General features: G+C 65.3%; 57 protein-coding genes (2 of these 57 running past the window's edge). 31 read left to right on the top strand and 26 right to left on the bottom strand.

The annotated features are described in order from the left end of the window. From CH306_RS03670 to CH306_RS03660, 3 genes are all read right to left on the bottom strand, one after another. Nucleotides 1-53, bottom strand: the 5' end (the start) of a protein-coding gene (locus CH306_RS03670) for a rhomboid-like protein (RefSeq protein WP_094631153.1). 619 nt of this gene lie to the left of the window's left edge; 53 of the gene's 672 nt are visible here — the first part of the coding sequence; it begins with the start codon at nt 51-53; its stop codon lies beyond the left edge, outside the window. A 126-nt stretch (nt 54-179) separates the two neighbouring features. Next, nucleotides 180-1,301 (bottom strand): phosphoserine transaminase, encoded by a 1,122-nt coding sequence (serC, locus tag CH306_RS03665; RefSeq protein WP_032395839.1) that lies wholly within the window; start codon nt 1,299-1,301, stop codon nt 180-182. A 69-nt stretch (nt 1,302-1,370) separates the two neighbouring features. Beyond that, nucleotides 1,371-2,489, bottom strand: coding sequence for a citrate synthase 2 (locus tag CH306_RS03660; protein ID WP_032395838.1), 1,119 nt, complete (start codon nt 2,487-2,489; stop codon nt 1,371-1,373). A 135-nt stretch (nt 2,490-2,624) separates the two neighbouring features. Here CH306_RS03660 and pdxH point away from each other — a divergent pair, with 135 nt between their 5' ends. The 5 genes from pdxH (at nt 2,625) to CH306_RS03635 (ending at nt 7,781) form a co-directional block, all read left to right on the top strand. Continuing rightward, nucleotides 2,625-3,242 (top strand): pyridoxamine 5'-phosphate oxidase, encoded by a 618-nt coding sequence (gene pdxH / locus CH306_RS03655; RefSeq protein ID WP_143545350.1) that lies wholly within the window; start codon nt 2,625-2,627, stop codon nt 3,240-3,242. Then, complete coding sequence (locus CH306_RS03650) at nt 3,239-4,531, top strand: MFS transporter (protein WP_094645691.1); 1,293 nt, start codon at nt 3,239-3,241, stop codon at nt 4,529-4,531. Before pdxH ends, CH306_RS03650 begins: the two co-directional genes overlap by 4 nt. Continuing rightward, on the top strand, nt 4,515-5,444 hold the full coding sequence (locus tag CH306_RS03645; RefSeq protein WP_094645690.1) for an aldose 1-epimerase family protein: 930 nt from the start codon (nt 4,515-4,517) through the stop codon (nt 5,442-5,444). The genes CH306_RS03650 and CH306_RS03645 overlap by 17 nt, the downstream gene beginning before the upstream one ends. After that, complete coding sequence (locus tag CH306_RS03640; protein WP_094645689.1) at nt 5,441-6,412, top strand: carbohydrate kinase family protein; 972 nt, start codon at nt 5,441-5,443, stop codon at nt 6,410-6,412. Before CH306_RS03645 ends, CH306_RS03640 begins: the two co-directional genes overlap by 4 nt. Before the next feature lie 70 nt (nt 6,413-6,482). Next, a complete protein-coding gene (locus CH306_RS03635) occupies nt 6,483-7,781 on the top strand; it encodes a citrate synthase (RefSeq protein WP_032395834.1) in 1,299 nt (432 codons plus the stop codon). Nucleotides 7,782-7,957: 176 nt separating this feature from the next. Here CH306_RS03635 and CH306_RS03630 read toward each other — a convergent pair whose 3' ends face one another. Next, entirely contained in the window at nt 7,958-8,758 is an 801-nt protein-coding gene (locus tag CH306_RS03630; protein ID WP_256981021.1) for a carbon-nitrogen hydrolase family protein, read from the bottom strand. Between the two features lie 46 nt (nt 8,759-8,804). Here CH306_RS03630 and CH306_RS03625 point away from each other — a divergent pair, with 46 nt between their 5' ends. Beyond that, a complete protein-coding gene (locus CH306_RS03625) occupies nt 8,805-9,446 on the top strand; it encodes a GntR family transcriptional regulator (RefSeq protein WP_094645688.1) in 642 nt (213 codons plus the stop codon). On the opposite strand, the gene CH306_RS03620 is transcribed toward CH306_RS03625, so the two are convergent. Further along, a complete protein-coding gene (locus tag CH306_RS03620; RefSeq protein WP_032395832.1) occupies nt 9,418-10,767 on the bottom strand; it encodes an MFS transporter in 1,350 nt (449 codons plus the stop codon). The two genes, CH306_RS03625 and CH306_RS03620, sit on opposite strands and share 29 nt — an antisense overlap. Nucleotides 10,768-10,897: 130 nt before the next feature. Here CH306_RS03620 and CH306_RS03615 point away from each other — a divergent pair, with 130 nt between their 5' ends. After that, nucleotides 10,898-11,572, top strand: coding sequence for a DUF2848 domain-containing protein (locus tag CH306_RS03615; protein ID WP_045196591.1), 675 nt, complete (start codon nt 10,898-10,900; stop codon nt 11,570-11,572). 85 nt (nt 11,573-11,657) lie between these two features. Further along, nucleotides 11,658-12,017, top strand: coding sequence for an FKBP-type peptidyl-prolyl cis-trans isomerase (locus tag CH306_RS03610; RefSeq protein WP_032377394.1), 360 nt, complete (start codon nt 11,658-11,660; stop codon nt 12,015-12,017). Nucleotides 12,018-12,039: 22 nt separating this feature from the next. Here the strand turns inward: CH306_RS03610 and CH306_RS03605 are convergent, their stop codons facing one another. From CH306_RS03605 to CH306_RS03590, 4 genes are all read right to left on the bottom strand, one after another. After that, on the bottom strand, nt 12,040-13,062 hold the full coding sequence (locus tag CH306_RS03605) for an isopenicillin N synthase family dioxygenase (RefSeq protein ID WP_094645686.1): 1,023 nt from the start codon (nt 13,060-13,062) through the stop codon (nt 12,040-12,042). Between the two features lie 62 nt (nt 13,063-13,124). Next, a complete protein-coding gene (locus CH306_RS03600; RefSeq protein WP_179272723.1) occupies nt 13,125-14,426 on the bottom strand; it encodes a sensor histidine kinase in 1,302 nt (433 codons plus the stop codon). Continuing rightward, nucleotides 14,423-15,151, bottom strand: a complete 729-nt coding sequence (locus CH306_RS03595) for a response regulator transcription factor (RefSeq protein WP_045196584.1) — start codon at nt 15,149-15,151, stop codon at nt 14,423-14,425. The genes CH306_RS03600 and CH306_RS03595 overlap by 4 nt, the downstream gene beginning before the upstream one ends. A gap of 10 nt (nt 15,152-15,161) precedes the next feature. Next, nucleotides 15,162-15,368: a hypothetical protein gene (locus CH306_RS03590; protein WP_032395828.1), complete on the bottom strand. Its 207-nt coding sequence runs from the start codon at nt 15,366-15,368 to the stop codon at nt 15,162-15,164. Nucleotides 15,369-15,507: 139 nt separating this feature from the next. On the opposite strand from CH306_RS03590, the gene CH306_RS03585 reads away from it, so the two are divergent. Further along, on the top strand, nt 15,508-16,836 hold the full coding sequence (locus CH306_RS03585; protein ID WP_094645829.1) for a cryptochrome/photolyase family protein: 1,329 nt from the start codon (nt 15,508-15,510) through the stop codon (nt 16,834-16,836). 28 nt (nt 16,837-16,864) lie between these two features. On the opposite strand, the gene CH306_RS03580 is transcribed toward CH306_RS03585, so the two are convergent. From CH306_RS03580 to CH306_RS03555, 6 genes are all read right to left on the bottom strand, one after another. Further along, nucleotides 16,865-17,767, bottom strand: coding sequence for a DMT family transporter (locus CH306_RS03580; protein WP_094645828.1), 903 nt, complete (start codon nt 17,765-17,767; stop codon nt 16,865-16,867). A 73-nt stretch (nt 17,768-17,840) separates the two neighbouring features. Next, a complete protein-coding gene (locus CH306_RS03575; RefSeq protein ID WP_094645685.1) occupies nt 17,841-19,697 on the bottom strand; it encodes a propionyl-CoA synthetase in 1,857 nt (618 codons plus the stop codon). Between the two features lie 10 nt (nt 19,698-19,707). Further along, a complete protein-coding gene (locus CH306_RS03570; RefSeq protein WP_094631164.1) occupies nt 19,708-20,205 on the bottom strand; it encodes a hypothetical protein in 498 nt (165 codons plus the stop codon). Next, entirely contained in the window at nt 20,202-21,449 is a 1,248-nt protein-coding gene (locus CH306_RS03565) for a molybdopterin-dependent oxidoreductase (RefSeq protein WP_094645827.1), read from the bottom strand. The genes CH306_RS03570 and CH306_RS03565 overlap by 4 nt, the downstream gene beginning before the upstream one ends. Nucleotides 21,450-21,550: 101 nt before the next feature. Further along, nucleotides 21,551-22,153, bottom strand: coding sequence for a TetR/AcrR family transcriptional regulator (locus tag CH306_RS03560; protein ID WP_179272708.1), 603 nt, complete (start codon nt 22,151-22,153; stop codon nt 21,551-21,553). Next, nucleotides 22,150-22,821, bottom strand: coding sequence for a methyltransferase domain-containing protein (locus tag CH306_RS03555; protein ID WP_254924294.1), 672 nt, complete (start codon nt 22,819-22,821; stop codon nt 22,150-22,152). Before CH306_RS03555 ends, CH306_RS03560 begins: the two co-directional genes overlap by 4 nt. Nucleotides 22,822-22,952: 131 nt before the next feature. On the opposite strand from CH306_RS03555, the gene CH306_RS03550 reads away from it, so the two are divergent. Then, complete coding sequence (locus CH306_RS03550) at nt 22,953-23,384, top strand: hypothetical protein (protein ID WP_094645683.1); 432 nt, start codon at nt 22,953-22,955, stop codon at nt 23,382-23,384. Between the two features lie 37 nt (nt 23,385-23,421). On the opposite strand, the gene CH306_RS03545 is transcribed toward CH306_RS03550, so the two are convergent. From CH306_RS03545 to CH306_RS03515, 7 genes are all read right to left on the bottom strand, one after another. Beyond that, the gene (locus tag CH306_RS03545; protein WP_094645682.1) at nt 23,422-24,906 is read right to left on the bottom strand and encodes a carboxyl transferase domain-containing protein; all 1,485 of its coding nucleotides are present in this window, start codon (nt 24,904-24,906) and stop codon (nt 23,422-23,424) included. A gap of 24 nt (nt 24,907-24,930) precedes the next feature. Next, nucleotides 24,931-26,130: an ABC transporter permease gene (locus tag CH306_RS03540; protein ID WP_094645681.1), complete on the bottom strand. Its 1,200-nt coding sequence runs from the start codon at nt 26,128-26,130 to the stop codon at nt 24,931-24,933. Beyond that, nucleotides 26,127-27,020 carry an ABC transporter ATP-binding protein gene (locus CH306_RS03535; protein WP_094631169.1) on the bottom strand — a complete coding sequence of 298 codons (894 nt, stop codon included), beginning with the start codon at nt 27,018-27,020 and terminating at the stop codon, nt 26,127-26,129. Before CH306_RS03535 ends, CH306_RS03540 begins: the two co-directional genes overlap by 4 nt. A 16-nt stretch (nt 27,021-27,036) precedes the next feature. Continuing rightward, a complete protein-coding gene (locus CH306_RS03530) occupies nt 27,037-27,588 on the bottom strand; it encodes a hypothetical protein (RefSeq protein WP_094645680.1) in 552 nt (183 codons plus the stop codon). A 2-nt stretch (nt 27,589-27,590) separates the two neighbouring features. Beyond that, nucleotides 27,591-28,124 carry a hypothetical protein gene (locus CH306_RS03525; RefSeq protein WP_094645679.1) on the bottom strand — a complete coding sequence of 178 codons (534 nt, stop codon included), beginning with the start codon at nt 28,122-28,124 and terminating at the stop codon, nt 27,591-27,593. Continuing rightward, nucleotides 28,121-28,393 (bottom strand): helix-turn-helix transcriptional regulator, encoded by a 273-nt coding sequence (locus CH306_RS03520; protein ID WP_032372936.1) that lies wholly within the window; start codon nt 28,391-28,393, stop codon nt 28,121-28,123. The genes CH306_RS03525 and CH306_RS03520 overlap by 4 nt, the downstream gene beginning before the upstream one ends. Nucleotides 28,394-28,457: 64 nt before the next feature. Next, nucleotides 28,458-28,913 carry a MarR family winged helix-turn-helix transcriptional regulator gene (locus tag CH306_RS03515; RefSeq protein ID WP_094631171.1) on the bottom strand — a complete coding sequence of 152 codons (456 nt, stop codon included), beginning with the start codon at nt 28,911-28,913 and terminating at the stop codon, nt 28,458-28,460. Between the two features lie 81 nt (nt 28,914-28,994). On the opposite strand from CH306_RS03515, the gene CH306_RS03510 reads away from it, so the two are divergent. Further along, on the top strand, nt 28,995-29,825 hold the full coding sequence (locus tag CH306_RS03510) for an alpha/beta fold hydrolase (protein ID WP_094645678.1): 831 nt from the start codon (nt 28,995-28,997) through the stop codon (nt 29,823-29,825). A gap of 61 nt (nt 29,826-29,886) precedes the next feature. Here the strand turns inward: CH306_RS03510 and CH306_RS03505 are convergent, their stop codons facing one another. Continuing rightward, nucleotides 29,887-31,518, bottom strand: a complete 1,632-nt coding sequence (locus CH306_RS03505) for an ABC-F family ATP-binding cassette domain-containing protein (RefSeq protein WP_094645677.1) — start codon at nt 31,516-31,518, stop codon at nt 29,887-29,889. A 59-nt stretch (nt 31,519-31,577) separates the two neighbouring features. Between CH306_RS03505 and CH306_RS03500 the strand changes: the two genes are divergently transcribed. Both CH306_RS03500 and CH306_RS03495 read left to right on the top strand, forming a co-directional pair. After that, nucleotides 31,578-32,426 (top strand): aldo/keto reductase, encoded by an 849-nt coding sequence (locus CH306_RS03500; RefSeq protein ID WP_045200257.1) that lies wholly within the window; start codon nt 31,578-31,580, stop codon nt 32,424-32,426. Between the two features lie 96 nt (nt 32,427-32,522). Further along, entirely contained in the window at nt 32,523-33,350 is an 828-nt protein-coding gene (locus CH306_RS03495) for a uroporphyrinogen-III synthase (protein WP_094645676.1), read from the top strand. A gap of 4 nt (nt 33,351-33,354) precedes the next feature. Here the strand turns inward: CH306_RS03495 and CH306_RS03490 are convergent, their stop codons facing one another. Next, a complete protein-coding gene (locus tag CH306_RS03490) occupies nt 33,355-34,422 on the bottom strand; it encodes an NAD(P)-binding domain-containing protein (RefSeq protein ID WP_094645675.1) in 1,068 nt (355 codons plus the stop codon). A gap of 62 nt (nt 34,423-34,484) precedes the next feature. Here CH306_RS03490 and CH306_RS03485 point away from each other — a divergent pair, with 62 nt between their 5' ends. From CH306_RS03485 to CH306_RS03475, 3 genes are all read left to right on the top strand, one after another. Next, nucleotides 34,485-35,216, top strand: coding sequence for an enoyl-CoA hydratase (locus tag CH306_RS03485; protein ID WP_094631176.1), 732 nt, complete (start codon nt 34,485-34,487; stop codon nt 35,214-35,216). Beyond that, nucleotides 35,213-36,547 carry an ammonium transporter gene (locus CH306_RS03480; RefSeq protein ID WP_094645674.1) on the top strand — a complete coding sequence of 445 codons (1,335 nt, stop codon included), beginning with the start codon at nt 35,213-35,215 and terminating at the stop codon, nt 36,545-36,547. The genes CH306_RS03485 and CH306_RS03480 overlap by 4 nt, the downstream gene beginning before the upstream one ends. A 191-nt stretch (nt 36,548-36,738) precedes the next feature. Continuing rightward, nucleotides 36,739-37,413, top strand: a complete 675-nt coding sequence (locus tag CH306_RS03475; protein ID WP_032395809.1) for a hypothetical protein — start codon at nt 36,739-36,741, stop codon at nt 37,411-37,413. Between the two features lie 68 nt (nt 37,414-37,481). Here the strand turns inward: CH306_RS03475 and CH306_RS03470 are convergent, their stop codons facing one another. Continuing rightward, nucleotides 37,482-38,429 (bottom strand): alpha/beta fold hydrolase, encoded by a 948-nt coding sequence (locus tag CH306_RS03470; protein WP_094645673.1) that lies wholly within the window; start codon nt 38,427-38,429, stop codon nt 37,482-37,484. A 196-nt stretch (nt 38,430-38,625) separates the two neighbouring features. Here CH306_RS03470 and shbA point away from each other — a divergent pair, with 196 nt between their 5' ends. Beyond that, nucleotides 38,626-39,207, top strand: a complete 582-nt coding sequence (shbA, locus tag CH306_RS03465; RefSeq protein WP_094631180.1) for an RNA polymerase sigma factor ShbA — start codon at nt 38,626-38,628, stop codon at nt 39,205-39,207. Nucleotides 39,208-39,321: 114 nt separating this feature from the next. Further along, the gene (locus tag CH306_RS03460) at nt 39,322-40,968 is read left to right on the top strand and encodes a purine-cytosine permease family protein (RefSeq protein WP_094645672.1); all 1,647 of its coding nucleotides are present in this window, start codon (nt 39,322-39,324) and stop codon (nt 40,966-40,968) included. 70 nt (nt 40,969-41,038) lie between these two features. Here the strand turns inward: CH306_RS03460 and htpG are convergent, their stop codons facing one another. Next, on the bottom strand, nt 41,039-42,964 hold the full coding sequence (gene htpG, locus CH306_RS03455; RefSeq protein WP_094645671.1) for a molecular chaperone HtpG: 1,926 nt from the start codon (nt 42,962-42,964) through the stop codon (nt 41,039-41,041). Between the two features lie 85 nt (nt 42,965-43,049). Here htpG and CH306_RS03450 point away from each other — a divergent pair, with 85 nt between their 5' ends. The 13 genes from CH306_RS03450 to CH306_RS03390 all read left to right on the top strand — a co-directional run. Continuing rightward, a complete protein-coding gene (locus tag CH306_RS03450) occupies nt 43,050-44,174 on the top strand; it encodes an MBL fold metallo-hydrolase (RefSeq protein WP_373453963.1) in 1,125 nt (374 codons plus the stop codon). Between the two features lie 23 nt (nt 44,175-44,197). Then, complete coding sequence (locus CH306_RS03445; protein ID WP_094645669.1) at nt 44,198-46,612, top strand: HAD-IC family P-type ATPase; 2,415 nt, start codon at nt 44,198-44,200, stop codon at nt 46,610-46,612. A gap of 40 nt (nt 46,613-46,652) precedes the next feature. Then, nucleotides 46,653-46,841: an antitoxin gene (locus CH306_RS03440; RefSeq protein WP_032395803.1), complete on the top strand. Its 189-nt coding sequence runs from the start codon at nt 46,653-46,655 to the stop codon at nt 46,839-46,841. 78 nt (nt 46,842-46,919) lie between these two features. Then, nucleotides 46,920-48,548, top strand: coding sequence for a Na+/H+ antiporter (locus CH306_RS03435; RefSeq protein WP_094645826.1), 1,629 nt, complete (start codon nt 46,920-46,922; stop codon nt 48,546-48,548). A 13-nt stretch (nt 48,549-48,561) separates the two neighbouring features. Further along, nucleotides 48,562-49,743, top strand: coding sequence for an alpha/beta hydrolase (locus tag CH306_RS03430; RefSeq protein WP_094631183.1), 1,182 nt, complete (start codon nt 48,562-48,564; stop codon nt 49,741-49,743). Beyond that, on the top strand, nt 49,740-50,912 hold the full coding sequence (locus CH306_RS03425; RefSeq protein ID WP_032396262.1) for a sensor histidine kinase: 1,173 nt from the start codon (nt 49,740-49,742) through the stop codon (nt 50,910-50,912). The genes CH306_RS03430 and CH306_RS03425 overlap by 4 nt, the downstream gene beginning before the upstream one ends. Then, complete coding sequence (locus tag CH306_RS03420; RefSeq protein ID WP_032395802.1) at nt 50,909-51,712, top strand: LytR/AlgR family response regulator transcription factor; 804 nt, start codon at nt 50,909-50,911, stop codon at nt 51,710-51,712. The genes CH306_RS03425 and CH306_RS03420 overlap by 4 nt, the downstream gene beginning before the upstream one ends. A gap of 13 nt (nt 51,713-51,725) precedes the next feature. Further along, nucleotides 51,726-52,085 carry a hypothetical protein gene (locus tag CH306_RS03415; protein ID WP_032395801.1) on the top strand — a complete coding sequence of 120 codons (360 nt, stop codon included), beginning with the start codon at nt 51,726-51,728 and terminating at the stop codon, nt 52,083-52,085. A gap of 6 nt (nt 52,086-52,091) precedes the next feature. Next, nucleotides 52,092-53,834, top strand: coding sequence for a sodium/solute symporter (locus CH306_RS03410; protein ID WP_094645668.1), 1,743 nt, complete (start codon nt 52,092-52,094; stop codon nt 53,832-53,834). Between the two features lie 193 nt (nt 53,835-54,027). Next, complete coding sequence (locus CH306_RS03405) at nt 54,028-54,327, top strand: DUF485 domain-containing protein (RefSeq protein ID WP_094645825.1); 300 nt, start codon at nt 54,028-54,030, stop codon at nt 54,325-54,327. Further along, nucleotides 54,324-55,955, top strand: a complete 1,632-nt coding sequence (locus CH306_RS03400) for a solute symporter family protein (RefSeq protein ID WP_094645667.1) — start codon at nt 54,324-54,326, stop codon at nt 55,953-55,955. The genes CH306_RS03405 and CH306_RS03400 overlap by 4 nt, the downstream gene beginning before the upstream one ends. An 81-nt stretch (nt 55,956-56,036) precedes the next feature. Then, a complete protein-coding gene (locus tag CH306_RS03395; RefSeq protein WP_032395799.1) occupies nt 56,037-56,468 on the top strand; it encodes a type II toxin-antitoxin system Rv0910 family toxin in 432 nt (143 codons plus the stop codon). Between the two features lie 11 nt (nt 56,469-56,479). Continuing rightward, nucleotides 56,480-57,339, top strand: the 5' portion of a protein-coding gene (locus CH306_RS03390) for a substrate-binding domain-containing protein (RefSeq protein ID WP_094645666.1). It continues 772 nt past the right edge of the window; the window shows 860 of its 1,632 coding nt (coding positions 1-860); the start codon lies at nt 56,480-56,482; its stop codon lies beyond the right edge, outside the window.

Here is a 57,339-nt window from a genome sequence, read left to right as displayed (position 1 = left end):
CAGTAGACCAGTGTCACGCGGATCCGCAGCGCGACGGTCAGGAGCCTGAACATACGAGCGCTCCCTCCGAGGTCGTTACGCTTGCTTACTTGATAGCAAGTGTAGGCCTCGAAGGGAGCGCCGGAGCTGTGAGCTTGCTGGGAATGGTCGTTCCGCAGGCTCCACTCCTGCCCTGCCAACTAGCTCAGTGTGGACACGACCCAGTCGATGCTCTTGGTCAGTGCGGTGATGTCGTCCGGCTCGATGGCCGGGAACATACCGACACGCAACTGGTTCCGGCCGAGCTTGCGGTACGGCTCGGTGTCGACGACGCCGTTGGCGCGCAGGATCTTCGCAACCTGGGCTGCGTCGACCTTCTCGTCGAAGTCGATGGTGCCGACGACCTGGCTGCGGTGATCCGGGTTCGTGACGAACGGCGTTGCGAATTCGCTGTTCTCGGCCCAGTCGTACAGGCGTGAGGACGAATCGGCGGTGCGCTTGGTGGCCCAGTCGAGGCCGCCCTGCGAATTGAGCCATTCGATCTGATCGGCGAAGAGCAACAGTGTCGCCACGGCCGGGGTGTTGTACGTCTGGTTCTTGCTGCTGTTGTCGACGGCGATCGGCAGTGACAGGAAGTCCGGGACCCACCGATCCGTGGCGGCGATCTCGCTGACGCGCTCGAGCGCGGCGGGGCTCATCAGCGCGACCCACAGGCCACCGTCGGCGGCGAAGCACTTCTGCGGAGCGAAGTAGTAGACGTCCGAGTCGGCGACGTTGACCGGGAGACCGCCTGCGCCGGAGGTGGCGTCGATCGCGATGAGGGCGTTCTCGGAGCCGGCCGGACGGCTGACCGGAATGGCCACGCCCGTCGAGGTCTCGTTGTGCGCCCAGCCGATCAGGTCGACGGACGGGTCGGAGGTGGGCTCGGGCGCGCTGCCCGGCTCTGCCTTGACGACGATCGGATCACCGATGAACGGGTTGTTCTTGGCCACCGAGGCGAACTTCGAGCTGAACTCGCCGTTGGTCAGGTGCAGCGACTTCTCGCGAATCAGGCCGAATGCAGCTGCGTCCCAGAATGCGGTGGTGCCGCCGTTGCCGAGGACGACCTCGTAACCCTCGGGGAGGGAGAACAGATCCTTCAAACCACTGCGCACACGTCCGACGACGTCCTTGACGGGCTTCTGGCGATGGCTGGTGCCGAACACGGAAGCGCCGACATCGACCAGGGATTGCAGCTGCTCGGGGCGAACCTTGGACGGGCCACAGCCGAAGCGTCCGTCGGCGGGCAGGAGATCGGCGGGAATGATCGGCAATTCGGCCATGGAGTAGCGCGTCCTAGCGTCGATGGAATATGGCCCTTACAGGGTAGTCGGGTGCCATACCAGCTTCGACTACCGGATCAGGTCCCAGCCTTCGACGGACTCGGGTGACCGCGGTTCGGGGCCGGTGTAGAGGGCAGCGGGTCGGACGAGCTTGCCCAGGCGCTTCTGCTCCAGGATGTGCGCGCACCAGCCCGCGGTACGTCCACAGGTGAACATGGCGGGCATCATGTGCGCCGGTACCTCGGCGAAGTCGAGGATCACCGCGGCCCAGAATTCGACGTTGGTTTCGATGGCTCGATCGGGGCGGCGTTCGCGCAGTTCGGTCAGCGCCGCCTGCTCGAGTGCTGCGGCGACCTCGTAGCGCGGTGCGTTCAGTCTCTTCGCCGTGGCGCGCAGAACACGGGCGCGCGGGTCCTCGGCGCGGTAGACGCGGTGCCCGAAGCCCATGAGCTTCTCTTTGCGGTCCAGGATTCCGGTGATCAGAGCCCGTGCGTCGCCGGTCTTCTCGACCTCTTCGATCATCGGCAGGACGCGGGCGGGTGCACCGCCGTGCAGCGGTCCGGACATCGCACCGATGGCACCGGACAGGCAGGCGGCGACGTCTGCGCCGGTGGAGGCGATGACGCGTGCGGTGAACGTCGAGGCGTTCATGCCGTGCTCTGCAGCCGAGACCCAGTATGCGTCGATGGCGGCGACGTGAGCGGGATCCGGTTCGCCCTTCCACCGGACCATGAATCGCTCGGTGACGGTTGCGGCCTGATCGATGCGGGTCTGCGGAACTGCGGGCTGGTAGATACCGCGAGCGGACTGGGCGACGTAGGACAGGGCCATCACCGACGCGCGGGCGAGGTTGTCGCGAGCGGTGGAGTCGTCGATGTCGAGTATCGGCTGGTATCCCCAGATCGGAGCGAGCATCGCCAGACCCGCCTGGACGTCGACACGGACGTCGCCGGTGTGGATCGGCAGTGGGAAGGGTTCTGCCGGCGGGAGTCCTCGTCCGAACTCACCGTCGACGAGCAGGGCCCAGACATCACCGAACGTCACGTTCTGCGCGACGAGTTCCTCGATGTCGACGCCGCGGTAGCGCAATGCGCCGCCGTCCTTGTCGGGCTCGGCGATGTCGGAGGTGAACGCGACGACACCTTCGAGACCGGGGACGAAATCCTCGGGAACTCGTTGAACAGCCATGGCCTGTGGACTCCCTCGTCGCAACTGCACCCGGCTCTGCGCCGCATCCGGGCGTACTTCGTCAGAACCATAGCCGGGATCGACGCGGGAGTAGCGTCTGGGCTTGTGTCTGCAGATGAACAGCGCCTGGCGAACATGCGGGTGGACTACGGAGAGCCCGAGGACCTGGACGTCGATGCTCTGGCGGGCGGGTGGTGTTCGCTGGCGCAGCAGTGGTTGTCCGACGCGATGGCCGCGAATCTGCCCGAGCCCAACGCCATCGTGTTGGGGACGGTCGACGAGTCGGGTAGACCCGCCACCCGCACCGTGTTGTGCAAGGACTTCGACGCGTCCGGTGTGGTCTTCTACACCAACTACGACTCGGACAAGGGCCGTGCGCTCACCGCGACGCCGTATGCGTCGATCACGTTCCCGTGGATCGGAATTGCCCGCCAGCTCACCGTCCGCGGCCCGGTGGTCAAGGTCGATGCCGAGACCACCGAGGCGTATTGGCGCACGCGGCCCCGGGGCTCCCAGCTGGGGGCATGGGCGTCCGAGCAGTCGCGACCGGTCGGCTCGCGGGAGGATCTGGTTGCGCGACTGGCCGAGGTCACCGCGACGTTCGACGGAATCGACGTGCCGGTTCCGCCGAACTGGGGCGGTTTTCGCGTCGAGCCGGAGACGGTCGAGTTCTGGCAGGGCCGAACGAGCCGCATGCACAACCGAATTCGCCTGACGGTGGCAAGCGGTGTGATCGAGCGTCTGCAGCCGTGAGCCGATTGCGCGGCATTCTTGCCGATACGACTCCGCTGACGACTCCGGCCTACAAGCGGTTGTGGCTCGCGAACATCGTCACCGTCATCGGTGCCCAACTGTCCATTGTTGCTGTGCCGCAACAGGTTTTTCAGATCACGCTCAGCTCGGCCTACGTGGGCCTCACCGGTGTGTTCGCGTTGGTGCCGCTCATCGTCTTCGGCCTGTGGGGTGGAGCGTTGGCCGACGTGATGGACCGCCGCACCCTGTTGATGATCACCACCTGCGGCCTGATCGGTACGTCGGCGCTGTTCTGGTTGCAAGCGTTTCTCGACCTGAACAATGTGTGGATCATCCTGGTGCTGTTGGCCGTTCAGCAGGCATTCTTCGCGGTCAACCAGCCGACGCGCAGCGCGATTCTCCCGCGGATCCTGCCTGCCGAGCAGTTGCCCGCTGCGAATTCGCTGAACATGACGGTGATGAACTTCGGTGCCATCGCCGGACCGCTCAGCGCAGGCATCCTCATCTACTACATCGGACTCGAGACCCTCTATCTGATCGACACCGTCGCACTGTTCGCCACCCTGTGGGCGGTGATCCGGCTGCCGGGGATTCCGCCGGCGAAGTCGGGGCAGCGCGCCGGATTGCGTTCGGTGTTCGACGGTTTCGCCTACCTCGCGACGCAGAAGGTGCTGCTGGCCTCGTTCGTCGTCGACATCATCGCGATGGTGTTCGGTATGCCCCGCGCGCTGTTCCCGCAGATCGCGCACGAGAGCTTCGGCGATCCCGCGTCGGGCGGTCCGGTGCTCGGCATGCTGTTCGCCGCGATGTCCGCGGGCGCGGTGGTGGGAGGCGTGTTCTCCGGCTGGTTGCCCCGAGTACGCAGGCAGGGGCTGGCGGTGCTCATCTGCATCGTCGTGTGGGGCGCGGCGATGATCGGCTTCGGTCTGGCCGTCGGCGCGGCCACCGACGGGGCCACCACTGTCGCCCTGTGGTTCGCATTGGCGTTCCTGGCCCTCGGCGGTGGAGCCGACATGATCTCGGCGGCGTTCCGCAGCACGATGCTCCAACAGGTCGCAACCGACGAGATGCGCGGTCGACTGCAGGGTGTGTTCATCGTCGTCGTTGCGGGAGGTCCGCGCATCGGCGACGTACTGCACGGCGCAGCGGCCGCATCCGTCGGTACGGCGGCGGCTGCTGCCGGCGGCGGGGTTCTTGTCGTCATCGGCGTCTCGATCGCCGCGCTGGCTCTTCCTGCATTCATTCGGTATCGCGTGGGTGCGGTGGTGAAGAATGACTCTCATGGCTGACGCGCAGACGTACTCGTTGACGAGCGGCAAGTATCGGGCAGACATCGCTGCCGTCGGAGCGGGCCTTCGGGCGCTCGAATACGACGGCGCAGCGCTCACCGAGACGTGGGAGGCGGGCTCGAAGCCGCCGTTGTCGGCGGGGCTGGTGTTGGCCCCGTGGCCCAATCGGACGGCCGATGGGACGTTCACCTTCGAAGGCGTCGAGCATCGGATGGAGATCTCCGAGCCGGCTCGCAACAACGCCAGTCACGGATTCGTTCGACGCGTGGCGTGGACTCTCGTGGAGCACACCGACTCTCGCGTCGAGCAGAGCGTGGACATCGGAACGCATCAGGGTTGGCCGTTCTCGATCACGGTGACCGTGGTGCACGAGCTGTCGGAGGACGGTCTCACCGTCACCGCGTCGGCGAAGAACACCGGTGACTCGCCCGCGCCGTACGGGATGGGCTTTCACACCTTCGTCCGGGTGGGGGACGTGCCGCTCGACGAGTGCACCCTCGAGCTGTCCGCGGGAACCCGGCTGCCGCTCGATCCGGTACGCAATCTGCCCGTGGGCAACTCGGTGCCGACGGCCGATACCGAGTACGACTTCCGGCAGCCGAGAGCCCTGGAGGGCGTGCAGCTGGACACCCCGTTCAGCGCCTCGTTGCCCGAGGCCGACGGCCGAGCGAACCACGTACTGCGCGGCCCGGACGGCACTGCGACGGTGTTGTGGACCGACAGCAGCTTCGGATGGGTGCAGGTGTTCACTGCCGATCCCGCCAACGATCAGGCATATCCCGAGCGCGGCCGGGCGTTGGCGATCGAGCCGATGACGTGCCCGCCCGATGCGCTGAACTCCGAAATCGATCTGATCGTGCTCGATCCGGGACGAACCTGGTCCGGCACCTGGGGAATGAGGTACGAGAAGTGACCATTCTGGTGTGCGGCGAGGCGTTGGTCGATCTGGTCCCGGTGCACGAGGGGCCGCTGCTCTCGCCGAAACTCGGCGGCGGGCCGTTCAACGTCGCCGTCGCGATCGGTCGACTCGGTTCGCCCGTCGCGTATCTCTCCCGTATCTCCCGCGACCCGTTCGGCGAGCAGATCCTGGCGAGTCTGCGCGACGCGGGTGTGGACACCACGTGGGTGCAGCGCGGCGACGAGCCGACGACCTTGGCGATGACCACCCTCGCCGACGACGGCAGTGCCGAGTATTCGTTCTACGCCGACGGCACCGCCGATCGTCTCGTTGCCGATCCCGGCGATCTACCCGACGAGATCAGCGTGCTCTCGTTCGGCACGTTGTCACTGCTCTACGAACCCGGGGCGTCGATGTACGCGGGCCTGCTGCACCGCGCCCGGGCGGCGGGCAAGCTCACGATGCTCGACCCCAACATCCGGCCTGCCGCGATCGACAGCACCAGCGGAGACATCACCGCCGACGGGTTCCGCGACCGTTTCCGTTCGTGGTTGCCCAGCATCGACATCCTCAAGGTCTCCGAGGACGACTCGCATTGGTTGGGGCTCGGAACCCAGGGCACAACGGTGGACGACTGGCTCGCGTCGGGTGTCACCGCAGTGGTCATGACCCGCGGCGGCAACGGAATCTCGGTCTTCACCGCAGCCGAGGAGACGTCGGGTACAGGAATTGTCACAGCCGAGGAGATCTCGGTACCGGGAGTTGCGGTCGACGTCGTCGACACCATCGGCGCAGGTGACACCGTGCACGGGGCTCTGCTCAGCTTTCTGCAGAAGGAGAGCATTATCACATCGAACGCGGTGAAAGAGATGAGCAAGCAAGATTGGCGGGAAGCGCTCGATTTCGCCGCGAAAGCGGCGGCAATCACGGTTTCTCGACCCGGTGCCGACCCTCCGTGGGCGTCCGAGGCGTCGAGAGACTAGTTTCACTATCGACGTTAGAACTGTCCGCTTCAAGTACGTGTCCGTTACACGAGTTCGAGAGGGACCATTCGTGCCCGCTGAGAATGATGCCAAAGCCACCCTCACCTATCCCGGTGGCGAATACTCCATGTCGATTGCCGAGGCCTCCGAAGGCAACAACGGCATCGAGCTGGGAAAGTTGCTGGCCACCACCGGCTACACGACGTTGGACGGCGGGTTCGTCAACACCGCGTCGACCAAGTCGGCCATCACCTACATCGACGGTGACGCAGGCATCCTGCGCTACCGCGGATACCCGATCGAACAGCTTGCGGGCAAGTCGTCGTTCATCGAGGTCAGCTACCTGCTGATCTACGGGGAGCTACCGTCCGAGGCTCAGCTCGAGAAGTTCACCGACAAGATCCGTCGGCACACTCTGCTGCACGAGGACCTCAAGCGGTTCTTCGACGGGTTCCCGCGCAACGCTCACCCGATGCCGGTGCTGTCGAGTGCCGTCAACGCGCTGTCGGCGTACTACCAGGACTCGCTCGACCCCAACGACCCGGAGCAGGTCGAGCTGTCGACCATCCGTCTGCTGGCCAAGTTGCCGACCATCGCGGCGTACGCCTACAAGAAGTCCGTCGGTCAGCCGTTCCTGTACCCGGACAACTCGAAGAGCCTGGTCGAGAACTTCCTGCGCCTGACGTTCGGCTTCCCGGCCGAGCCGTACGAGGTGGATCCCGAGATCGTCAAGGCACTCGACATGCTGCTCATCCTGCATGCCGACCACGAGCAGAACTGCTCCACCTCGACGGTGCGACTCGTCGGATCCTCGCAGGCCAACCTGTTCACCTCGATCTCCGGCGGCATCAACGCGCTCTGGGGCCCGCTGCACGGCGGAGCCAACCAGGCCGTGCTCGAGATGCTGGACAAGATCAAGGCCGAGGGCGGCGACGCCACCGACTTCCTGCGTCGAGTCAAGAACAAGGAAGACGGCGTCAAGCTCATGGGCTTCGGGCACCGCGTGTACAAGAACTTCGATCCGCGCGCGACGCTGGTCAAGGAAACTGCGCACACGATCCTCGGCAAGCTCGGCAACGGCGACGAACTGCTCGAGATCGCTCTCAAGCTCGAGGAGACCGCGCTGACCGACGACTACTTCGTCGAGCGCAAGCTCTACCCCAACGTCGATTTCTACACCGGCCTGATCTACCGCGCGATGGGCTTCCCGCCGCGCATGTTCACGGTGTTGTTCGCGATGGGCCGTCTCCCGGGCTGGATCGCGCACTGGCGCGAGCAGAACGAGGACACGACCGGCAAGATCGGCCGTCCGCGCCAGATCTACACCGGCTACACCGAGCGCGACTACCAGGACGTCGGCTCCCGCTAGCTCCCGCTGTACTACGACGCCGCCGGCTCCCCTCGGGAGCCGGCGGCGTTGTCGTTGGTCCTGCCGAGTTCGCAGTTGTGCAGCCAAAATGGCTAGTTCCTCGATATAACTGCGAACTCGAAGTTAGGGACGAGATTCGGCGGTTCTTCGTCCCTGACTTCGAGTTCGCGGCCCCGTCAGGCGTCGAAGTGCTTGCGGTTCTCCAACACCGGCAGAGTCTTGCGTACGGCGTCGACCAGTCCTGTGTCGATGTCGATGGTCAGCATGCCCGGTGTCGCGTCGAGCTGACCGAGAATCTCGCCGGTGGGGGAGCAGACGATGCTGTGTCCCACGCCCAACGGCGCATTACCCTCGGCGGCAGCGGGTTCGGCTTGGTCGCAGGCTGCGATGAAGGTGGTCGAGTCCAACGCGCGTGCGCGAGCGAGCAGGGTCCATTGCTCGACCTTGCCGTCACCCGATCCCCACGACGCGGGAACCACGACGACCTCTGCTCCGAGGTCGCCGAGTTTCTGGAACAGCGAGGGGAATCGGATGTCGTAGCAGGTCGCGAAGCCCACTCGAACTCCGGCGATGTCCACCACGAGCGGATCCGAACCCGGTGCGACGGTATCGGATTCGGCGAATCCGAATGCGTCGAACAGGTGGATCTTGTCGTAGCTCGCGTCGATGCCGGGCCCGGTGACGAGCAGGGTGTTCGTCACCCTGTCGTCCGGGGCTGGAGTGAACATTCCGGCCACGACGGTGATGCCGGCGTCGGAGGCGATGGAGCGCACGGCGTTCGCCCACTCGCCGTCGAGAGGCTCCGCGATTTTCCTGATGGGTCCGCCGAAGCATCGCATGGTCGCCTCGGGGAACACGACGACGTCCGAACCGGCGTGTGCGGCGGCACGGGCGTGGGTGTCGACGAGTTCGAGGTTTTCGGTGGGGTGTTCGCCACTGGTGATCTGGGCCAGGCTGATGCGGATAGTCGAGCTCACGGTCTGACTCCTGGTTTCGTCGGGGGAAGACAGGTATACATATCGTATGCAACCACTGTCGGGGAGGGACAAGGCATATCTGTTCGTACGCGATCAGGTGTTGTCGTCACCGGCGGCCACCGGCACGTTTCTCAACGAACAGGAGCTCGCGACGCGTATCGGAGTGTCGCGGACACCGGTGCGTGAGGCGCTGCTGATGTTGCAGTCCGAGGGACTGGTCGAGATGGTGCCCAAGCGCGGCGCGCATGTGCCGGCCATGTCCGGACGGCAGATCGCCGAACTGATGGATCTGCGCGGCGTTCTCGAACGGCATGCGGCCACCCGTGCGCTGCGCGCCGGGGACGCTCCGATCGAGGCGATGCAGCATGCGCTCGAACAGCAGGAATTGCTGATGAACTCCGACAGTGCCGATGCGCCGAAGGAGTTCATCGACTGGGACGGGACCTTCCATCAGAGTTTGATCGATTCGGCGGGCAGCGATCTCCTCTCCCGCACTTACGCGGGTCTGCGTGCTCGGCAGCTGCGGGTCGGTCTGAGCGCTCTGTTCACCGCGGCCAACCGGCAGCACCGCGTGTGCGCCGAGCACCAGGCCATCATCGACGCACTGAGTGTCGGCGACGAGGGCCTGGTGCACGAGAAGATCGACGCTCACCTCGAGGTCACACTTCAGACTCTGCTGCGCGCGTAGCCTTTTCGTGTTCCTGATTCAGTAGCACGTAGTGCTCGTCCTCGGTGGGGTCGGGGTTGCGTCCCAGTGCCAGGCCGACCAGCGTCACCGCGCCGACGATGACGATGTATCCGGCGATCGGTACCCAACTGTCGGTCTTGTCGAGCAGGTACACGAAGATCAGCGGTGCCATCGCTCCACCGAACACTCCGGCGATCGTGTACGCCAACGAGCTGCCGGTCGAGCGGAGTCGAACGCTGAACTGCTCGGTGACGAAGGCGGCCTGCGGTCCGTACATGAACGAGTGGAACGCCAGGCCGACGACGACGCCGAGGATCAGCAGCGGTAGGGATCCACCGCCGATGACGAGGAAGAAGATCGCGCTCCAGGCAACGCCGCCCACGGCCGCGACGCCGTAGACCAGGCGTCGGTTGATGCGGTCGGAGACCGCTCCGGCCAGCGGGATCAAGCCGAGTTGGCAGGCCGATCCGACCAGAATTGCCGTCAACACCTCGCTGCGCTCGAAGCCCAGTTTCTGAGTTCCGTAGGTGATCGAGAAGACCGTGAACAGTGCGTAGATGACGTCGGGTGCGACGCGGGACATGATGCCTGCCACCAGTGGTCGCAGTTCCGTCTTGAACACTTCGCTGATCGGGGCTTCCGAGCGATCGCCGCTCTCCTGAAGTGCTTTGAACACCGGGGTGTCCTCGAGCTTCAAGCGGATCCACAGACCGAAACCGACGAGAACGGCCGAGAACAGGAATGCAACACGCCATCCCCAGGACTCGAACTGCTGGTCGGTGAGCGACAGGGTCAGGATTGCCAGTGCGCCGTTGGCGAGCAGGTTGCCCGCCGGTGGTCCGATCTGCGCTGCGGAGGACCAGAAGCCGCGCTTGCGGGGATCGCCGTATTCACTGGAGAGCAGAACGGCTCCGCCCCACTCGCCGCCGACGGCAACGCCCTGGCAGAAGCGCATGGTGACGAGGATGATCGGGGCCGCGATGCCGATGGTGTCGTATCCGGGGATCAAACCGATGGCGAACGTCGTGACGCCGATCAACAGCAGGGTGATGACGAGAAGTTGTTTTCGGCCGATGACGTCGCCGAGTCGCCCGAAGACGAATCCACCTACTGGACGGGCGATGTATCCGACCGCGTAGGTCGAGAAGGCAAGCAATGTGCCGGTCAGCGGATCGCTGTCGGGGAAGAAGACCAGCGGGAACACCAGCGCTGCTGCGGCCGAGTAGACGGCGAAGTCGTACCACTCCAACGCCGTTCCGGTCAGGCTGGCGGCAAAGGCCTTGGCCAGGCCTTTTCTATCCACCGAAACTGGTTCGGTCATGACGACTCCTTTATGTGCCTGGGATCACTCTATCCGTTGTACGTGCTCCATACTTGCTGTATACAAGACGTATGCGCAAGGCTTTGGGCGCATCGGAAACAATTAATTTACGAGGAGAGGGTCCTTACTGATGCTCACATTCACGTTGCCCGACGGCACGACCGAGTCGGTAGAAGTGACCGCGCTGCTCAATGCGGGCTATGCCGGTCGCAACCAGGAAGAGGTGGCGTCGCACATCGCAGAGTTGGCCGAACTGGGCGTGCCGGCTCCCACGGTTACCCCGGCGCTGTACCCCATCTCGCCGTATCTGGCGCAGCAGACCGATGCCGTCGCCGTTCAACACGGACGCACCTCGGGCGAGGCCGAATGGGCTCTGGTGATCCTGGGCGAGACCATCGACGACGTGCTGCTCACGGTCGCATGCGACCACACCGACCGTGACCTTGAAGTGCACAGCGTCGCATGGAGCAAGAACGCCGCTCCCGACGTGCTCGGTACCGGTGCGTGGCGGTTGAGCGAGGTGGCCGACCGACTGGACGAGATCACCTTGACCGGTTGGGCCGACGGAGTTCTCATCCAGTCCGGAACTCTCGGTGATCTTCTCGCTCCGCAGTACTGGCTCGACGTACTCACCGAGCGCGGTCTGTTCGCGCGTGGAACGGTCTTGATCTCGGGCACCATCTCGATGCATCACGGGGTGAATCAGTTCTCCGACGCGTGGAAGGTCGAGATGGCCGACCCCGCAACCGGCAACACGCTGACCTGCGAATACCAGACGAATTTGATGCCAGCTCCGATCGGTTGACCATCACGACGTAAAGTCGAGGTGGAATATGCCCAGAGCTTCACAGTCGGCGTCGGCGGGCCGGCATCAACCGCAGGAGACTTCAGTGACGAAGCCAGTGATCGAATTTCAGGCCGGACCAGCACCATTGGACCTGGTGACGGTCGACCTCGTCGAGGGTGACGGCGCAGAGGCAGTCGCAGGCGGCACCGTGGAGGTGCATTACGTCGGAGTCGAGTTCGATTCGGGCGAAGAGTTCGACTCGTCCTGGAACCGCGGCGAATCCATCCAGTTCCCGTTACGCGGACTCATTCAGGGTTGGCAGGACGGCATCCCCGGAATGAAGGTCGGCGGACGCCGTCAGCTCACCATTCCGCCGGAGCTCGCCTACGGCCCCGCCGGCGCAGGTCACCGCCTGTCCGGCAAGACGCTCGTGTTCGTCATCGACCTGCTCGACGTCAAATAACTGCACTCGAAGCACCAGCAGGTCAGGTGACGGCGCTGCGTACCCGCTCGGCCTCGCGGGTTGCCGAGGTGTTGGCCTTTCCCCCTCGGGAACCCGCGAGCTTGGCGGCAATGTGCTGGGCTACCGTCACCGGTTCGTACCGGGCCACGTCACCGGGCTCGATGCACGACGGCAACGGCGCGATCACCGCGTCGAGGTTGCCGTCGTGGAAGAAGGCGGCAGAGCGCCTGCGCTGAATCGTTCCGTCGGCGATCGGCGGACGCACGCGATGCAGCGTCGACACCCAGCGATCGTTGGTCAGTCGGGCCGTCAGATCACCCAGGTTCACCAGCATCGCTCCCTCGACGGGTTGCACGTCGTGCCACCGTCGGTCGATGCCGAGAACTTGCAGACCGGGCACTCGATCGGCCCACAGCACCGTCACCAATCCGTAGTCGGTGTGCTCGCTCATCCCGGTGAGCTCGGTGTCCGGCACACGCAGGCCGGGGTCCAGCGCGTAGTTGTTCATCCGCAGGGTGTCGAGCGAGCGATCGGTGATGTCGGAGAACACGGTCGGGGCCACACCGAGTGCGTCGGCGAACACGGTGGTCAGCGTCCGGGCCACGCGCGCTGCCTCGGCGAAGTACCGTTCGACGGCGCGCTGGAACCCCGCGCACTCGGGCCAGGTGTTCGCCTCGCCCGTCCCGACGTTGAAGGCCTCGAACCAGTCGTTCGTGCCCGACGCCGATTCGACTCCCAGGCTCAGGCTCAGCGATTCGCTCTTCGGAGCGGTGTACCCGCGGTTGCGTTCGGGTGGGCAGATGTAGGCCCGCTTCGCCGCCGGTTCGAGTCCGAAGAACGAATCCATCGCCGACGCCAGGCCGGTCACGGTGTCCTCGGGGATCCCGTGTCCGAGAATCTGCATGAAACCGACTGTGCTGCAGGCGTAATCGATGTCCGACGCGACGCTGCGCCGGGCGGTCCCGTCGGCCGCCGCGGTGGCACCGTCCAGAACGTACGGTGAGATGTCGATGGTGGGGACGAAGAAGTCCGACGACGTGTGCATGGGTACATGATCCTCGGATCGGATGGACCCGCAGGTTTCCCCCGCGTAAAGACTGCCGTACTTCAGCTGTCCTGCAGCTCCAGCACCAATCTCGCTCCGCCCAATGGACTGTCGGTGAACCAGGCCCGCCCGCCGTGCAATTGGGCTTGCTGAGCCACCAGCGCCAGGCCGAGCCCCGAGCCGCCCTTGGCCGCTCGGGTGCCGCGCTCGAATCGGCCGAAGACCGTCTCGCGTTCATCGAGGGGAACGCCGGATCCGTTGTCGTCGACCAGGACGCGTACCGTCGTGCCCTCGCGCTCGGCGGTGATGACGATCGACGTCGCGTCGCCGTGCCGAACGGCGTTCCCGATCACGTTGTCGACGGCCAGGCGAAGGCCGGTCGGCAGGGCGCGCATCGTGATCTCGCAGTCGGGGGCGGACTCGACCCGTATGTCGAGGCCCGGATGCAGTCGCTGCGCATCCTGGGCTGCGACGTCGCAGATGTCGATGATGTCGGTCTCGACTCTGTCGGCCTCGCTGGACAATTCACCCGACGCCAGTCGCTCCAAGGCTGTCAGCGTCGTCTCCACTCGTCCCTGTGTCCGTTCGAGGTCGCCCAGAATCTCCTGCTGCTGCGCGCGCTCGAGATCGAGGGTTCTGAGCACCTCGATGTCCGTGCGCATCGCGGTCAGCGGGGTGCGGAGCTCGTGCGCGGAGACGGCCGCGAAATCGCGGGCAGTGTCGAGCGCGGCATTGGTGCGTTCCTGAGCCTCGTTCAGCCTGGTCAGCATGCCCCCGATGGCGACGGCGAGTTCGTCGGCTTCGGTGACGCCCGTGCGGGTTTCGGGAGCGGTCGGTGGCTGGGCACTGACCTGACGGGTCAACGTCACCAGCGGTCTCACGGCCCGTCCACCGAAGAGCCAACCCAGGCCCGTCGACACGGCGATCGCGGCCAGTCCCAACAGGAGTACCTGCTTCTGTTGCTCGTCGGTCACTTGTTGAGCTTCGATGGCGGGCACACCGATCGAGATGGAGATGGACGAGACAACGGTCGATACTGCCGTGTAGACCCGGAACCGTTGACCGTCCACGTCGACGGTCTGGGATCCGGCCGCCAGCGCAGGCAGCCGCGTCGGGGTCGATGCGACCACGATGTCGCCACTGCGAATCGTGACGGCGAACGCTCCGGACAGCTGATCGATGAAGGCCTCCAACGTCGACGAGTTCGGGACCAGCACCTGCGAGGCCGTCGTCAGACGTTCGTCGAGCTGATTGACGTTGTTGCGGGAGATGGCGACCGAGGTGACCACCGCGAGGGCGGCCACCACCAGGGTGGCTCCGAGAGCGGTGGCCGCGGCCACTCGGGCGCGCAGCGAGAAGCTCATGGGGCGTCCCGGACGACGAAGCCGACCCCGCGGACCGTGTGCAGGATGCGCGGCGACCCGTCGGCCTCGAGTTTGCGTCGGAGATATCCGACGAACACGTCGACGACGTTGGTGTCGGCAACGAAGTCGTAGCCCCAGACCAGTTCGAGCAGTCGTTCACGTGTGAGAACGACGCCCTTGTTGCGAGCCAGGATCGCCAGCAACTCGAATTCGCGTTTGGTCAGGTCGATGTCGGCTCCGCCGCGGTGGACGCGATAGCCGGGGATGTCGACCACCAGGGTGCCGATCGCGACGGCCGAGTTCGGTGCGCCCGAATCTGCCACCGGCACAACCGGACCGGTGCCGCGACGACGCAGCATGGCTCGGATCCGAGCGACGAGCTCGGCCAACACGAACGGTTTGGTGAGGTAGTCGTCGGCACCGGATTCGAGTCCGGCGATGCGATCGTCGACCGAGCTGCGGGCACTGAGTACGCAGATCGGGATGTCGTTTCCCATGGCGCGCAACGCGGTCACCACGCTGGCACCGTCGAGCACCGGCATGTTGATGTCGAGCACGATGGCGTGGGGCATCGATCGCGACACGACGCCGAGCGCCTCCGCGCCGTCCGACGCGGTGATGACGGTGAAACCGGACAGGCGCAGGCCGCGTTGCAGTGACGACAACACGTCTGCGTCGTCGTCGACGACGAGAACGGTGGCGGGGGTGCTCGGCGATTCGGTCACCGGACCAATGCTATGCAACCCAGCTGTCGACGGTGGTGCGGCGTTCCTCGGGCGTCTTGGCGAAGAAGTCCTCGAGGGCACTGCGGCGTCCGGTGTCGGCATCGAGCGACCAGGCCAGTGCGGGTGCCTTTGCGTAGAGCTGCTCGTAGTACTTCTCGAAGGTGCAGGTGCTGTCGATCAGGGAGAGTGCACCGGGGAAGGGGCGTGTGTTCGTCATGATGTTCTCCTTGTCTGTTCGGTATATCCCAAGCTAGAGGTCGTTGTTGCGGCCTTGGTGAGTCGTGGTTGGCGGTTCTCTGAGAATCGAAGGGTCGAGCCGGGGATTGCTCGGGACCGCGGTGGGTAAGACTGAAAGCATGTCGATCGTCTGGTTTCGCCGTGATCTCCGTCTGGGGGATCTGCCCACCCTCACCGCCGCTGCCGAGTCGGGAGACCCGGTGCTCGGGCTCTTCGTGCTCGACGATCGGCTGCTGAAGCCGTCCGGCGGACCGCGCAAGGATTTTCTGTTCCGGTCGCTCGAGGCACTCGACGAGCAACTCGACGGCCGGTTGATGGTCGTCCACGGTGACCCCGAGACGGTGGTCCCGAAGGTGGCGAAGGCGATCGGCACCGAGGACGTGCACATCAGCGCCGACTACGGTCCGTACGGGCGTGAGCGAGACAAGCGTGTGGGCGAGAAGGTGACTCTGGTCGAGACCGGGTCTCCGTACGCGGTCGCCCCCGGGCGGATCGTCAAGAACGACGGGGAGCCGTACAAGGTGTTCACGCCGTACTCGCGCCAGTGGCTGGAACACGGGTGGCGCGGTCCGGCGGACACATCGGCCGACTCCGTCGACTGGATCGACCCGGACGAGGTGAAAGGTGTTCGGCGAGTGAAGATTCCCTCCGAGAAGGATTCATCCGACGCGGCGGCGGGTGAGGCAGCTGCGTCGAAGCAGTGGAAGGAATTCCTCGACGAGGTCTCGGCGTACGACGACGAGCGCAACCGTCCCGATCTCGACTCGACGAGCCGGATGTCGGTGCATCTGAAGTACGGAACCATTCATCCACGGACGATGTTGGCCGACCTGGGAAAGCTCCGCAGCGAGGGTGCGGCGTCGTACCGCAGACAGATCTGCTGGCGAGACTTCTACGCCGACATCCTCTTTCAGCGACCCGACAGTGCCAGGGAGAACTACGTCAAGAAGTTCGACGCCATCGAACTGGACTCGGGCAAGCACGCCGACGAGTTGTTCGACGCCTGGTGCAAGGGCGAAACGGGCTTTCCGATTGTCGATGCCGGTATGCGGCAGCTGAACTCCGAGAAGTGGATGCACAATCGAGTGCGGATGATCGTGGCGTCGTTCCTCGTCAAGGATTTGCATCTGCCGTGGTGGCGGGGAGCGCGCTACTTCATGCAGCACCTCGTCGACGGCGATCTGGCCAACAATCAGCACGGGTGGCAATGGACCGCCGGGACCGGTACCGACGCCTCGCCGTACTTTCGTGTGTTCAACCCGATCACTCAGGGCGAGAAGTTCGACCCCACCGGGGACTACGTCCGACGCTGGGTGCCGGAGCTGCGCGGCGAAGAAGGAAAAGCCGTGCACACGTTGAAGTTCGGTCGACCCAAGGACTACGTGGATCCGATCGTCGACCACAAGCACGAGCGTGAGGTGGCGATCGCCCGCTTCAAGGCGATCTAGCGCGGGAGCGGAGCCTGCGAAGTGACCCCTATCTCTTGCGGGACAACCCGACGCCCACCAGGCAGATCACTCCACCGACCACGGCGAGGTAATGCGGCACCTCACCCAACAGGAGCCAGGCCAGCGTGATCGTGATCGGTGGCACGGCGTACGTGGTGATTCCGAGCTTGCCGGCGTTCATCCGCGTCAGCGCATAGGCCCAGGTGCTGAAGGCCAGTGCCGTCGGGACCAGCCCGAGGTAGATCAATCCGCCGGTGGCACCGGCCGAGGCGGCCCCGAGGTCGTCGAGCAGCGCCGGTGCGAAGGGCAGCGTGCACGCCGCGCCGATGGTGCATGCCATCCACGTCACCTGAAGTCCGGGGATTGTGCGCAGCACCGGCTTCTGGCTCAGCACTCCGATGGCGTAGGTCACCGCGGACACCAGGCACAGAGCGATGCCGAGGAAATCGGCGTCGGTCTTGGTGGTCGACGTCGTGGTCACCGCCGTGACGACACCGACCATGACCGCGCCGGCGAACGCTATGCCCGCACCGATCACCAACCACTTCGGAAAGCCCTCGCCCAGAAGCAGACCCGCGAACAGGGCGACCAGAATCGGACCGATCTGAATGATCATCGACGTCGTACCGGCATCGACGCGTTGCTCGGCGGCATTGAGGGCGACGTTGTAGATGCCGAACCAGAACACGCCGATACTGACGATCTGCAGCCATTGGGTGCGGTTGGGCCTGACCCACTGTCTTCTGGCCACAACTATCGCGCCGAGTGCCACAGATCCGATCAGCAGCCGACCCAGCGCGAGCGGGCCCGCCCCGAAGGATTCGCCGACGCCGCGAATCGCGACGAAGGCCGAGGCCCACGAGATCACCGTGACGGTGACTGCACCGAGGGCGAGCCAATCGACGGCGGGACGGGTGTCGAGATCTGTCATGAGCACGACGCTATCTCGCGCGAACGACCCCTGGCGCGCGGGTTTCGGCCATCGTTGCGCGAATTGGTGCCGCCTATCTGCCGAGCAACTTCTCCAGCGCATCGAGTACGGCGGGATCCTCGATGGTCGACGGCACGCCGTACTCCTCGCCGGCGACGATCTGCCGCATCGTCTTCCGCAGGATCTTGCCCGAGCGGGTCTTCGGTAGGGCACCGACGATCGTCACGTCCCGGAACGTCGCGAGTGCACCGATCTGATCGCGGACCATGGCCACCAGTTCGGTACGCAGCTGATCCTCGGTGATGGTCTCCCCGGCCTTGAGCACCACGTAGCCGCTGGGGCGCTGGCCTTTGAGGTCGTCGTGGATTCCGATGACGGCGCATTCGGCGACGGCGGGGTGACCGGCCAGCACGGCCTCCATCGACCCGGTGGACAGGCGGTGGCCGGCCACGTTGATGACGTCGTCACTGCGGCCCAGCACGTAGACGTACCCGTCGGCGTCGATGTACCCGGAATCGCCGGTGAGGTAGTAGCCCGGGAACGTGTCGAGATACGAACGCTGGAACCGTGATTCGTCGTTCCAGAGTCCCACCAGCGCGCCCGGTGGCAGTGGCAGCTGCACGACGATGTTGCCCTCGGTGCCTGCGTCCACCGGCGCACCGGCCGCGTCGAGGATACCGACCTGGAATCCCGGCACCGGTACCGTCGGTGATCCGGGTTTGATCGGAAGTGGTTCGAGGCCACGAAGATTGGCGCAGATCGCCCAGCCGGTTTCGGTCTGCCACCAGTGGTCGACGACGGGGCGGTCCAGGGTTCGCGAAATCCACTCGTAGGTATCGGGATCGAGGCGTTCACCGGCGACGAACAGTGTCTCGAGCGACGAGGTGTCGTACTTCTCGAGCTCGGCGGCGTGTGGGTCGACCTTCCGGATGGCACGCAAGGCCGTCGGCGCGGTGAACAACGCGCGGACGCCGTGATCCTGGATCACCCGCCAGAACGCGCCTGCATCGGGAGTTCCGACGGGTTTGCCCTCGTAGAGAACCGTTGTGGCACCTGCGAACAGCGGTCCGTAGACGATGTAGGAGTGTCCGACGACCCAGCCGACATCGGACGCCGTCCACATCACCTGACCGGCACCGACGTCGTAGATGTTGCGCATCGACCACGTCAGCGCAACGGCATGACCGCCGTTGTCGCGCACCACACCCTTGGGCTTACCGGTCGTGCCCGAGGTGTAGAGGATGTACAGCGGATCCGTCGCCTGCACCGAAACCGGTTGGGCGGCGGGGGCGTCGGCGATGAGGGTGTCCCAGTCCAGCCAGTCGTGGCTGCCTGCGATGCCGTCGCGGGCCTTGACGATCACCGCGGGGACGGTCGCCGTCGTGAGAGTCAGGGCGCGCTGCACCAAGGGGAGGTATTCGACGACTCGACCAGGCTCGAACCCGCCGGCGGCAGTGATCAGCAGGACCGGCTCGGCGTCGTCGATTCTCGCCGCCAGCTCTTTGGCCGCGAAGCCGCCGAACACCACCGAGTGCACCGCGCCGAGCCTGGCGCACGCGAGCATGGCGATCACTGCCTCGGGAATCATCGGCAGGTAGATCACCACGCGGTCGCCGGGGGAGACGCCGTTGCTGCTCAACACCCCGGCGAAACGAGCGACCCGATCGAGCAGTTCGGCGTAGGTGTAGCTGCGGGTTTGTCCGAGCATCGCCGAGTCGTAGATCAATGCGGTCCGGTCGCCGTGCCCGGCGTCGACATGTCGGTCGAGGGCATTGAAACAGGTGTTCAGGCGGGCACCGGGAAACCAGTGCGAGCCGTCGAACGCGGTGGTCGGTGGGGTGTCCCAGTCGACGTCTGCCGCCGCAGACAGCCAGAATTGCTCCCGGTTGTCGACGCTGTCTCCGAAGGCCTGCCGATACTCGCCACTCATGCCACCGAGCCTAGTTGGGCGCGTGCTGCCGTTTCGGGTTATCGCCAACGGGGCGGGTGCGTAGCCTCCGAAGTACTTCGCGGCCGCCGTAGAACGCCGCGCTGGCCGCGAACATCCCCGCGACCAGCAACAGCCATCGCATCGCGTACGGCTCCTGGGTCTGACCCGTGGCGGCCTCGTATGTCTCGCTTCCGTGCGCGAAGATCCCCGGTGCGAACAGCAACAGGCTCAGTCCCGCTCCGAGCGCAGGAATGCGTACCGCGTTGACGAACCTGCCCAGTCGAGCAACCAGAGTTCTGTCGAGTACCGCGTACAACGGGAACAGGATCGCATCGTGCACCACGGCCGCGCCGACGAACCACAGTCCGATGGACTGCCACCACGTGTCGGTGTTCCACAGGGCCGGAAAGCCGATCGTCAGGACCACCGCTCCGGACAGGGCGAGACAGAAGGCCGTGACTGCGAGATGCACGGGGCCTGCGCCGTACCTCGCCCGAAACGTACTCATGCTCCCTCCCCGAAGAATTCGACGGATTCGATCCATTTGGTGGCATGCACTCCGGGTATTGCCGGCATCATGATCCGAGCGGGATAGCCGTGATCGAGGGACAGGTCGGCCCCGTTGACCTTCAGTGCGAGAAGCGAATCGGGATGCATCATCTGATGTCCTCCGAAGGTGACGCGATTGAACGAACCGACGGGTTCGAGCGACCGCACCTCACCGGTATCGGCAGAATCGATGCCCACGAGCGCCGCCAGATCGCGCAGTGGAACACCGGTCCACGTCTGTACCGTCGACCAGCCTTCGACACAGGAGATCGGGAGTTCGACGGTATGCAGGTCCATCTGCTCGAGTTGAGCTCGAGTGAGTACTACGGCGGTACCGCCGGCCGATACGGTCAGCCGCCACGAATCTCCTGTCTGCGCGTCGGTGACGCCTGCGGATTGCGCAGTGCGATTGATCTGGAAGTCGTTGGGGCCGTTGCCGTACGAACGCCCTCGGGGGAGCAGGAGAGCTGCCCCGCGCAGTGGCCCGCCCGTCGTCTGCCCGACACTCAGCACGGCGACGAACAATGCGCTGCCGCCCACGAGGGTGAGTGCTCCGCGGCGGCTGATCGTCGCCGGAGCGGGATCGGTTGCAGCAAGGCCTGATTCGTCGTCGGCGTCGGGCACCGTGTCGGCCACCCTGATGCGCATCAGCTCGAGGAACGGGCGGGTTCGCAGCGCGGTCACCATGGTCGGAAACTTCAACACCACATGGGCGACGAAGCCGGCGACGAACACCCAGGCTCCCCAGTAGTGCGCGGTGTAGAAGCTGAATCCGAAGATGTAGTCGTACTGAATGTTCAGCACACCGGTGATGATCTCGAAGAGTATGCCACCGACCAACGCCAGCAACGACACTCGTTCCAGCAGATGCGCCACGCTGCGAATCGGGGGCATCTCGATCAGCTTCGGAATCACCGACCACAGCTTGGCCAGCACGATCGGCACCATGACCAGACCGAGTCCCACGTGCAGGCCCTGGGTGAGCCGGTAGAGCCAGGCGGGTTCGGTCGGCCAGTCGAACGACGGTATCCGTAACCATCCGACGTCGACGGGCATGGCCTGGCCGAACTGAGGGCCGTACGCGGCCCAGGAAAAGAATCCGGTGATCGTCACGATCGGCAGGACGAAGAGCAGGACGGATGCGAGGACCGACGTGAACCAGACGCCGCGGATCGGGCTTCGGAACGTGGGAATTCGTTGCATGCTGGTTCCCGTCTCCAAGATTGTACCCAGTAGTACAAATCAGTGAGTCGAGGTTAGCGCACCGAGAGTGCTTTCGCCAGGGTGCGTCCCGGCGTCGCTTCTCAGGTCGCGCGTCGACGCAATGCGGCGACCGCTGCGTTCAGTGTGTCGCGCAGTGGTTGCACATCGCCCGCGATGCGGGCGATCAGCATGCCCCCTTGCAGTGAGGCGATCAAGGTGGCGGCAGCGGCGGCCGGATCGGTCGCGACGTCGAGTTCGCCCCGGTCGATCATGCGACGAAGTCCCTGCTCGAGAGGTTGCTCCCAGCGCCGGAACGCGGCGTGCAGGGCGGGAACGAACGCCGCGTCGTTCTTCAGTTCTGCAGCGAGTGAACCGAGGGGGCACGAGAACGGACCACCTGGTTGTTCGTGATTTCGCACGATCTCGGCGGCCCAGGCGTCGATGTCGTCGAGGCTGTCGATGTGGGCCAGGCGTGGCTGAGCGGCGAGCACGCGCTCGAGTTGACGTGCGATGACGGCCTCGACCAGGTCCGACTTGTCGGAAAAGTAGTGGTAGAGCTGCGACTTCCCGGTCTCCGATGCGGCGAGAACGTCGTCGAGAGTGGTTCCCGCGACGCCGTGGTCGTACATCATCGATGCTGCGGCGTCGACGATCGCAGCTCTGGTTCGTCTGCCTTTGGCCGTTCTCGGCAGCTCCTTGCTCACGGGCCCTCGGCTCCTCGGTCGATGCTGTGAACAGCGAGTTCGATGAACACTCGGCCGTTCGATTCGATGGTTCGGCGGACCCGAAGCCCTGCAGCCACCGCCAGCGAGTACAGCGCACCCGCGCCGACACTGGCCCACGTGAACCACTCGCCCACCGAGTCGCCGGTCTCCCATCGAACCATTCGGTTCCGATCGTCCAGATCGGGGGTCGGCTCGACTTCGACGATGGCTGTTCCGCTCTCGTGCAGCAGTCTTCGTACGGTCGTCAACAGCGCGGCAGGATCGCCGCCGATACCGATGTTGCCGTCCGCGAGCAGTACGTGGGACCACTGCCCGGCCCTGGGGAGTGCTGAGAAGATGTCCTGTTCCACGGCGAACCCACCGCGGTGATTCGTCATCTCCACGGCGACCGAGGACGTGTCTACCCCCAGTGCGGGAACGCCGGCACGGGTCAGTGCCTCGGTCAACCGCCCTGGCCCACAGCCGAGATCGAGGGTGGGGCCGGTGCAGAACGCAATGGAGGCCTCGTCGGCCCGGATGTCGTCGACCGTCGAATGGGCTCCACCCATCCAGCGTGCGATCGGCAGTTCGGTGCGTCGACCGTCGTAGTCGGAGATCCACGAGGGTAGGCCTGCGCGGCCGCGGCGGTAGACGTCGTCTGCAATCACCCAATCGAATGTACCAGTGAGTACAGTCAGCGGCATCGCGGGACGAAAGCGCGTCAAGTTTCCCGTGGGTGCCGTCAAGATTGCGTCAACACCTCTGTTCGACGCCACCGCGCGGCGTGAGACTTCCTCTCATGACACTTCTCGACATGCTTCCGTCCCTCGGTGCCGCATATGTTTCGCGGTGCGATCCAACGCTCTGGCCTGCAGATACGCATTGCGTCTGCGGCCGCATCACCGTCGACGGCGTTGCGCTGGAGGATCTTGCGGACGCGCAGGGCACTCCGGTGCAGTGGGGTTCGATTCTGGTGACTCGGGTGCGTTCGGTGATTGCCGGCGAGGTGGGCGTCGACGCCGAGTTCGCGGATCTGCGCCAGGCCGTGGTGGTCAACCGGCATTCGGTGGGTCCGGTGGTCAAGGTCGATGTGCACGGTCCGGGTCGACGCTGTGTCGGTCCGGTGGAGCTTCCCGCCGACCTGCGTGCGGGTGACGTATTGGCGCTCGTGACCTCGCAGGTGCACGGCGGAGCCGGCGGTCGTTCCGCAGGCTCCACTCCGGTCTCGTAGCACGGGTCGAACTTCTGCTCACATGCGGCGGAGCCGCTCATCCCAGCATGCGGTAGCGGGCGAGTCTGGATCGCGTGCGGGTGGTGGAGTCGACGGTGGACAACATGCGCAGTTCTCGAACGATGGCATCGGCGACCCGGGCGGAAAAGGCGGCCGGTTCGTCGGCGGCGTCGGGGAGTTCGGGGACGATAGCGTCGACGATGCCGTCGCGCAGCAGATCGACCGAGCGGATGCCCTGCGCCTCGGCCATGTCCGGGGCGTGAGCGGTGTCCCGGTGCACGATGGCGCTGGCGCCCTCGGGCGGAAGCGGTGCGAGCCAGGCATTCTGGGCACACAGCACGCGATCGGCGGGCAGAAGTGCGAGCGCCCCGCCGCCGGTGCCCTGGCCGAGCAGCACCGACACCGTCGGGGTATCGACGGTCACCAGGTCGGAGATCGAGCGGGCTATCTCGGGTGCCAGGCCGCCTTCCTCGGCTTCCTTGGAGAGGGCAGCGCCGAAGGTGTCGATCATCAGTACCAGCGGGATGCGTAGTTCCTCGGCCAGGCGCATGCCGCGTCGTGCCTCACGTAGTGCCGCAGGACCCATCGTGGCGGTGGCGGTGCTGCTGCTCCGGTCGTTGCCGAACAGCACGCACGAGGTTCCTCGTATTCGGCACAGTGACAACAGAATCGAGGTGTCGGCCTCGCCCTGTCCGGTGCCGCTGAGTGGAACGTGTTCGCTGGCAGTGTGTTCGATGAGGTGCCGAATACCAGGCCGGTCGGTGCGGCGGGACGACTGCACCGAATGCCACGCCGAAGTCTCGGGGATGTCCACCGATTCCTCGCCGGCATCCTCGGGCCACACGGCGGCGTCGACGATCACGCGAAGCGCGCGGATCAACAAGTGGCGCAGGTCAACCACCGGCACCACACCGTCGATGACGCCGTGCTGGTAGAGGTTCTCGGCGGTCTGGACGCCGTCGGGAAATGGCTTGTCGTACAACGCCTGATAGACGCGGGGCCCGAGGAACCCGATCAGTGCGCCGGGTTCGGCCACGGTGACGTGAGCAAGCGACCCCCAGGATGCGAACACGCCTCCGGTCGTCGGATTGCGCAGGTACACCAGGTACGGCAGGTGCGCTGCCTTGTGCGCGGTGACGGCCGAGGCGATCTTGACCATCTGCACGAAGGCGAGTGTGCCTTCCTGCATTCGGGTGCCGCCCGAGGTGGGGGAGGCGATCAGGGGCAGCCTCTCGGCCGTTGCGCGTTCGATAGCGGAGGTGATGCGCTCGGCCGCGGCAACGCCGATCGATCCGGCGAGAAAGGCGAACTCGCACGCGATGATCACCACGCGTCGACCCTCGATGGTGCCTTCGCCGGTCAGCACCGACTCGTCGACGCCGCTCTTCTCCCGAGCTCTCGCCAGGTCCCGAAGATAGGACTCCCCAGGATGGACGTCCACTGGCGTGGAGTCCCAGGACACGAACGATCCGCCGTCGAGAACGGAGTCGAGAATCTCGGCGGCGGATGTCCGTTGGCTCATATCGGGGAGCCTACGCAGCGAACCCTAGCGAGCAAACGCTTCCTTCCACGAGACGGTCTTGCCGATCCGAAGAATGGAACGCTGGTAGATCTTCGCCGCGCCCATGGCCAGGATCGCGGTGGTGACCACCATCAGAACCGCCGAGCCGACGATCTGCACCGGCGAGGTCACGCCCGCTGCAATTCGCAGAGGCATCATGATCGCGGAGAACGGCGGGATCCAGCTCAGCGTGTTGGCCAGGGTGCTCTCCGGATCGCTGACGGAGTAGAAGGCCGCGAAGAACATCGCCATGATCAGGATCAACAGCGGCATGGTCGTCGAGTTGACGTCCTCCTGCCGCGAGACCATCGACCCGCCCGCAGCGTAGAGCACCGCGAAGAATGCGAACCCGAGAACGAACCACGCGAGGGTTGCGGCGAAGACGCTCACCGCAGCACCCGTGACCGTGAGGACGCCCGTACCCAATCCTGCCCCGACACCGGCTATTCCGTAGAGAGCAAGCTGCACGATGCCGACCGCGCCGATACCGAGGATCTTTCCCCACAGCAACTGCAGGGGGCGGACGGTGGAGAGCAGCAGTTCGACCACCCGAGAGGACTTCTCCTCGACGACGCCCATCGCGACGTACATGCCGAAGCCGATGATCTGGGCATAGAGCAGAAACACTGCCGACAGGGCAAGTGCGGTCCGCTGACCTGCCTCGGGATCCGGGGGATCGATGGCGTCGACGGTGACCGTTGCGGCGCTTGTCGCTGCTCCGAGCTCGTTCTGATCGACACCCTGTTGCGCCAGTGCAGCATTCGTGGCTTGCGTTGCAACACTGCCTTCGACGACGGCGCGCAACGTTCCGGTCAGGTCGGACTCGGTGACGGCGGTGTACGCACCGTCGGTTCCGTCCGGAACCAACGCCACGTCGAGATCCCCGGATTCGACGCCGCTGCGTGCGGCTGCCGCGTCGGCGATCTCACGGACCTCGACCGGTGACCCGACGGCGTCGCCGGTTGCTTCGACCACGGCCGCGATGGACTGGTCTCCGGCGATGCCGACGACGTCGCGCTCCTCGTCACCGCTGCCGGAGAAGATCGAGAACGCGACGATACCGCCGACGATGACGGCCAGGATGATCGCGTTGCTGATGACGAAGCTCTTCTTCATCACCTGAACGGTGAACTCGCGCTTGGCTATCAAGGACACAGCGCTGAAGGAGTTCAGTTGGGAGCTCATGCCACTACCGCCTCTCGGAACAGGTCGCTCAGGGAAGGTTTCTGGATGGAGAAGTCGTGTACCGGACCGGTCGCCAGTGCCGCCCGCAGGATCTGCTGGTCGTCGGCCCCGGGTGCCAAGCCCAGGACGGTGACGCCGTCGCTGTGGCCGAGGGTGCTCACTCCGGTGATGCCCGACGCCCATCCGGGTGCGGCGTTCGGTGCGTGGACGCGTAGCTGCGAATCTCCCGACCCGCGTAGCTCGTCGACGGTGCCGACGGCCTTCATCGAGCCCGCGGCGATGATGCCGACGCGATCGCACAGGCGTTGCACCAGATCGAGCTGGTGGCTCGAGAACACCACCGGCACTCCGGCAGCGGCCTTTTCGCGTAATACCTCGCTCATGACGTCGACGGCAATCGGGTCGAGGCCGGAGAACGGCTCGTCCAGGACCAGCACCGCGGGGTCGTGCACCAGTGCGGCCGCCAACTGCACGCGCTGCTGGTTGCCCAGGCTCAACGCGTCGACGGTGTCGTTGACGCGCTGGTCGATGCCGAGTCGTTCGGTCCAGCGGATCACCGCAGCCTTGGCGTCCTTGGACGACAGGCCGTGCAGCTCGGCCATGTAGGCCAACTGCGGGCCCACCTTCATCTTGGGATAGAGGCCGCGCTCCTCGGGCATGTAGCCGATGGTGCGTCGGACGTCGAGGTCGACGGGCTTACCGCCCAACAGAACCTGGCCGGAATCTGCCGACAGGACTCCCAGCGCGATGCGCATCGTGGTGGTCTTGCCTGCGCCGTTGCTGCCGACGAAGCCGAACAGCTCGCCCGGGCGGACGTCGAAACTCAGGTTGTCCAGGGCGATCTTGTCGCCGTATCTCTTGGAGACGGAGTCGATCGTGAGGGTGCTCATGGTGCCCTTTCGGTCGTTACTGCTGGTCGAAATTCGGGATGTCGTCGAGTTCGGGGTCGGGGGTGATCCACGCGAGAATCATTGCTGGAGAGCAGATTCCGGTCATCAGTGCGGCCAGAGTCCAGCCGCCACCTGCGTAGGCGAGCCGGGACATGTCCTCGAACGACACCGAGAGGAAGATGGACGCGAATGCGGCTGCCATCACCAGCGTCTGCGTGACGGTGAGGCCGATGGATCGAGCTTCGTTGCGCTGCTGCACTTCCCATTCGTCCAGTGCTCCGACGGGTGCGTCGCCGTGCCGGCCGGAGACAATCTGTAATGCCGTCCAGATCGGAATGAACAGCAGTGCCGCCGGTATCCATCCGAGTGCGAACCACTCGGAGAACAGGCTGCCGATGCTGACGACGAAGAAGGCGAAGAGGAGTACGGCCACAGCTACCACGAGGATCTGGCGTCGACGCTGTGTGCGCCACTTCGGAAGCCAATGGCGAGTCTTGGCGTCGTTCTCCAGGAATCGGCGGGTGCGATAGGCCTGATAGCGGGTGAGGATGTCGGGTCGTTCGCTCATGGTCAGCCGTCCTCGGGATCGGGGTCGGGGGTGATCCACGCGAGGATCACTGCCGGGGCGCATCCACCTGCAAGCAGAGCAGCGAGCGTCCACAATCCTCCGGCGTAAGCCAGATTTTCGTTGTCGTACGCTCCCGACAGCACGATCAAGACCAGAAGTGCCACCAATACCAGGGCCTGGGTTACGGTGAGGCCGATCGAACGTGCTTCGTTGCGCTGCTGCACTTCCCATTCGTCGAGTGCTCCCACCGGTGCATCGCTGTGGCGACGGGACACGGTTTGCAGCATCGTCCAGGCGACGAGAAACATCACAGTGGCCGGGATCCATGCGATCGGTGCCCACCGGGAGAAGAGTGACCACACGGCTATCACCAACAGGGTGAGCAAGGACGCCATCAACATTACGGCGAGTATGCGTCGACGTTTCTGGGTGCGCCAGTTCTGAAGCCAGTGATGGGTTTTCGCGTCGTGCTCCAGGAATCGGCGCGTGCGATAGGCCTGATAGCGGGTGAGGATGTCGGAGCCGGGTGTCGTCATCGATCCTTCTCCCTTCGGAAGAGTTCGGCGGAGAGCGGTCCGAGTTCGGTGCGCGAGAACACCGCTTCGATCGGCAGATCGAAGACGTCGCAGATGCGCATCGCAAGGTCGAGGCTCGGGTAGTGGTCGCCTCGTTCGAGGGCACCCACTGTCTGGGGGTTCACTTCGACGAGTTCGGCCAGTTGCGCGCGGCTCATCTTTCGTTCTGCCCGCAGAACACCCACCCTGTTGAAGATCGGGAGCGCGGTACCGCGCTTGACGGGGCTCATGACAATGAAGTGTTGTATAAACCCAACGATATGTCAACCAGTAATAACAGTTTTATCGATGTGTCTACTGGCTCTGGTGTTCGCGAGCGGCCACGACCACCGCGTGCATGGTCGTCAGAAAGTCGTCGATCGTTGCCCGCTGCTCGGGTGTGAAACGTGCCAGCTCGTCGACTGCTCGGCCGATGACGGGGCCGAAGAACCTGGTGCCGAGTTCCGACGCGTGAGCGGTCACGCGCAGCAGTACTCGGCGGCGATCGGCTGGGTCTGCTTCGCGTGATACCAAGTCGCGCTTGCTCATTCGATCGACCAGGGCGGTGACGGATGCCGATTCGAGGCCCAGCTGTCCGCCGAGCCAGCCGGGTGTGGCACGCGTTCCGGCCCGGTCGGCATCGAGGAGGCAGATCAGCGCGCGGATGTCTGTCGGGTGAAGTGAGTGCTTCTGGGCGAAGTCTGCGCCGAGGAGATCGAGTTCGACGGTGAGCGCTCGCAACCGATGTACGGCGGCGACAGGTTCGGTCATGTGTCGATCCCTCGGGAGTTGCTGTACGAGTAGTCTCTCTATTGTCTACTATCTCGATCATCGAGAGAATAGAGGGTCGCAATGACGCTGGACGGATTCTTCACCGCCTACGACCGAGTGCTGCAGAAGTGGCCGGCTGATACCCAGGCCATCGACGCGAATACGGTGCACGGCACCACACGGATCAACGCCTGCGGACCCGTCGACGGCCCGCCCCTGGTGCTGCTCCCGGGGGCCGGTGCGACGTCGACCGTGTGGTTCGCCAACGTCGCGGCGTTCTCTCGGCACTATCGGGTGTACGCGGTGGACCTCATGGGCGACGTCGGGCGCAGCGTGCCCGGGGAACGCGCCATCGACTCTGTCGAGGAGCTACTGGGTTGGCTGTCGGCCGTCCTTGATGAGCTGAACTTGCCAACCGCGGCGCTCTGCGGCCATTCCTACGGCGCGATGATCGCGCTGGCGTACGCCCTGCGCAACGACAGCCGCGTCGACGCGCTGACCCTGCTCGATCCCAATGCCTGCTTCGGCTCCATGAGTCCGCGGTACCTGCTGCACGCGATTCCGATTCTGCTTTCTCCCAACGAAAAGCGACAGCGACGCTTCGTAGCGTGGGAGACCGATGGCCAGGCTTTGGATTCCGACTGGCTCGACGTCCTCGCGCTCGGGGCCGCACATTTCCCGACGGCCAAGACCATCGTTCCGAAGCGGCCGAAGCCCGCTGCGTTCGAGGGATTCGATGTGCGCACCACCGTGGTCCTGGCAGGGAAGGGGAGGGTGCACAACGCCGCTCGGATCGAAGAGGCTGTGCATGCCGTTCTGCCGAGTGCGAGGACGGTGATACTCGGCAGCGCCACGCACCACGGGCTACCGATGCATCCCGCCGCCGAGGTGAACGAAATTCTGCTCAGCTGAGGTGAATCGGGTGCAGCTGACCGCGCTCACCGCGGTCGGCTGCACCCGATTTCACTGCGACCTACAGTTCCGACAGCTGCCCGTCGGCCATCGTCCAGTGCCTCGTGCTGCGGACGGTGTCGAGCATTCTGCGGTCGTGCGTCACCAATAGCAGCGTGCCCTCGAAGTTCTCCATCGCGCGTTCCAGTTGTTCGATGGCAGGCAGGTCGAGGTGGTTGGTCGGCTCGTCCAGGACCAGCAGATTGACTCCGCGGGCCTGTAGCAACGCGAGCGCTGCGCGGGTTCGCTCACCGGGCGAGAGCGACGACGCCGGCCGCAGTGCATCGTCGCCGCGCAGGCCGAACTTGGCCAGCAGGGTGCGGACATCGGCGTCCGGCCACTCGGGAACTGCAGCGCTCAAGGCGTCGGACACCGTGCCCTCGCCGACGAAATATGCTCGCGCCTGGTCGATTTCGCCGACCGCGACCCCGGATCCCAAAGAGGCCGTGCCCTCGTCCGGGCTGAGCCTGCCCAGCAGAACCGACAGCAACGTCGTCTTGCCGGATCCGTTGGGCCCGGTGATCAGAATGCGATCGCCCCAGTCGATCTGCGTCGTCACCGGCCCGAATGTGAACCCGGATCGCCGCACTAGTGCACCGCCCAACACCGAGACAACGGTGCCGCTCCGGGGAGCCGCCGCGATCTCCATTCGCAGCTCCCATTCCTTGCGGGGTTCCTCGACCACTTCGAGGCGCTCGATGCGACGTTGTGTCTGACGAGCTTTCGCGGCCTGCTTCTCCGTCGATTCGGCGCGGGTCTTGCGGGCGATCTTGTCGTTGTCGGTGGCCTTGCGTCGCGCATTGCGCACCCCCGACTCCATCCAGTTCCGCTGCATCTGCGCCCGTGACTCCAACGCGGACTTGGTGTCTGCGAACTCGTCGTACTTCTCCCTGGCATGCTGGCGCGCGATTTCCCGCTCCGCCAGATACGACTGGTAGCTGCCGTCGTACACATCGATGCGACGCTGCGCTCGATCGAGCTCGACGACGCCCGTGACTGTGCGTGCCAGAAATTCGCGATCGTGACTGACGACGACGATGGCGGCCCGCGTCGCGACGACGAACTGCTCCAGTTGTTCGAGGCCCGCCAGATCGAGATCGTTGGTGGGCTCGTCGAGCAGCAGGATGTCGTAGCGAGCGAGCAGAATCGCGGCGAGCCCGGCGCGGGCGGCCTGCCCACCCGACAGATCCGTCATGAATGCGCTGCCGTCGACCTCGAGGCCGAGGTCCGCCAGCACCTTTGCTGTTCGCTCCGCCAGATCTGCGCCGCCGAGCGCCAGCCACTTCTCCAGCGCCGGGGTGTAGAGGTCCTCATCACTGGACCCCAACGCCTCGGCGGCCGCGTTCATCGACGATTCGGCCTCGGTCACCCCGGTCCGTCGACCGAGGAAGTCCAGCACCGTCTCCCCGGCTATGCGCTCGGGCTCCTGAGCCAGGTAGCCGACCGTGGCGTCGGGCGGGCTGGTGTGGATCTCGCCCTCGTGATCGGCGGTTCCCACCCCCGCGAGCAGCGTCAACAGGGTCGATTTGCCCGCACCGTTGGCCCCGACGAGCCCGATCACGTCACCCTCGGTCACCGTCAGATCGAGGCCGGAGAACAGGGTGCGATCGCCGTGGAAAGCGGCGAGATCATCGATACGAAGCGTTGCGGTCACCGAACAAGTATCTCCGGCGCAATGGGAACAGATTCACCGTGCCGCCCGTTGCCATTCGTATGACGTATTCAGCCGAGACCAGTACTGTCCCGACCATCGTGCTCAACGACGGCACGTCCATTCCCCAGCTGGGGTTCGGTGTGTGGCAGGTGCCCGACGACGGTGCCCAGGCCGCAGTGACCGAGGCACTGAAGGTCGGCTACCGCAGTATCGACACCGCCAAGGTGTACGAGAACGAAACCGGCACCGGCCGGGCCATCGCAGAATCCGGCATCGCCCGTGACGAGCTGTTCGTCACCACCAAGCTGTGGAACGACGATCAGGGCTACGACTCGACGTTGAAGGCGTTCGACGCCAGCATGGATCGCCTCGGACTCGAGTACCTCGACCTGTACCTCATTCACTGGCAGCAGCTCGACCGCGACAAGTACATCGACACCTTCAAGGCATTCCAGAAGCTGAAGGCAGACGGCCGCATCGGATCCATCGGCGTCTCCAACTTCACCATCCCCACCCTGGAGAAGCTGATCGACGCCGTTGGTGAGACCCCGTCGGTCAACCAGATCGAGCTGCATCCGCGGCTGATCCAGGAAGAGCTGCGTGCGTTCCACACCTCGAAGGGCATCGCCACCGAGGCCTGGAGCCCACTGGGATCGGGCACCATCCTCGACGAGCCGGTGTTCGCGACCATCGGTGAGGCACACGGCGTCACCCCGGCCCAGGTCATCCTGCGCTGGCACATCCAGCTCGGCAACGTGGTGATCCCCAAGTCGGTCACTCCGAAGCGCATCGCCAGCAACTTCGACGTGTTCGGCTTCGAGCTCAGCAACGACGAAATTCAGCAGATCAACGCCTTGGACTCCGCAGACGGCCGCACCGGCCCCGACCCGGACAAGTTCAGCAGCTGATGTGAGCGGAACTTCGTAGTGGGCTACGAAGTCCGGAGTGGAGCCCGCGGAACGACCACGGGCACAGCGTGCACATAGGGGGCCTAGTCTGTACCCATGTCCGATTCGCTCGACGGCAGGACCGTTGCCCTCACCGCCGAGCGGCGTGCAGACGAATTGGCCACCATGCTCGAACGCCGCGGCGCGAACATCGTTCACGCCGCGGCGATTCACGTTCTGCCCCTGATCGACGACTCGGAGCTGAAGTCCGCCACCGTGGGCATCGTCGAACGACCGCCACAGATCGTGGTGATCAGTACCGGCATCGGTTTCCGGGGCTGGCTCGACGCGGCCGCGGATTGGGGTATCCGCGATGATCTCGTTGCTGCTCTGGCACATTCGCGAATCATTGCCCGAGGCCCCAAGGCGCGCGGTGCCATTCGCGGTGCCGGTCTGCGGGAGGAATGGTCCCCGGCCACCGAGGCCTCGCAGGAAGTGTCCGCTCATCTCGCCGCCGAAGGTGTTGCCGGCGTGGACATCGCGGTTCAGCTGCACGGGGTGATCACCGAGTGGGAACCGACGATCCATCTCGATGCCGCACTGAGCGAACTCGGGGCACATGTGCGGCCGGTTCCGGTGTACCGGTGGATCCGCCCTCTCGATCAGGCTCCGCTCCTCGATCTGTTGGGGCAGATCATCGACCGCCGCGTGGATGCGGTCACGTTCACCAGCGCCCCGGCGGTGGCCTCGCTTCTCTCGACAGCGAAGGACAACGGCCTGCTCGACGCCTTCCTCGACGCACTTCGCGGCCCTGTCGCCGCCATCTGCGTGGGGCCGGTGACGTCGGCACCGTTGGATGCGTTGGGTGTTCCGACGTCCATGCCGAGCCGGGCGCGGTTGGGCGCGCTGGCGAAGTTCGTGACCGAGCAGCTCGGCTCGCCGTGAAAAGTCAGCCCAAGGTGTCGAGCAGCTCCGTCACCGCGGCTCGTCCCGCGCGATTTGCGCCGATCGTGCTTGCGGACGGCCCGTAGCCGAGCAGGTGGACGCGATGGTTCGCGGCCACCCGGGTGGTGAGCCTGCCGTCCATGACGATTCCGCCGCCGTGCCCGCGCAGGCGCAGCGGAGCGAGGTGGTCGAGGGCGCTGCGAAAGCCAGTGGCCCACAGGATCACATCGGCGTGCTGACTCGACCCGTCCTCCCACACCACCGAATCTTCCGTGATGGACGAGAACACGGGCTTTCGATCGAGCGCGCCGCGGTTGCGAGCAGCGGCCAACGACGGCGTCAGCAGGAGCCCGGTCACCGAGACGACCGAGCCGGGTGGCAGGCCGGCCCGCACCCGCTCCTCGACCATGGCGACGGCCTTGCGTCCGGCATCGTGATCGAATTCGCCGTCGCGGAACACCGGTGGTCGACGTGTCACCCAGGTCGTCGTGGTGACCTGGGAGATTTCGTCGAGCAGTTGGACGGCCGAGATGCCGCCGCCCACCACGACGACGTGCTTGCCCGTGAACTCGTCGGCGGTCCGGTAATCCTTGGTGTGCAGTTGCCTGCCCGTGAACGTCTCGGCACCGTCGTAGTGCGGAACGAACGGCTTCTCCCACGTCCCGGTCGCGTTGATCAGTCCCTCGGCCATGACGACGGTGTCGCCGGCTTCGACCCGGAATCGGGGTTCTCGGTCGCACACGACGGTCACCGTGACGGGGCGTCGAACATGCAGTTCGAAGCGTTCCTCGTACGCGCGGTAGTAGCGGGGGACGGCGTCGGCGGCGCGGATCGTCTCGGCAGGCTCGTCGCCGAGGGTGTCGGTGAAGGCCATACCGGGCAGGTCGTGCACCCCGTTGACGGTGCTCAACGTCAGCGAGGGCCAGCGGAACTGCCACGCGCCACCCGGGCCGGGCGAACGGTCGAGCATCACGAACCCCTCACCGGCGGTCAGTCCCGCGCGATGGAGGTGATAGCCGGCCGAGAGTCCGGCTTGGCCGGCACCGATGACGGCGACCCGAGTGTCGATCATGCAGACCAGTAGATCAGGCCCCGCACTGTCGATTCCTGTACTGGTGGGTAACCTCTGCTGTCGTGATCGGACTTTCTCGTGACGGCGACGTCGTCACCATCGAACTGCAGCGGCCGGATCGACGGAACGCGTTGAACTCCGAGCTGTGCCTGGCGGTGCATCGCGGAGTCGAGCAAGCCGAGCACGACGGCGCGCGGGTCGTGGTCATCACCGGCCAGGGCACCAGCTTCTGCGCGGGCGCGGATCTGACCGGTGATGCGTTTCCCGAGCATTTCGGGCAGATCCTCGAGGAGATGCTGTTCGCCGTCGAGTCTGCGTCCATTCCGGTGGTCGCGGCCATCAACGGCCCGGCCGTGGGGGCAGGCACCCAGTTGGCCATCGCCTGCGATCTGCGGGTCGTCGCGCCGGGCAGCTTCTTCGAGATTCCGTCGACGCGGCTCGGTATCGCGGTGAGCAACTGGACCATCCGACGGCTGGCGGCGCTCGCGGGCGGGGGAGTGGCACGCACGATTCTGCTGGGCGGGGAGCGGGTGCACGCAGATCAGGCGTACACGTGCGGGTTGGCGAACAAACTCGGCGACGTCGATGTGGCCACGGAGTGGGCGCAGTCCATCACCGAGCTCGCTCCGTTGGCGCTCGAGCATCTCAAGCTGGTGTTCAACGACGATGGAGCACACGACGTTCCGACGCCGGAACAGGCCGCGGCGTTCGAGGCGGCGTGGAGCAGCGAGGACATGAGGGAAGCGCGACGGGCACGTACCGAGAAGCGCGCACCGAAGTTCGTGGGCAGGTGATCTTCGGGGCGCCCGACGCGGGCGATACTGCGTGGTTGCTGGCCAGTACTGCGCTGGTGCTGTTGATGACGCCCGGTCTGGCGTTCTTCTACGGCGGCATGGTGCGCTCGAAGAGCGTACTGAACATGATGATGATGAGTCTGTCGGCGATTGCGGTCGTGTGGTTGCTGTGGCTGGCGTTCGGATTCTCGATGGTGTTCGGCGACAACGTGATCGGCGGGTGGATCGGAAACCCGCTGCAGTACGCCGGTTTCGAGGGTCTGCTGGGCGGGGTGTACACCTCGGCCGGGGGAGCAGTGTCGATCCCGTTGGTGGGAACGGTTCCCGCGCTGGTGTTCGCGGCGTTCCAGGCGGGCTTCGCGATGGTGACGGTGGCGTTGATCTCGGGGGCCGTGGCAGACCGTATGCGCTTCGTCCCCTGGGTCCTGTTCGCGGCACTGTGGTCGACCCTGGTCTATTTCCCGGTGGCGCACTGGGTGTTCTCGCTCGACGGGCTGACGAGTGAGTTCGGTGGGTGGATCACCAACAGGCTCGGTGCCATCGACTTCGCCGGCGGCACAGCGGTGGAGATCAACGCCGGTGTGGCCGGGCTCGTGCTCGCCCTCGTGGTCGGTAAACGTCGGGGTTGGCCGCGAGATCCCATGCGCCCGCACAACCTTCCGGCCGTCATGCTCGGTGCCGGGTTGTTGTGGTTCGGTTGGTTCGGGTTCAACGCGGGATCGTCGCTCGCCGCGGACGGTGTCGCCGCAGTGGCTCTGGTGAACACCATGGGTGCCGGAGCGATGTCCATGGCGGCGTGGCTCGTGGTCGAGAAACTGCGGGACGGGCATGCGACCTCCTTCGGCGCTGCCTCGGGCGTCGTGGCCGGACTGGTCGCCATCACACCCTCGTGCGCGGCGGTCACTCCTGTCGGTGCCGCGGCGATCGGGATCGTGTCGGGTGCGCTGTGTGCTCTGGCCATCGGCCTCAAATACCGCTTCGGCTACGACGATTCGCTCGACGTCGTGGGTGTGCACCTCGTCGGCGGCATCGTCGGAACGCTGATGATCGGACTCGTGGCCAGTGCGCAGATGCCGGCGGGCGTGGACGGTCTGTTCTACGGCGGCGGGCTGCATCAGCTGTGGGTGCAGGCGATCGCGGTGGTGGCGGTGTTCGCGTACTGCGCCGTCGTCACCACCTCAATCGCGTTCGCGATCAAGGCGGTCATGGGAGTGCGCGCCGACGCGCAACACGAAGCCGACGGACTCGACGAGCACGAGCACGCCGAGTCCGCCTACGACTTCGGAGTGAGTCACGGCGGCAGCAACAAACCGGGTCTTTTCGGTAAGTAGGGACAACCCGCGAGAGTCGTTTACCAACGGATTGTACTTCGAAAGTCGTTCTGTCCCTTTTGAGTCGATGCGTCGGATCGTTGTTCGGTTCGACCCCGTTCGTTCATCTTCGGTTCGCCTGGCCCGCGTGTTCCACCCATAGTTTTTCGCTGCTCGCATCGAGTGATGGACACGACGAAAGACTGAGGAACATGAAGCTGACTCGATTCGCGGCAACGTCCGCATTGGTCATTGCAGCGATGACGACCGCCATGGGCACCGCCTACGCCGATCCGGCACCGGCCGTTGCCGCTCCGGTCGGTTGGAACGTCACCCAGGCCGGTAGCCAGGTAATCGTCGACACGACGGCCGGCACCCTGAGCAACGAGGACAACCACCTCGTCGTCCGCGACGCCAATGGTGTTCTGGTGGACTCCGTGCCCCTGGCCATTGCCGCAGACGGGTTCTCGCACCCCGTCGCCGCCGTCATCGACGGAAACCACGCCACCCTGACCGCCGATGTCTCGCCCGCCGCGGCAACCCCGGTCTCCGCAGGCCTCCCCGGCCTGCAGCAGGTCGACCTGCCCGCCGCAGTCTCCGGCGTCAAGGACAACATCAGCCTCTCCGCATCGGTCGGCGGATTCCTCGGAGCCGCAACCGGTCTGGTCACCGGTTGCTTCCTCGGAGCCATCGCTGCGGGCACCGTCTCGGCTCCTGCACTGCTGCTCTTCGGTGCCGCACCGGTTGCCGGATGCGTCGGCGGCGCACTGCTTCTCGGCTCGGGTGCGTCCCTCGCCGGTACCGCCATCGGTGGCCTCGGTGCCATCGCAGGCAACGCAGGTCAGTTCATCCAGCTCCTCAACGCTCCCCCCGCTGCCAAGAAGTAGTTCTCGGTAGTGCTGTGGCCCGCAACGGACTTTCGTCGCGGGCCACAGTCGTCGGGACGTTGTCGGTGCTAGCGGGCCAGCGCCAGGTCTGCCACATGCGCGCGTCGAGCCGCCGTCACGAGTTCGACGACAGCCTCGGCCACCTCGTGTGCTCGTTCGAGAATCACCATGTGCCCGGCCTGCGCGACCCGCACGAGGCGGGCGTCGGGCAGGTGGGCGGCAAGGGTTTCCGAGTGTCGCATCGGGGTCATCAGGTCGTCCGAGCCGCACAGCACCAGCGTGGGAATCGAGGCGAGTGCGGCCAGGCCGGCCACCTCGTCGAGTGCGCAGAAGGCCCCGAGAAACCCCGCCATCGTCACGATGGACGTCTCACCGAGCATCGCCGTCGCCAGCGTCACCACCCGGGGACTCACCTTGCGGGATCCGCATCCGGCCGTCCGCACTATCGGCGCACACACCGCGCGACTGAGCCTCTTGGCACCCGACATCAGTCGAGGGGCGCGTCGAACAGCGGCTCGAAATGCCGACACTGCGGGATGGGCGAGGCAACTGCCGAGTCCGTCGTCGGTGATCCCACCGGCCGACGTCGCGATCAGACCGACCCCGACCAGACGCGAGCCGATCGCCTCGGGGTTCTGACGCGCATAGGACAGCGCTGTCATTCCGCCCATCGAATGCCCGACGACGACGAACGGGCCGGACGGAATCACCGCGCGGATGACGTCTGCCAGATCCTCTCCGAGTCGGTCCATGGTGCAGCTGTCCGGTGCGGCCGCGGTCGACTCTCCGTGACCCCGGTGGTCGTACATCACGATCCGGACGTCGTCTTCCCAGCTGCGCTCCACCTGTCGGCGCAGATCGGTCCACGACTGCATGCGTAGACAGTGCCCGTGCACGAACACCACGGTCAGGGGCGCATCGGGATGGCCGAACTCGCGCACTGCCAGCGCCGTGCCGTCGCCGGCGGCGACAGTACTGCGGCGACCGACCTGATGGGCCTGCTCGCTGGTGATCATGGGCGCTCCGTGGGTCGGGTGGCACGTGCTGCGGGGACGGTGTTGTCCGGTACTTCGCTTCCACGACACGCCGTGTTACCTGAATCACATTTTCTTTCGATGTGGTAGCCGATCGGACCAAGCCGGGTGGGAATCTGCACCGAAGTACTGGTGAGCGTTCAGGAGAGGACGCGCGTTGCCAGTGAGGAGATCGGCCATGGATTTCGGCATGGACAGGCTCGAGGATGTTGTGCCTCGCGCCGTTGCGGGAGATCGACTCGCTCTCGAACAGGTGCTGGTGCTGATCCAGCCACCGGTTCGGCGCTACTGCGCCGCCCGGATCGGGAATCTCGACGTGGCCGCCGACGATGTGGTGCAGGAGGTCTGCCTCGCACTGGTCACCGCCATTCCCAAGTACCGAGACATGGGCAAGCCGTTCATGGCCTTCGTGTACGGGATCGCCGCTCACAAGCTCGCCGACGCCGGCCGCAAATCGGCTCTGCGACAGTCGTTCTCGATCGACGAGATGCCCGAGGAGCAATCCACCGAAGCCGGGCCGGAGCAACTCGCGCTCGGCGACGAACTGCGTAGCCATACCCAGGCATTGATGGACACCCTGCCGACCAAGTACCGCAAGATCATTCTGATGCGAGTGGTGTGGGGCCTGACGGCACCGCAAACCGGTGAAGCACTGGGGATGACGGCCGGAGCTGTGCGGGTGGCCCAGCATCGGGCGATGAACATGTTGCGCGCCGAGCTGTCGAACTTCTCGCTGCTGGCAGCGCGCGCCGCCGCCTGATTTCCCGGCGCAGCGCACGCATTCGGGTCGGATGTCCGAATCGCCGGATTGAGTAACAGTAGCTACATCAACGCAAGACACCCTGGCAACGTGGCGGTTCTACGTTGTTGATCCATGACCGCCGTACAGCCAGCGCCGACAGACACCGCGCTCAAAGAGACGCTAGAGGACTACACGCTGCGCTTCGCGCCGCGTAGCTACCGTAAATGGGGAACCGGTGTCGTCGCGACGTCCGCGCTCGGCGGAATCGCGTATCTCGCGGATTTCGCCATCGGTGCCAACATCGGAATCTCCTACGGAACCGGCAACGCGCTCTGGGGCATCCTGGTGTTCGCGGTCGTCATCTTCCTGACCGGGCTCCCGCTCGCCTACTACGCTGCTCGATACAACATCGACCTCGATCTGATCACCCGTGGCAGCGGATTCGGCTACTACGGATCGGTGGTCACCAACGTCATCTTCGCGACGTTCACGTTCATCTTCTTCGCGCTCGAGGGTTCGATCATGGCGCAGGGACTCGAACTCGGCTTGGGTGTCCCGTTGCCCATCGGGTACGCGGTGTCGACGATCATGGTTATTCCGTTGGTGATCTACGGCATGAAAGCCCTTGCCAAGCTTCAGGTCTGGACCACCCCGCTCTGGCTGGTGCTGATGGTGCTGCCGTTCGTCTACCTGGTGATCAGCAATCCCGATTCGGTCGGGGAGTTCTTCGCCTACGGCGGTCAGGACGGTGCCGACGGCAAGGGCGTCAACATCGGATCGGTGATGCTCGCGGCGGGCGTGTGTCTGTCGTTGATCGCGCAGATCGCCGAGCAGATCGACTACCTGCGGTTCATGCCGCCCAAGACTCCCGAGAACTCTCGACGCTGGTGGACGGCAGTGCTTCTCGCGGGACCGGGCTGGGTCATCTTCGGCGCACTCAAGCAGGTCGTCGGCCTGTTCCTCGCCGTGTACCTCATCGCCAACGTGGTCGACGGTTCGAGCATCGCCAACGAGCCGGTGCACCAGTTCCTCGAGATCTACGAGAACTTCATGCCGGGCTGGCTGGCGATGACCCTCGCGGTGATCCTGGTCGTCATCAGCCAGATCAAGATCAACGTCACCAACGCCTACTCCGGGTCACTGGCGTGGACCAACTCCTACACCCGCCTCACCAAGACGTACCCGGGCCGCATGGTGTTCGTGTTGTTCAACCTCGCCATTGCGCTGATCCTGATGGAAGCCAACATGTTCGACTTCCTCAACAGCATTCTCGGCTTCTACGCCAACTGCGGTATCGCGTGGATCGCCGTGGTGGCGTCGGACATCGTGTTCAACAAATACATTCTGGGGCTCTCGCCCAAGGTGCCCGAGTTCCGACGCGGCATGCTCTACAACATCAACCCGGTCGGCTTCGGATCGATGGCGGTATCGGCGATCCTGTCGATTCTGGTGTTCTTCGGCGCATTCGGATCTGCGATCAAACCGTATTCGCCCATCATGGCTCTCGTTCTCGCTCTGGTTCTTCCGCCCATCCTGGCGGTGGCGACCAAGGGCAAGTACTACCTGCGTCGCACCGACGACGGCATCGATCTGCCGATGTTCGACGAGCACGGCAACCCGTCCGACGCGCTCGTGATGTGCCACGTCAGCGGCATGGAATTCGAGCGACCCGACATGATCGCATCCAACGTGCCGGGGCCGAACGGGGAGAAGCAGTACATCAGTTCGCTGTCGCTGAGCACCGACAAGACGGGGGAGCACATCCTGCCCCCGCAGTGAGTGCGGCTGCGCCGCAGTGGTGTGGTTGTGCGCCGCCCAGGGCACATGACCACACCACTGCCGCAGGCACTCAGATCGTGCGGGTCAACCGATCGGCGAGCAGCTTGGAGAATTTCGCCGGGTCCTTGAGCTCGGTGCCTTCGGCCAACAAGGCCGTCGCGTAGAGCAATTCGGCGGTCTCGGCGAGATGCGGATCGTCGCTGCGATCCTCGCGAGCCTTCTTCAAACCCGTCACCAGATCGTGGGTGGGGTTGAGTTCGAGGATGCGCTTGGAGGTCGGTACGAACTGGCCCGAGGCCTTGTACATCTTCTCGAGCTGCGGGGAGAAGCTGAACTCGTCACCGACGACGCAGGCCGGTGACGTCGTCAGTCGTGTCGACAGACGTACCTCCTTCACGTCCTCGCCGAGGGTCTCGGTGAGCCAGGTCAGCAAGTCTGCGAATTCCTTGTCCTGCTCCTCGCGCTTGGCCTCGGACTCCTTCTTCTCCTCTTCGGTGTCGAGGTCCACCTCGCCCTTCGCGATGGACTGGAACGACTTTCCGTCGAAGTCGGTGACGTTGCCGACCCACACCTCGTCGACCGAATCGGTGAGCAGCAGCACCTCGAGCCCGCGAGCCTTGAACGCCTCCATGTGCGGCGAGCTCTCGATCTGCTGACGCGATTCGCCGGTCATGTAGTAGATCTGCTGCTGGCCGTCCTTCATCCGGTCCACGTACTCGGCGAGGGTGGTCACGCCATCCTCGGAGTTGGTGGACGCGAACGACGCGATGCCCAACAGGGTTTCGCGGTTGTCGCTGTCGGAGATCAGGCCCTCCTTGAGGACCGTTCCGAACTGCGACCACAGCGTCTTGTACTTGTCGGGCTGCTCGCTCTGCAGCTCCTTGACCGTGGAGAGCACCTTCTTGGTGAGGCGTCGACGGATCGCGCGGATCTGCCGGTCCTGCTGCAGGATTTCGCGAGAGACGTTGAGCGAGAGGTCCGCTGCGTCGACGACACCCTTGACGAAGCGCAGGTACTCGGGCAGCAGTTCCTGCGAGTCGTCCATGATGAACACGCGCTTGACGTACAGGTGCACGCCGGCCTTGCTCTCGCGCATGAACAGGTCGAACGGCGCCTGCGACGGAATGAACAGCAGCGCTTGGTATTCGAACGTGCCCTCGGCCTTGAACGGGATGACCTCGAGCGGCTCGTCCCAGGCGTGGCTGACGTGCTTGTAGAACTCCTTGTACTCCTCCTCGGACACCTCGTCCTTGGAGCGGGTCCACAGCGCCTTCTGTGAGTTGATCGTTTCGGTCTCGATCGTGACGGTGTCCTCGCCGTCTTCCTCTTCGCTCTTGACGCGCTTCTCGACGTCGATGCGAATGGGCCAGGCGATGAAGTCGGAGTACTTCTTGACCAGTTCCTTGATCTTGCGCTCGGACGCGTAATCGTGGAGGTGGTCCTCCTCGTCGGCCGGCTTGAGGGCCAGCGTCACCGAGGAACCCTGCGGGGCGTCGTCGACGTCGGTGATCTCGTAGGTGCCCTCGCCGGTGGACTCCCACTTCGTGGCGGCGGCTTCGCCGGCCTTGCGGGTGAGCAGCGTGACCTTCTCGGCCACCATGAACGTCGAGTAGAAGCCGATGCCGAACTGGCCGATCAGCTCCTCCGAGGCTGCCGCGTCCTTGGCTTCCTTGAGCTTCTTACGTACCTCGGCGGTGCCCGACTTGGCCAGTGTGCCGATGAGGTCGATGACCTCGGAGCGGGACATACCGATGCCGTTGTCCCGGATGGTGAGGGTACGAGCGGAGGAGTCGATGTCGATCTCGATGTGCAGATCCGAGACGTCGACGTCCAGGTCCTTGTTGCGGTACGACTCCAGGCGCAGCTTGTCCAGCGCGTCCGAGGAGTTCGAGATCAGTTCACGGAGAAAGCTGTCCTTGTTGGAGTAGATGGAGTGCACCATCAGATCCAGGAGCTGACGCGTCTCCGCCTGGAATTCGAGCTGTTCGGTACTCAATGTCTCCCCTTCTAGCAGCAAAACCGACGCGAATAATATACGGCAAGGCTACGGGTGAGCTGCGAAGACGTCGGCGCCGCCTACTCTGGGGACCGTGACGAAGACGAAGTTCGTACTGGGAGCCGCCGCAGCACTGAGCGGTGCATGGTTGGCACGCGCGACGTGGGGGCTGCCGTCGGCGATCGGTGCCAGGCGCGTGCACATCACCCCGTACGCCGCCGGCTCTCCGCGCTACCGCGATCGCCGGTTCCACAACTCCGACCCGAGCTCGAGCTACGTTCCCGGGCGCGGCGAGAAGGGGCAGCAGAACATGTTCGTCTCGCTCGTCACCGAACGTGGCAAGGGCAGGCCCCAGCGCCCGATTCCGCTGGCACCGCCGATCGCGCCGGTGGACGCGGGCGAACTGGCGGTCACCTGGTACGGCCACTCGAGTGTGCTCATCGAGGTCGACGGTCACCGCGTTCTCGCCGATCCGGTGTGGAGCAACCGCGTGTCCCCGTCCTCGGTGGTGGGGCCGGCACGGCTGCATCCGACGCCGGTCGAGTTGGTCGATCTGCCGCGCGTCGACGCCATCGTGATCTCCCACGATCATTACGACCACCTCGACAAGGCGACGGTGCAGAAGCTGGCGAGCATTCAGTCGGCACCGTTCGTCGTGCCACTGGGAATCGGCGCGCATCTGCGCAAGTGGCGGGTGCCCGAGGCGCGCATCGTCGAACTGGACTGGGACGAGCAGACGAACATCGGCGGCCTCACCGTCACGTGCACAGAGGCTCGGCATTTCTCCGGCCGCGGTCTGACCCGGGACTCGACGCAGTGGGCGTCCTGGGCCTTCGTCGGCCCCGTTCGACGCGTCTTCTTCGGCGGCGACACCGGCTACACACCGAAGTTCGCCGAGATCGGCAGCAACTACGGCCCCTTCGATCTGACGCTGCTGCCCGTCGGGGCCTACGACGTGCGGTGGCCGGACATCCACATGAACCCGGAGGAAGCGGTCACGGCGCACATCGATCTGACGGCGTCGGGCATCTTCGTCCCGATTCACTGGGCCACGTTCAATCTGGCTTTTCATCCGTGGTCGGAGCCGATAGTGCGGCTGCACGCCGCCGCCGAGGACGTCGGAGTGCAGGTGGCGGTGCCGATGCCGGGGCAACGAATAGACGGCACGCGAACGCTGCACGACGATCGTTGGTGGTCTCGGCTGGGCTGACCGAACCCTACTAGGCTGCACCCATGTCTATCGACGCCGATGCGCAGCGGGACGCCGGGCTGACCGAGGCGGACGTCGCCAGGCTCAGGGCCGAGGGAAAGTCGAACAACGTTCCGGCCCGAGCTTCTCGGTCGGTCCGCGACATCGTCCGTGGCAACGTCTTCACTCGCATCAACGCGATTCTGGGTGTGCTGTTGATCATCGTGCTGTCCACCGGTTCGGTGATCGACGGCATGTTCGGGCTGTTGATCGTCGCCAACAGTGGCATCGGCATCGTGCAGGAGATCCGCGCCAAACGCACCCTGGATCGGTTGGCCATCGTGGGGCAGAACAAGCCCCAGGTTCGACGCGACGGCGTCTCGAAGCAGATCCCGCCCGACGAGGTCGTACTCGGCGACGTCGTCGAACTGGGTCCCGGTGATCAGATCGTCGTCGACGGTGAGGTGATCGAGACCGCGAGCCTCGAGGTCGACGAGTCGTTGCTCACCGGCGAGGCCGACACGGTGCACAAACTCGAAGCGGCGCAGGTGCTTTCGGGCAGCTTCGTCGTGTCGGGCAGCGGTGCGTACCGCGCGACGAAGGTCGGGCGTGACGCCTACGCAGCCAAGCTCGCCGAGGAGGCCAGCAAGTTCACGCTGGTCAAGTCCGAGTTGCGCAGCGGCATCGACAAGATTCTGAAGTTCATCACGTACCTGATGATTCCGGCCGGGGCGCTGATCATCTACAACCAATTGTTCTCCAGCGGGCAGGCTTTGGGTCCTGCGCTCAACGGCATGGTCGCCGCGCTCGTCCCGATGGTCCCCGAGGGCCTGGTGCTGATGACGTCGATCGCCTTCGCGGTGGGCGTCATCAGGCTCGGTCAACGGCAGTGCCTGGTGCAGGAGCTGCCCGCGATCGAGGGACTCGCCCGCGTCGACGTGGTGTGCGCCGACAAGACCGGAACCCTCACCGAGAACGGGATGCGGCTGTCGGAGTTGGTGCTGATCGACGAGGACCACTCCGGCTCGGTGACAAGTGCATTGGCGTCGCTCGCCCACGACGACCCGCGGCCCAACGCCAGCGTGCAGGCCGTGGGCGAGGCGTATCCCGACGCGCCGGGGTGGACGCAGACGGCCGTTGCGCCGTTCTCCTCGGCCAAGAAGTGGAGTGGACTGTCGTACGGCGAGCACGGGCATTGGTTGCTCGGTGCCCCGGACGTGCTGCTCGACGCCTCCTCCGACATCGCCCGTCGTGCCGAGGAGACAGGCTCGCGTGGTCTACGGGTGTTGCTGCTCGCCAGCTCCGACCGCTCGGTCGACGACGGTGAAGCGCCCGGAGTCGTGACCCCGCGTGCACTGGTGATTCTCGAGCAGAAGGTGCGCGAGGATGCCCGAGACACGTTGGAGTACTTCGCGAGCCAGCACGTCCAGGTCAAGGTCATCTCCGGCGACAATGCCGTCTCGGTCGGCGCGGTCGCGGGATCGCTCGGCCTGCCCGGCGGCGACGCCCCGATCGACGCGCGCGATCTGCCCGAGGACTCCGAGAAACTGGCCGACACTCTGGCGAATTCCACCACCTTCGGCCGAGTCCGACCGGATCAGAAGCGGGCGATGGTGGGCGCGTTGCAATCTCGCGGCCACACGGTCGCGATGACCGGCGACGGTGTCAACGACGTGCTCGCGCTCAAGGACGCCGATATCGGTGTCTCGATGGGTTCGGGAAGCGCCGCCACCCGAGCCGTCGCGCAGATCGTGTTGTTGGACAACAAGTTCGCCACCCTGCCCTACGTGGTAGGGGAGGGGCGACGCGTCATCGGCAACATCGAACGCGTCTCCAATCTGTTCCTCACCAAGACGGTGTACTCGGTACTGCTGGCGTTCCTCATCGGGCTCTCGGGCGTGCTGTCGCAGATTTTCCACTTCGAGCCGATCCCGTATCCCTTCCTCCCGCGGCACGTGACGATCGCAGCGTGGTTCACCATCGGCATCCCGGCCTTCGTGCTCTCGCTCGCGCCCAACAACGAGCGGGCGCGCAGTGGATTCGTCTCGCGGGTGATGCGGCTGGCCGTCCCGTCCGGATTGATCGTCGGCTCGTGCACGTTCGTCTCCTACCTGCTGGTCTATGCCGGCCCGAACGCCACCGAGACCCAGGTGACGCAGGCCAGTACCACCGCGCTGATCACCCTGATCATGATCGCGCTGTGGGTGTTGGCCGTCGTCGCGCGGCCCTACAACTGGTGGAAGATCGTGCTGCTCGGCGGGTCGGTCGGTGGCTACCTGCTGCTGTTCGCGATCCCGTTCTGCCGCACCTTCTTCAAACTCGATCCGTCCAATGTGGGAGCCACCACCAGTGCATTGATCATCGGCGGTATCGGAATCGCGCTCGTCGAGGTTGCCCATCGATTCGGATCGGCGCTGCGCAATCGAACATCACTACGCAACACGCAGTACAAAACGTAAGCTTCCGGATGTTCGATCATTCCAGCGACAGGAGACAGTCATGGGCTTCGCAGACAATCTGAAGGGCATCGTCGACAAGGGCAAGGATCTTGCGGCCGAGAACTCGGACAAGATCGACGACGTCGTGGAGAAGGCGGGGGACTTCATCGACAACAAGACCGGTGGCAAGTACTCCGATCAGATCGACAAGGTCCAGGAAGCAGCCAAGAAGGCGATTCCGGACAAGTAGGACCTTTCGGTCTCCTCGTGCAGGTGATCGTGGCCGTCGGTCGTGCCCCAGGGTGCGGCTGACGGCACAATCGTCGGGGTGGACGGACCGATTCTTCTTCTCGTAGTCATCTTCGCGATCGCAGTCGCCGGTTTCGCCAGGCGCATCGATCTGCAGGTTCCGCTCGTCCTGGTCACCGTCGGATCCATCGCCTCGTTCGTTCCCGGGGTCCCGCACGTCAGCCTGTCGCCGCAGCTGATCCTCGGCGTCGTGCTTCCGCCGCTGCTGTACTCCGCCGCGCTGGATTTCTCGTTCGTCAGCTTCCGACGCAATCTCGGCCAGATTCTCCGACTCGGTCTCGTCATGGTGATCGTGACGACATTGGTCGTCGGCTGGTTCGCCAATCTGTTGATCCCGGAGCTCACCCTCGGCGCGGCCCTGGTGCTCGGTGCCGTCGTGGCCCCGCCCGACGCGGTCTCCGCGATCGCCGTCGGGCGCAAGCTCGGTCTGCCCGCGCGGATGATGGCCATCCTCACCGGCGAGTCTCTGGTGAACGACGCGGCCGCGTTGACTCTGTTCACCCTGGCCGTGGCCTCGCTGACGGGCAGTCGGATCGAACTGGGCTCACCGGTGTTGTTCTTCCTGTACGAGATCGTGGGCGGCGTGTTGGTGGGGTTGGTGCTGGCGCGCATCGTGCGGTTCGTCCGCAATCGGATCGCGGATTCGGCGCTGGAAACCGTGCTCGGTCTGGTCCTGCCGTTCACCGCGTATCTGGCGGCCGAGGAAATCCACGCGTCGGGAGTTCTCGCCGTCGTCACCGCCGGTTTCGTGCTGGGGCGCGTCACCGCCGACGTCTCGGTGTCCACCCGCGTTCAGGAACGGCAGGTGTGGCCGACGCTGGATCTCCTGCTCGAGGCATTCGTGTTCGCCTACATGGGTTTACAGCTGAAGTTCGTCATCTCGGAGGTGCAGCGCGAAGGGTTGCCCGTCCACCATGTGTTCGCCTATGCGCTGCTGGTGCTGGTGGTGGTCATGGCCGTCCGACCAGCTTGGATCTTCGCCAATTCCGGCCGTAACATGCTGCTTCGCAAGCTGTTCCGGCGATCACCGTCAGGCGAAGCAGGTCTGACGTGGCAGCAGAACCTGGTGCTCTCCTGGGCGGGCATGCGCGGGGTGGTGACGCTTGCGGCGGCGGCCGGTGTACCGCTGACCACGGTGCTCGGCGACGAATTTCCCGGGCGGGCCGTGATTCAGGCGGTGGCCTTCGTCGTCGCGGTCGGTACGTTGCTGCTGCAGGGCCTGACGCTTCCGTTGTTGATCCGCCGCCTCGACGTCGCAGATCCACTCGAGCAGCAGCGCAACGACAATCAGCGGCTGCTGTCGCAGGCCATTGCCCGGACGGCGGCGGAGGACTACCTCCAGCGCGCGGCGAAGGACGGAATCGACGGAGTGGACAGCGAGCGCGTCGACGAGGTCATCCAGCGCGTCCGACGCTCCGTGCGCGCTCGGTTGGATGCCGACGAGACCGAGGATCGCGAGAAGCGGATCGCGGCGGCCGGGGCGTTGTTCGACTCGCTGCGACACAACGTCCTGGTCGCGCAGCGGGCGGCGCTCATCGCGGCCCGCGACTCGGGGGAGCTGGAGGACGAAGCTCTGCGGGCAGTGTTGAATGGCTTGGACGTGGAAGAAATTGCGGCCGAGGCTCGCATCGCACGACGCACACCGTAGGAGCGCAGAGACAGTGAGGTCGACCCGGCTGGTCGCCGCCGCGGCACTGGTGTTCGCCGTTGCTGCGTGCAGCACTCCTGCCGAGGATCCGGCCACACCCGCCCCGGTGTCGATCGCGGCACCCGTGGGCTCGGAGCGAGGCGCGATCGTGTCGTCGATGCTGCTGGGGCAGGTCGACATCGGTGTCGCCTATCTCGGCGGGACTGCCACCAAGGTCGTGTACCGCACCACCGACGGGGTCACCGGGGGCGGGACCGAGGCATCGGGAACGGTGTTCGTGCCCAAGGGTTCTGCTCCGCCCGGCGGCTGGCCGATCGTCTCCGTCGGGCACGGCACCACCGGTGTCACCGACGAGTGCGCACCCTCGCTCTATCCGAACCTGTTGGGCACCATCGGATTGGTGACGCCGTTCCTCGAACGCGGCACCGTGGTCGTGGTGACGGATTATCAGGGTCTCGGAACTCCGGGAGATCCCGCCTACCTCGACCGGGACGCCGCAGCGTACGACGTGATCGACGCGGTGCGCGCGGCCCGCAACGTGGTTCCCGACGTCGGCACCAGGTGGGGTGCAGTGGGCACCTCCCAAGGCGGACAAGCGGTCTGGGCGGCAGCCGAGCGCAGTGGCGACTACGGCGACGGTCTGCAACTGGTCGGTGCCGCGGCGCTGTCGCCCGCGGCCGATCTGACGCGGTTCTTCGCGCCCGAGACCGAGCAGACCGTGCCGCGTCAGCTGCTGGTGCCGTACCTGTACGAGGGTCTGCACGCCGCAGATCCGAGTGCCGAACGCGCGGACTACATCCGCGGCACGTTCGCCGACAACGTGACCGCGCTGACCGCCTGCAGTGATTTGCTCGGCTTCTCCAAGGCCGACGCCGGAGCCGTTCTCGATCCGGCCGACGCCCTCCCGGACTCCGCGGATGCATCGGATCGGATGACGCAGTGGCTCGAATCGGTTGCGGTACCGACTTCTCGCACCGAGGTACCGCTGCTGGTCCTGGTCGGTGAACGCGACGACCTCATCGATCCCCGATGGACCCGGGACGCGGTAGCCGAGGCCTGCGCGCTGGGCGACGACGTCGAGCTTCGCTCCGAACCGGAGCAGGGCCATGCCGAACTGGCCGCAAACGGCATCGGAGTCGACTGGCTCGTCGAACGCTTCCTGAACGTGCCCACCTCGACCACGTGCGCGCGATGACCGCGGCACTGGCGTCGATGGCGGTGATCGTGGCCGTGATCGTCTCGGTCATCGCGGTGATCAGTCTGCGCGGTCGACGGGACCTCACCACACCGGCCGAGCGAGCCGTCCACGCCACCCTGCACACCGCGTCGCTGGCGGCCAAGCCGTTGCGTGACGGTCTCGACACTCGTTCGGCCGCCGCGGCCGCGCCGCACCTGCGGGTACTGACCGGTGCGGACGCATTGGGAATCTGCGACCCCGACGGTTCGCTGCTGGCCTGGGACGGCCCGTGGGACGAGCTGACACCGGCCTTCGTCGAGGCGGCGAAGCGGGCGGTGGACGGGCAGCGGCGCGTCCTGGTGCGTCTGCCGCTCGGGTCGATCCACGAGGTCAGAGCGTTGGTGGTGCAGCCGTTGGTCGTCGACGAGTCTCCGGTGGTCGGGGTGTTGGGGGCAGCCGTGGTCGCCGAGCCGGGACCGGGCATGCTCGGGGCCATCGCCGAGGTCGCGCGTTACGCCTGCGGTCAGATCGAGCTTGCCGAACTCGACGCGTCCCGGGCGCGGTTGGACCGCGCCGAGGTACGGGCGCTGCGCGCACAGATCAGCCCGCACTTCATCTACAACGCACTCGGCACGATCGCGTCGTTCGTGCGCACCGACCCGGATCGAGCGCGTGAGCTGGTGCTCGAGTTCGCCGACTTCACCCGATACTCGTTCCGCAACGCAGGCGAGTTCACGGTGCTCGCGGACGAGCTACGCAACATCGATCGGTACCTGACGCTCGAACGGGCCCGCTTCGGTGATTCCCTCCAGGTCACCTTGCAGGTCGCACCCGAGGTGTTGGGCGTCGCGCTGCCGTTTCTCGCGCTGCAGCCGCTCGTCGAGAACGCCGTCCGACACGGCCTGTCCGGCAAGGCCGACGGCGGCCGCGTGACGATCATCGCCGCCGACGAGGGCACCGACGCAGTGATCAGCATCGAGGACGACGGGGTGGGGATGGATCCGGACGTGCTGCGCTCGGGAAGCCTGCACACCGAGGACGCGGCCCATGTCGGATTGGCGAACGTGGACGATCGGCTGCGGGCAGCCTTCGGAAACGACTACGGTCTCGTAGTGGACACCGCACCGGGCGCAGGCACCAAAGTGAGTCTGCGGGTGCCGAAATTCAGGCCGGGTGTACGAGCATGACGCAGGCTGCCAACTCCGCCCCCGGCCGCGGGTTGATCGTTCTCGCCGTCGACGACGAGCGCCCGGCACTGGACGAACTCGCCTTTCTGCTGCGTCAGCAGGACACCGTCGCCGAGGTGTTCACCGCGCAGGACGCGACCACCGCGCTCCGCCAACTCAAACAGACCTCGGGGCAGAACGTGGTGGACGCGGTGTTCCTCGACATCAATATGCCCGGACTCGACGGGCTCGAGCTCGCCGGCATCCTGTCGGCATTCGCGCGACCACCCGCCGTCGTGTTCGTCACCGCCCACGACGACCGGGCGCTGGCTGCCTTCGATCTCGGTGCCGTCGACTACCTGCTCAAGCCCTTGCGCGAGGATCGGCTCACCGAGGCGCTGCGCCGGGTGCTGCTCGCGCGGCGTCGACCCGCGGAGTCCGCGGACACCTCGGCCGACGAGGTCATTCCCGTCGAGCTCGGCGGAACCACCACCCTGGTGCACCGGTCGTCGGTGGCGTGGGTCGAGGCCGACGGCGACTACGCGAGATTGCACACCTCCAACGGCTCGCATCTGGTGCGGATCCCGATCTCGGCCCTCGAAAGTCGCTGGGCCGATGCCGGATTCCTGCGCGTGCACCGCTCCTACCTGGTCTCGCTGCGTCTGGTCACAGGGATCCGCAGTGTCGGTTCGGGACTGGTGGTGTGCCTGCGGGCCAGCGGAAACCTCGCGGCCTGCGAACTGCCGGTGAGCCGACGGCACGCGAGAGAACTCAAGGACAGACTGGTCCGCGGTCCGCTGCAATCGTGGTCCACCCGGTGACGAGGATCGAGCGATGACCCAGCCACACCGACAGCGGGTGGTGCTTTCGCAACGTCGCGGCGCGCGGATGGTGCGCACCCGCGTCGAAGTGCAGGAGCAAACCGAAGTGGGCGACGCCCTGGTCCGCAGCCTGGTTCGCGCGCAGCTTCTGCTGTCGGTGCGCCTGGCGGTGATGACGCTGTCGATTCTGTTCGCAATTCCGTTGCTGGGCATGCTCCTCGCACGCTTCACCGACGTCGCGCCGTCCGGCATCGGTCTGCCGTGGTTGGTGTTGGGGGTGGCGATCTATCCGTTGCTGTTCGGTGTCGGCTGGGCGTACGTGCGCCGAGCCGAGCGCAACGAGACCGAGTTCGTCGGCCTGGTCGAGGACTAGGCGCACGTGAACGGATCCATTCCGGTCGCCACCGTGATCGCGCTGATCCTGGCGGCCGTGGCCACGGTGGGCATCGGCATCTACGGAGTTCGGCTGGCCCGCACCACCTCCGACTTCCTGGTGGCCTCGCGCACCGTCGGGCCGCGGTGGAATGCTGCTGCCATCAGCGGCGAATACCTATCGGCTGCATCGTTTCTCGGGGTTGCAGGGCTCATCGCGAAGTACGGAGCCGATGCGCTGTGGTACCCGGTCGGCTTCACCGCGGGATACCTGGGACTGCTGCTGTTCGTCGCGGCTCCACTGCGCAGAAGTGGCGCGTACACGGTGCCCGATTTCGTCGAATTCCGTCTCGGCGCACCATGGTTGCGGACCGTGGCGATGCTGGTGGTGGTGGTCATCTGTGCGCTGTATCTGGTGCCGCAGTTTCAGGGTGCAGGCCTGACACTGAACATTCTGCTCGGAGTGCCCGGCTGGGTCGGTGCCCTGGCGGTGGGGCTGATCGTGATCGCGAACGTCGTCGGCGGTGGCATGCGCTCGATCACCTTCGTCCAAGCGTTCCAGTACTGGCTCAAGCTCACCGCGATCGCGATCCCGGCACTGGTGCTGGCCGTGCACTTCTTCGCCGACGACCGCAGCGTCGGCAGTCCTGCCCCACCGACGGTGACCGAGCAGACCGTCGTCGACATCACCACCGATGTTCTCGTGCAAGTGGATTCGCCGATCGTCGTCGCCGTGACGGGAACCCTCGACGACGAAAGCGTCGACGGGCGAGTCCTGCTGGACGCGGGCGAACATCGGCTCGCCTCGGGCACGTCGTTGACGCTCGACGCCGGATCACCCGTTCCCGTCGTCGCGGGAGCGCCGACCACCGACCGGGCGTGGGCGATGCCGGGCGGGGGACTGGGCGGGGCCCACCCGCTGTATCAGGTGTACTCGCTGATCCTGGCCACGTTCCTCGGAACCCTCGGCCTGCCGCACGTGCTCGTGCGCTTCTACACCAACCCGGACGGTCGAGCGGCCAGACTGACCTCGCTCACCGTCCTGGCCTTGCTCGGCATGTTCTACCTGTTCCCGACGGTGCTCGGCGTCTTCGCCCGGCTGTACGTGCCGCAACTGCTCATCACCGGAGCATCCGACGCAGCGGTGCTGCTGCTGCCCGGCTCGGTGCTGTCCGGAATACCGGGACAACTACTGGCCGCACTCGTGGCCGCGGGCGCAATCGCTGCCTTCCTGTCGACCTCATCCGGACTACTGGTCAGCATCGCAGGAGTGCTCAGTACCGACGTCCTCTCGGGCAAGGTCCGAGACTTCCGCGTCGCCGCGATCCTCGCCGGAGCCGTGCCGTTGGCGCTGTCGATCGGCGTCGTCTCACTCGACCTCTCGCGCACCGTCGGACTCGTCTTCGCCGTCGCCGCGTCCACCCTGTGCCCACTGCTGGTGCTGGGAATCTGGTGGCGCGGACTCACCGCAGCCGGAGCGGCAACCGGACTGCTCCTCGGCGGCGGCATCTCACTCGTCGCCGCGTCGATCTCCGTCGTCACCCCCATCTCCGACGGCGTCCTCGGCGGCTGGGCGGCGGCGATCCTCGGCTACCCCGCCGCGGTCAGCGTCCCCGTCGCCTTCGCCTCGATGATCGCCGTCAGCCTCGCCACCCGAAGAACGATCCCGTCGGACATCTCCCGCATCTTCGCGCGACTGCACCTGCCGGAAGGCCTCGACATGGGCAAAGACCGAGAGCGCGAACTGTAGAGCCGCTCAACTGCCATTCTCGACCGCTCGTCGCACACTCCCGCAGCCCATCGTGTGATCGACACCACCTCCTGATTTTGTGACCTGACTCTCATTATTGTTCCGAGTCAGCTACAGCTCACATCAACTTCAGGAGTCCAAGGTGACCGCACCGGAAACCAATTCGCCACCGGACGCGCAAGCGTTCGTCGACATGCAGGCCAGTCCCGAGTTCCAGGAACTCCGGCGACGCCTGCGTAGCTTCGTGTTCCCGATGGCCGGGTTCTTCCTGGTCTGGTACATCCTCTACGTGCTGCTGAGCACCTACGCCGTGGACTTCATGTCGACAAAGGTGTGGGGCAACATCAACATCGGCCTGCTGCTCGGCCTCGGCCAGTTCGTCACCACGTTCGCCATCACCGGCATCTACGTGAAGTTCGCCAACCGTGAACTCGATCCTCGCGCCGCAGCCTTGCGCGCCGAGATGGAAGCCTCCCAGGGAGCCAAGCGATGAATCTCGCGCAAGCAGCAAGCACCACCGTCGGCGAACCACTCGTCAACATCGCGATCTTCGGCGCGTTCGTCATCATCACGATGGCCGTCGTCATCCGCGCATCGAAGAAGAATGCGACCTCCGCGGAGTTCTTCACCGCAGGCGGCGGATTCTCCGGACCGCAGAACGGCGTTGCCATCGCCGGTGACTACCTTTCGGCCGCAAGCTTTCTCGGCATCGCCGGTGCCATCGCCGTCTACGGTTACGACGGCTTCCTGTACTCCATCGGCTTCCTCGTCGCCTGGCTCGTTGCACTGCTCCTCGTCGCCGAATTGCTCAGGAACACCGGCAAATTCACGATGGCGGATGTGCTGAGCTTCCGACTCAAGCAAGGACCGGTTCGTACCGCAGCTGCTCTGTCCACGCTGACGGTGTCACTGTTCTACCTGCTCGCACAGATGGCAGGTGCAGGCGGACTCGTCGCACTGCTGCTCGACATCTCCGACCGCACCGGGCAGTCCATCGTCATCGCCATCGTCGGTGTGCTGATGATCGCGTACGTGCTCATCGGCGGCATGAAGGGCACCACCTGGGTACAGATCATCAAGGCCGTTCTGCTCATCGCAGGTGCGGCGTTCATGACCGTTCTGGTTCTCGCCAAGTTCGGCCTGAACTTCTCCGAGCTGCTCGGCAGCGCACAGGCCATGGTGGCCGGATCGGCCAACGAGGCCGTGGCAGCACGTGACGTCATCGAGCCAGGCGCTCAGTACGGCGGAAGTGCCACCTCGAAGATCAACTTCCTCTCGCTCGGCATCGCGCTGGTCCTCGGCACCGCGGGTCTGCCGCACGTGCTGATGCGCTTCTACACGGTGCCCACCGCCAAGGAAGCTCGTCGCAGCGTCGTGTGGGCCATCGCGCTCATCGGTGCGTTCTACCTGTTCACCCTGGTGCTCGGCTACGGTGCCGCAGCGATCGTCGGGCCCGACCGCATCCTGGCCTCGGCCGGCGGTCAGAACTCCGCGGCTCCGCTGTTGGCCTTCGAGCTCGGCGGCGTGATCCTGCTCGGCGTCATCTCGGCGGTCGCCTTCGCGACCATCCTCGCCGTGGTCGCCGGCTTGACGATCACCGCGTCGGCGTCGTTCGCTCACGACATCTACGCTAGCGTCATCAAGAAGGGCAAGGTCGACGACAAGAAGCAGGTCAAGGTCTCGCGCATCACGGCCGTCGTCATCGGCCTGCTGGCCATCGGCCTCGGCATCCTCGCCAACGGGCAGAACATCGCGTTCCTGGTCGCACTCGCGTTCGCAGTCGCTGCGGCCGCGAACCTGCCGACCATCCTGTACTCGCTGTTCTGGCGTCGCTTCACCACCACCGGCGCACTGTTCAGCATGTACGGCGGTCTGATCTCGACGATCGTGCTGATCGTCTTCTCCCCGGCCGTCTCCGGATCGCCGACGTCGATGATTCCCGGCTCGGACTTCGCCTGGTTCCCGCTCTCCAACCCGGGCATCGTGTCGATCCCGTTGGCATTCATCCTCGGCATCGTCGGAACCCTGATCTCGAAGGACACCGAGAGCACCGACAAGCAGGCCGAGATGGAGGTTCGCTCCCTCACCGGTATCGGTGCGGAGAAGGCCAGCGCTCACTGATCGATCCAGGCTCCATCGAAAGTGCCCGTGTGAGCAAGGCCTCACACGGGCATTTTTCGTTCAACGGTTACCATCCCTGCTGTGGCCAAGCTGAAGGTTTCCCTCGACGTCCCGCTGACCCCCGAGCAGACGTGGGCGCACGCGTCCGATCTGTCCGGCTACGAGCAGTGGCTCTCCATCCACGAAGCGTGGCGCGGTGAGCTGCCCGAGCAGCTGGCCGTCGGCACCACCCTGGACTCTGTCGCCAGCGTGAAGGGCATGCGTAACCGCGTGTCCTGGAAGATCGAGTCCTACGACCCGCCCAAGAAGCTCGAGCTCAAGGGCAACGGCAAGGGCGGGGTCAAGATCGGTCTGAACATGTCCGTGAAATCCAAGGGTGACGGTTCCGAGATCACCATCGACATCAACCTCGGCGGTGCGCCGTTGTTCGGTCCGATCGGCTCCGGCGTCGCGCGCGCTCTCAAGGGCGACATCGAGAACTCGTTGAAGACGTTCGTCAAGATCTACGCCTGACAGGTCGCGCCATGCCCGGTAGACACAGTGCCCCGTCGTCCACCTCGCGCAGTAGGGGCATGGCCAAGTACGGCATCGTGGCCGTTGTTCTGTTGCTGGTTCTCGGCGGCGGAGTGTTCGTCGGTCTGAAGGCCTTCGGTTCCGAGTGCGGTGACCCCGAGGCCTACTCGCTGGCTGCGGATCCGGCGATCGCACCCGTGTTGCAGATGATCGTCGACAACACCTCGTCGGAGGAGTTGGGTTGCGCCGCCTTCGAGGTCACCGCCACCGAGTCGGGTCAGGTCTCGGCCGCGGTGGCCAAGGGCGACGACGTGCCCTCGCTCTGGGTTCCCGATTCGTCACTGTGGATCGGCAAGACGGTGCGGTCCACTGCGTCGTTGATCGACTTGGCGAGTCAATCGGTGGCGGCTACCCCCGCCGTGCTCGCGGCACGCAAGGACGAGGTGCCGTTCTTCGACACCTGGCTCACTGCCTTGAAGCTCGAAGGTCTGCGCATCGGTAATCCGTTGGCCAACACCACGTCCGACGCGGCCATCCTGGGCGCGGTGGCCGAGGCCGGATCGGACGAGACCGCGCTCGACTCCGTCTCGGCGGCGCTCGTCCCCATCGCTCAGGCTCAGGCCGCCACTCGCGGCGAGGCCGATCCGACGGTGCGCCTCGACGATCTGGTCGCCGACGGGGGAGTCGCGGTGGTGTCCGAGCGGGCCTACCTGGACTACCAGCAGGACAAGAACGTCGAACTCGGCGCGACGGCTCCGCCGACCGGTGCCTTCTTCCTGAACTTCCCGCTGGCGGTGACCGAACCCGCGGGCGATCGACACGAGACCGCGAAGTCCGTCGGGACGGCACTGGCCACGGCCATACAATCCGA

It is taken from the genome of Rhodococcus sp. 15-725-2-2b (assembly GCF_002259075.1).
Taxonomy (GTDB): Bacteria; Actinomycetota; Actinomycetes; order Mycobacteriales; family Mycobacteriaceae; genus Rhodococcoides.
The sequence above is the reverse complement of the archived record's forward strand: the minus strand, read 5'-3'. Positions and strand labels throughout refer to the sequence as shown.

Bases quoted from the DNA above. Each gene is read 5' to 3' on its own strand.
- CH306_RS03550 (WP_094645683.1), top strand. From the start codon at position 22,953: ATGACACTTCTCGACATGCTTCCGTCCCTCGGTGCCGCATATGTTTCG.
- CH306_RS03490 (WP_094645675.1), bottom strand. From the start codon at position 34,422: ATGATCGACACTCGGGTCGCCGTCATCGGTGCCGGCCAAGCCGGACTC.
- CH306_RS03580 (WP_094645828.1), bottom strand. From the start codon at position 17,767: ATGACAGATCTCGACACCCGTCCCGCCGTCGATTGGCTCGCCCTCGGT.
- CH306_RS03420 (WP_032395802.1), top strand. From the start codon at position 50,909: ATGACGCAGGCTGCCAACTCCGCCCCCGGCCGCGGGTTGATCGTTCTC.
- CH306_RS03585 (WP_094645829.1), top strand. From the start codon at position 15,508: ATGTCGATCGTCTGGTTTCGCCGTGATCTCCGTCTGGGGGATCTGCCC.
- CH306_RS03620 (WP_032395832.1), bottom strand. From the start codon at position 10,767: ATGACCGAACCAGTTTCGGTGGATAGAAAAGGCCTGGCCAAGGCCTTT.
- CH306_RS03415 (WP_032395801.1), top strand. From the start codon at position 51,726: ATGACCCAGCCACACCGACAGCGGGTGGTGCTTTCGCAACGTCGCGGC.
- CH306_RS03525 (WP_094645679.1), bottom strand. From the start codon at position 28,124: ATGACGACACCCGGCTCCGACATCCTCACCCGCTATCAGGCCTATCGC.
- CH306_RS03565 (WP_094645827.1), bottom strand. From the start codon at position 21,449: ATGCAACGAATTCCCACGTTCCGAAGCCCGATCCGCGGCGTCTGGTTC.
- serC (WP_032395839.1), bottom strand. From the start codon at position 1,301: ATGGCCGAATTGCCGATCATTCCCGCCGATCTCCTGCCCGCCGACGGA.
- CH306_RS03545 (WP_094645682.1), bottom strand. From the start codon at position 24,906: ATGAGCCAACGGACATCCGCCGCCGAGATTCTCGACTCCGTTCTCGAC.
- pdxH (WP_143545350.1), top strand. From the start codon at position 2,625: ATGCGGGTGGACTACGGAGAGCCCGAGGACCTGGACGTCGATGCTCTG.
- CH306_RS03445 (WP_094645669.1), top strand. From the start codon at position 44,198: ATGTCTATCGACGCCGATGCGCAGCGGGACGCCGGGCTGACCGAGGCG.
- CH306_RS03625 (WP_094645688.1), top strand. From the start codon at position 8,805: ATGCAACCACTGTCGGGGAGGGACAAGGCATATCTGTTCGTACGCGAT.
- CH306_RS03470 (WP_094645673.1), bottom strand. From the start codon at position 38,429: ATGATCACCAGCGAGCAGGCCCATCAGGTCGGTCGCCGCAGTACTGTC.
- CH306_RS03475 (WP_032395809.1), top strand. From the start codon at position 36,739: ATGAAGCTGACTCGATTCGCGGCAACGTCCGCATTGGTCATTGCAGCG.
- CH306_RS03575 (WP_094645685.1), bottom strand. From the start codon at position 19,697: ATGAGTGGCGAGTATCGGCAGGCCTTCGGAGACAGCGTCGACAACCGG.
- CH306_RS03590 (WP_032395828.1), bottom strand. From the start codon at position 15,368: ATGACGAACACACGCCCCTTCCCCGGTGCACTCTCCCTGATCGACAGC.
- CH306_RS03615 (WP_045196591.1), top strand. From the start codon at position 10,898: ATGCTCACATTCACGTTGCCCGACGGCACGACCGAGTCGGTAGAAGTG.
- CH306_RS03660 (WP_032395838.1), bottom strand. From the start codon at position 2,489: ATGGCTGTTCAACGAGTTCCCGAGGATTTCGTCCCCGGTCTCGAAGGT.
- CH306_RS03605 (WP_094645686.1), bottom strand. From the start codon at position 13,062: ATGCACACGTCGTCGGACTTCTTCGTCCCCACCATCGACATCTCACCG.
- CH306_RS03440 (WP_032395803.1), top strand. From the start codon at position 46,653: ATGGGCTTCGCAGACAATCTGAAGGGCATCGTCGACAAGGGCAAGGAT.
- CH306_RS03600 (WP_179272723.1), bottom strand. From the start codon at position 14,426: ATGAGCTTCTCGCTGCGCGCCCGAGTGGCCGCGGCCACCGCTCTCGGA.
- shbA (WP_094631180.1), top strand. From the start codon at position 38,626: ATGGATTTCGGCATGGACAGGCTCGAGGATGTTGTGCCTCGCGCCGTT.
- CH306_RS03530 (WP_094645680.1), bottom strand. From the start codon at position 27,588: ATGAGCGAACGACCCGACATCCTCACCCGCTATCAGGCCTATCGCACC.
- CH306_RS03460 (WP_094645672.1), top strand. From the start codon at position 39,322: ATGACCGCCGTACAGCCAGCGCCGACAGACACCGCGCTCAAAGAGACG.
- CH306_RS03535 (WP_094631169.1), bottom strand. From the start codon at position 27,020: ATGAGCACCCTCACGATCGACTCCGTCTCCAAGAGATACGGCGACAAG.
- CH306_RS03510 (WP_094645678.1), top strand. From the start codon at position 28,995: ATGACGCTGGACGGATTCTTCACCGCCTACGACCGAGTGCTGCAGAAG.
- CH306_RS03500 (WP_045200257.1), top strand. From the start codon at position 31,578: ATGACGTATTCAGCCGAGACCAGTACTGTCCCGACCATCGTGCTCAAC.
- CH306_RS03400 (WP_094645667.1), top strand. From the start codon at position 54,324: ATGAATCTCGCGCAAGCAGCAAGCACCACCGTCGGCGAACCACTCGTC.
- CH306_RS03495 (WP_094645676.1), top strand. From the start codon at position 32,523: ATGTCCGATTCGCTCGACGGCAGGACCGTTGCCCTCACCGCCGAGCGG.
- CH306_RS03515 (WP_094631171.1), bottom strand. From the start codon at position 28,913: ATGACCGAACCTGTCGCCGCCGTACATCGGTTGCGAGCGCTCACCGTC.
- CH306_RS03425 (WP_032396262.1), top strand. From the start codon at position 49,740: ATGACCGCGGCACTGGCGTCGATGGCGGTGATCGTGGCCGTGATCGTC.
- CH306_RS03520 (WP_032372936.1), bottom strand. From the start codon at position 28,393: ATGAGCCCCGTCAAGCGCGGTACCGCGCTCCCGATCTTCAACAGGGTG.
- CH306_RS03540 (WP_094645681.1), bottom strand. From the start codon at position 26,130: ATGAGCTCCCAACTGAACTCCTTCAGCGCTGTGTCCTTGATAGCCAAG.
- CH306_RS03570 (WP_094631164.1), bottom strand. From the start codon at position 20,205: ATGAGTACGTTTCGGGCGAGGTACGGCGCAGGCCCCGTGCATCTCGCA.
- CH306_RS03645 (WP_094645690.1), top strand. From the start codon at position 4,515: ATGACTCTCATGGCTGACGCGCAGACGTACTCGTTGACGAGCGGCAAG.
- CH306_RS03405 (WP_094645825.1), top strand. From the start codon at position 54,028: ATGCAGGCCAGTCCCGAGTTCCAGGAACTCCGGCGACGCCTGCGTAGC.